The sequence below is a fragment of the Streptomyces sp. NPDC007917 genome (assembly GCF_042959105.1).
In the GTDB taxonomy this organism is placed as follows: Bacteria; Actinomycetota; Actinomycetes; order Streptomycetales; family Streptomycetaceae; genus Streptomyces.
In genome coordinates this window covers 167,971-223,407 of the sequence record NZ_JBIBKK010000013.1, presented here as the reverse complement: position 1 = coordinate 223,407, position 55,437 = coordinate 167,971, and the positions used below count along the sequence as shown (strand labels likewise).

The 55,437-nt window shown below is 72.3% G+C and carries 53 protein-coding genes and 3 pseudogenes (1 of these 56 only partly in view); 25 read left to right on the top strand and 31 right to left on the bottom strand.

All coding sequences use genetic code 11. The features are described from left to right. Positions 1–483: 483 nt before the first annotated feature. Both ACFZDL_RS26360 and ACFZDL_RS26355 read right to left on the bottom strand, forming a co-directional pair. A complete protein-coding gene (locus ACFZDL_RS26360; protein WP_353592620.1) occupies positions 484–693 on the bottom strand; it encodes a DUF397 domain-containing protein in 210 nt (69 codons plus the stop codon). After that, positions 675–1,517, bottom strand: a complete 843-nt coding sequence (locus ACFZDL_RS26355) for a helix-turn-helix transcriptional regulator (RefSeq protein ID WP_353592619.1) — start codon at positions 1,515–1,517, stop codon at positions 675–677. Before ACFZDL_RS26355 ends, ACFZDL_RS26360 begins: the two co-directional genes overlap by 19 nt. Positions 1,518–1,728: 211 nt before the next feature. Here ACFZDL_RS26355 and ACFZDL_RS26350 point away from each other — a divergent pair, with 211 nt between their 5' ends. The 3 genes and pseudogenes from ACFZDL_RS26350 to ACFZDL_RS26340 form a co-directional block, all read left to right on the top strand. Then, positions 1,729–2,058 carry a hypothetical protein gene (locus ACFZDL_RS26350; RefSeq protein ID WP_353592618.1) on the top strand — a complete coding sequence of 110 codons (330 nt, stop codon included), beginning with the start codon at positions 1,729–1,731 and terminating at the stop codon, positions 2,056–2,058. Next, complete coding sequence (locus ACFZDL_RS26345) at positions 2,055–2,285, top strand: hypothetical protein (RefSeq protein ID WP_353592617.1); 231 nt, start codon at positions 2,055–2,057, stop codon at positions 2,283–2,285. The genes ACFZDL_RS26350 and ACFZDL_RS26345 overlap by 4 nt, the downstream gene beginning before the upstream one ends. Before the next feature lie 86 nt (positions 2,286–2,371). Further along, positions 2,372–2,676: pseudogene (locus ACFZDL_RS26340) on the top strand (DEAD/DEAH box helicase); the annotation flags it as partial. A 123-nt stretch (positions 2,677–2,799) separates the two neighbouring features. Here the strand turns inward: ACFZDL_RS26340 and ACFZDL_RS26335 are convergent. From ACFZDL_RS26335 to ACFZDL_RS26320, 4 genes are all read right to left on the bottom strand, one after another. Beyond that, the gene (locus ACFZDL_RS26335) at positions 2,800–3,273 is read right to left on the bottom strand and encodes an ASCH domain-containing protein (protein ID WP_353592616.1); all 474 of its coding nucleotides are present in this window, start codon (positions 3,271–3,273) and stop codon (positions 2,800–2,802) included. Then, entirely contained in the window at positions 3,270–5,327 is a 2,058-nt protein-coding gene (locus ACFZDL_RS26330) for a GNAT family N-acetyltransferase (RefSeq protein WP_353592615.1), read from the bottom strand. The genes ACFZDL_RS26335 and ACFZDL_RS26330 overlap by 4 nt, the downstream gene beginning before the upstream one ends. Before the next feature lie 557 nt (positions 5,328–5,884). Beyond that, positions 5,885–7,561: a hypothetical protein gene (locus ACFZDL_RS26325; RefSeq protein ID WP_353592614.1), complete on the bottom strand. Its 1,677-nt coding sequence runs from the start codon at positions 7,559–7,561 to the stop codon at positions 5,885–5,887. A 76-nt stretch (positions 7,562–7,637) separates the two neighbouring features. Then, positions 7,638–9,071, bottom strand: coding sequence for a DUF234 domain-containing protein (locus tag ACFZDL_RS26320; protein ID WP_353592613.1), 1,434 nt, complete (start codon positions 9,069–9,071; stop codon positions 7,638–7,640). 272 nt (positions 9,072–9,343) lie between these two features. On the opposite strand from ACFZDL_RS26320, the gene ACFZDL_RS26315 reads away from it, so the two are divergent. After that, a complete protein-coding gene (locus tag ACFZDL_RS26315) occupies positions 9,344–11,023 on the top strand; it encodes an SDR family oxidoreductase (RefSeq protein WP_353592612.1) in 1,680 nt (559 codons plus the stop codon). On the opposite strand, the gene ACFZDL_RS26310 is transcribed toward ACFZDL_RS26315, so the two are convergent. Genes ACFZDL_RS26310 through ACFZDL_RS26300 form a run of 3 tightly spaced genes read right to left on the bottom strand, consistent with a single transcriptional unit; the run spans position 11,020 to position 14,623 of the window. Further along, positions 11,020–12,624, bottom strand: a complete 1,605-nt coding sequence (locus ACFZDL_RS26310; RefSeq protein WP_353592611.1) for an NAD(P)/FAD-dependent oxidoreductase — start codon at positions 12,622–12,624, stop codon at positions 11,020–11,022. The two genes, ACFZDL_RS26315 and ACFZDL_RS26310, sit on opposite strands and share 4 nt — an antisense overlap. After that, positions 12,621–13,406: a methyltransferase domain-containing protein gene (locus ACFZDL_RS26305; RefSeq protein ID WP_353592610.1), complete on the bottom strand. Its 786-nt coding sequence runs from the start codon at positions 13,404–13,406 to the stop codon at positions 12,621–12,623. Before ACFZDL_RS26305 ends, ACFZDL_RS26310 begins: the two co-directional genes overlap by 4 nt. Before the next feature lie 17 nt (positions 13,407–13,423). Next, positions 13,424–14,623, bottom strand: a complete 1,200-nt coding sequence (locus ACFZDL_RS26300; RefSeq protein ID WP_353592609.1) for a lycopene cyclase family protein — start codon at positions 14,621–14,623, stop codon at positions 13,424–13,426. A 387-nt stretch (positions 14,624–15,010) separates the two neighbouring features. Here ACFZDL_RS26300 and crtI point away from each other — a divergent pair, with 387 nt between their 5' ends. From crtI to ACFZDL_RS26280, 4 genes are all read left to right on the top strand, one after another. Further along, positions 15,011–16,597, top strand: a complete 1,587-nt coding sequence (gene crtI / locus ACFZDL_RS26295) for a phytoene desaturase family protein (protein WP_353592608.1) — start codon at positions 15,011–15,013, stop codon at positions 16,595–16,597. Beyond that, the gene (locus tag ACFZDL_RS26290; RefSeq protein WP_353592607.1) at positions 16,594–17,628 is read left to right on the top strand and encodes a phytoene/squalene synthase family protein; all 1,035 of its coding nucleotides are present in this window, start codon (positions 16,594–16,596) and stop codon (positions 17,626–17,628) included. The genes crtI and ACFZDL_RS26290 overlap by 4 nt, the downstream gene beginning before the upstream one ends. A gap of 35 nt (positions 17,629–17,663) precedes the next feature. Further along, positions 17,664–18,671 carry a DUF5914 domain-containing protein gene (locus ACFZDL_RS26285; RefSeq protein ID WP_353592674.1) on the top strand — a complete coding sequence of 336 codons (1,008 nt, stop codon included), beginning with the start codon at positions 17,664–17,666 and terminating at the stop codon, positions 18,669–18,671. Between the two features lie 184 nt (positions 18,672–18,855). After that, positions 18,856–20,403 carry a peptidoglycan-binding protein gene (locus ACFZDL_RS26280; protein ID WP_353592606.1) on the top strand — a complete coding sequence of 516 codons (1,548 nt, stop codon included), beginning with the start codon at positions 18,856–18,858 and terminating at the stop codon, positions 20,401–20,403. Between the two features lie 76 nt (positions 20,404–20,479). On the opposite strand, the gene ACFZDL_RS26275 is transcribed toward ACFZDL_RS26280, so the two are convergent. Continuing rightward, complete coding sequence (locus ACFZDL_RS26275; RefSeq protein ID WP_353592605.1) at positions 20,480–20,905, bottom strand: SRPBCC family protein; 426 nt, start codon at positions 20,903–20,905, stop codon at positions 20,480–20,482. A 181-nt stretch (positions 20,906–21,086) separates the two neighbouring features. Between ACFZDL_RS26275 and ACFZDL_RS26270 the strand changes: the two genes are divergently transcribed. The 5 genes and pseudogenes from ACFZDL_RS26270 (at position 21,087) to ACFZDL_RS26250 (ending at position 24,453) form a co-directional block, all read left to right on the top strand. Continuing rightward, positions 21,087–21,953, top strand: coding sequence for a hypothetical protein (locus ACFZDL_RS26270; protein ID WP_353592604.1), 867 nt, complete (start codon positions 21,087–21,089; stop codon positions 21,951–21,953). Between the two features lie 78 nt (positions 21,954–22,031). Further along, a pseudogene (locus ACFZDL_RS26265) lies at positions 22,032–22,535 on the top strand (lytic polysaccharide monooxygenase); the annotation flags it as partial. A gap of 1 nt (position 22,536) precedes the next feature. Continuing rightward, positions 22,537–22,845 (top strand): hypothetical protein, encoded by a 309-nt coding sequence (locus ACFZDL_RS26260; protein WP_391192505.1) that lies wholly within the window; start codon positions 22,537–22,539, stop codon positions 22,843–22,845. 428 nt (positions 22,846–23,273) lie between these two features. Then, a complete protein-coding gene (locus ACFZDL_RS26255) occupies positions 23,274–23,813 on the top strand; it encodes a sigma-70 family RNA polymerase sigma factor (RefSeq protein ID WP_391192501.1) in 540 nt (179 codons plus the stop codon). 1 nt (position 23,814) lies between these two features. After that, the gene (locus ACFZDL_RS26250; RefSeq protein ID WP_353592603.1) at positions 23,815–24,453 is read left to right on the top strand and encodes a hypothetical protein; all 639 of its coding nucleotides are present in this window, start codon (positions 23,815–23,817) and stop codon (positions 24,451–24,453) included. 105 nt (positions 24,454–24,558) lie between these two features. Here the strand turns inward: ACFZDL_RS26250 and ACFZDL_RS26245 are convergent, their stop codons facing one another. Both ACFZDL_RS26245 and ACFZDL_RS26240 read right to left on the bottom strand, forming a co-directional pair. Then, positions 24,559–24,693 carry a hypothetical protein gene (locus ACFZDL_RS26245; protein WP_353592602.1) on the bottom strand — a complete coding sequence of 45 codons (135 nt, stop codon included), beginning with the start codon at positions 24,691–24,693 and terminating at the stop codon, positions 24,559–24,561. 125 nt (positions 24,694–24,818) lie between these two features. Continuing rightward, the gene (locus ACFZDL_RS26240; RefSeq protein ID WP_353592601.1) at positions 24,819–25,283 is read right to left on the bottom strand and encodes a hypothetical protein; all 465 of its coding nucleotides are present in this window, start codon (positions 25,281–25,283) and stop codon (positions 24,819–24,821) included. A 260-nt stretch (positions 25,284–25,543) separates the two neighbouring features. Here ACFZDL_RS26240 and ACFZDL_RS26235 point away from each other — a divergent pair, with 260 nt between their 5' ends. Beyond that, positions 25,544–25,768, top strand: a complete 225-nt coding sequence (locus tag ACFZDL_RS26235; RefSeq protein WP_353592600.1) for a hypothetical protein — start codon at positions 25,544–25,546, stop codon at positions 25,766–25,768. Here ACFZDL_RS26235 and ACFZDL_RS26230 read toward each other — a convergent pair. The 3 genes from ACFZDL_RS26230 to ACFZDL_RS26220 form a co-directional block, all read right to left on the bottom strand. Continuing rightward, positions 25,765–26,235, bottom strand: coding sequence for a hypothetical protein (locus ACFZDL_RS26230; RefSeq protein WP_353592599.1), 471 nt, complete (start codon positions 26,233–26,235; stop codon positions 25,765–25,767). The genes ACFZDL_RS26235 and ACFZDL_RS26230 overlap by 4 nt on opposite strands. A gap of 37 nt (positions 26,236–26,272) precedes the next feature. Next, positions 26,273–26,671, bottom strand: coding sequence for a DUF427 domain-containing protein (locus ACFZDL_RS26225; RefSeq protein ID WP_353592598.1), 399 nt, complete (start codon positions 26,669–26,671; stop codon positions 26,273–26,275). Positions 26,672–26,903: 232 nt separating this feature from the next. Next, entirely contained in the window at positions 26,904–27,452 is a 549-nt protein-coding gene (locus tag ACFZDL_RS26220) for a MarR family transcriptional regulator (protein WP_353592597.1), read from the bottom strand. Positions 27,453–27,601: 149 nt separating this feature from the next. Here ACFZDL_RS26220 and ACFZDL_RS26215 point away from each other — a divergent pair, with 149 nt between their 5' ends. After that, positions 27,602–30,010: an MFS transporter gene (locus tag ACFZDL_RS26215; protein ID WP_391192493.1), complete on the top strand. Its 2,409-nt coding sequence runs from the start codon at positions 27,602–27,604 to the stop codon at positions 30,008–30,010. A gap of 169 nt (positions 30,011–30,179) precedes the next feature. On the opposite strand, the gene ACFZDL_RS26210 is transcribed toward ACFZDL_RS26215, so the two are convergent. After that, positions 30,180–30,464, bottom strand: a complete 285-nt coding sequence (locus ACFZDL_RS26210) for a hypothetical protein (RefSeq protein ID WP_353592595.1) — start codon at positions 30,462–30,464, stop codon at positions 30,180–30,182. A 209-nt stretch (positions 30,465–30,673) separates the two neighbouring features. Between ACFZDL_RS26210 and ACFZDL_RS26205 the strand changes: the two genes are divergently transcribed. Continuing rightward, on the top strand, positions 30,674–31,435 hold the full coding sequence (locus ACFZDL_RS26205) for an alpha/beta fold hydrolase (RefSeq protein WP_353592594.1): 762 nt from the start codon (positions 30,674–30,676) through the stop codon (positions 31,433–31,435). A gap of 87 nt (positions 31,436–31,522) precedes the next feature. On the opposite strand, the gene ACFZDL_RS26200 is transcribed toward ACFZDL_RS26205, so the two are convergent. The 6 genes from ACFZDL_RS26200 to ACFZDL_RS26175 all read right to left on the bottom strand — a co-directional run bounded on the left by ACFZDL_RS26200 (position 31,523) and on the right by ACFZDL_RS26175 (position 35,924). Next, complete coding sequence (locus tag ACFZDL_RS26200; RefSeq protein ID WP_353592593.1) at positions 31,523–32,737, bottom strand: MFS transporter; 1,215 nt, start codon at positions 32,735–32,737, stop codon at positions 31,523–31,525. A 93-nt stretch (positions 32,738–32,830) separates the two neighbouring features. After that, complete coding sequence (locus ACFZDL_RS26195; RefSeq protein ID WP_353592592.1) at positions 32,831–33,343, bottom strand: GNAT family N-acetyltransferase; 513 nt, start codon at positions 33,341–33,343, stop codon at positions 32,831–32,833. Between the two features lie 45 nt (positions 33,344–33,388). After that, a complete protein-coding gene (locus ACFZDL_RS26190; protein WP_353592591.1) occupies positions 33,389–33,946 on the bottom strand; it encodes a GyrI-like domain-containing protein in 558 nt (185 codons plus the stop codon). Continuing rightward, positions 33,943–34,743 carry a GyrI-like domain-containing protein gene (locus ACFZDL_RS26185; RefSeq protein WP_353592590.1) on the bottom strand — a complete coding sequence of 267 codons (801 nt, stop codon included), beginning with the start codon at positions 34,741–34,743 and terminating at the stop codon, positions 33,943–33,945. Before ACFZDL_RS26185 ends, ACFZDL_RS26190 begins: the two co-directional genes overlap by 4 nt. A gap of 42 nt (positions 34,744–34,785) precedes the next feature. Further along, positions 34,786–35,397 carry a hypothetical protein gene (locus tag ACFZDL_RS26180; protein ID WP_353592589.1) on the bottom strand — a complete coding sequence of 204 codons (612 nt, stop codon included), beginning with the start codon at positions 35,395–35,397 and terminating at the stop codon, positions 34,786–34,788. Beyond that, the gene (locus tag ACFZDL_RS26175) at positions 35,394–35,924 is read right to left on the bottom strand and encodes a sigma-70 family RNA polymerase sigma factor (RefSeq protein ID WP_353592588.1); all 531 of its coding nucleotides are present in this window, start codon (positions 35,922–35,924) and stop codon (positions 35,394–35,396) included. Before ACFZDL_RS26175 ends, ACFZDL_RS26180 begins: the two co-directional genes overlap by 4 nt. Before the next feature lie 150 nt (positions 35,925–36,074). Here ACFZDL_RS26175 and ACFZDL_RS26170 point away from each other — a divergent pair, with 150 nt between their 5' ends. Further along, positions 36,075–36,773: a hypothetical protein gene (locus ACFZDL_RS26170; protein WP_353592587.1), complete on the top strand. Its 699-nt coding sequence runs from the start codon at positions 36,075–36,077 to the stop codon at positions 36,771–36,773. A 64-nt stretch (positions 36,774–36,837) separates the two neighbouring features. Here the strand turns inward: ACFZDL_RS26170 and ACFZDL_RS26165 are convergent, their stop codons facing one another. After that, on the bottom strand, positions 36,838–37,824 hold the full coding sequence (locus tag ACFZDL_RS26165; RefSeq protein ID WP_353592586.1) for an ADP-ribosylglycohydrolase family protein: 987 nt from the start codon (positions 37,822–37,824) through the stop codon (positions 36,838–36,840). 360 nt (positions 37,825–38,184) lie between these two features. Next, positions 38,185–39,294 (bottom strand): ferritin-like domain-containing protein, encoded by a 1,110-nt coding sequence (locus ACFZDL_RS26160; protein ID WP_353592585.1) that lies wholly within the window; start codon positions 39,292–39,294, stop codon positions 38,185–38,187. A 288-nt stretch (positions 39,295–39,582) separates the two neighbouring features. Here ACFZDL_RS26160 and ACFZDL_RS26155 point away from each other — a divergent pair. The 4 genes and pseudogenes from ACFZDL_RS26155 to ACFZDL_RS26140 all read left to right on the top strand — a co-directional run. Beyond that, positions 39,583–39,921: pseudogene (locus ACFZDL_RS26155) on the top strand (diiron oxygenase); the annotation flags it as partial. Positions 39,922–39,980: 59 nt separating this feature from the next. After that, positions 39,981–40,829 carry a helix-turn-helix domain-containing protein gene (locus ACFZDL_RS26150; RefSeq protein WP_353592584.1) on the top strand — a complete coding sequence of 283 codons (849 nt, stop codon included), beginning with the start codon at positions 39,981–39,983 and terminating at the stop codon, positions 40,827–40,829. Between the two features lie 10 nt (positions 40,830–40,839). Continuing rightward, positions 40,840–41,103 carry a hypothetical protein gene (locus ACFZDL_RS26145; protein ID WP_353592583.1) on the top strand — a complete coding sequence of 88 codons (264 nt, stop codon included), beginning with the start codon at positions 40,840–40,842 and terminating at the stop codon, positions 41,101–41,103. A 168-nt stretch (positions 41,104–41,271) separates the two neighbouring features. Beyond that, positions 41,272–42,621 carry an NlpC/P60 family protein gene (locus ACFZDL_RS26140; RefSeq protein ID WP_353592582.1) on the top strand — a complete coding sequence of 450 codons (1,350 nt, stop codon included), beginning with the start codon at positions 41,272–41,274 and terminating at the stop codon, positions 42,619–42,621. Position 42,622: 1 nt separating this feature from the next. Here ACFZDL_RS26140 and ACFZDL_RS26135 read toward each other — a convergent pair whose 3' ends face one another. From ACFZDL_RS26135 to ACFZDL_RS26115, 5 genes are read right to left on the bottom strand one after another with little or no spacing between them, the layout of a single operon-like run. Then, a complete protein-coding gene (locus ACFZDL_RS26135; protein WP_353592581.1) occupies positions 42,623–43,948 on the bottom strand; it encodes a styrene monooxygenase/indole monooxygenase family protein in 1,326 nt (441 codons plus the stop codon). 12 nt (positions 43,949–43,960) lie between these two features. Continuing rightward, positions 43,961–44,611, bottom strand: coding sequence for an ATP/GTP-binding protein (locus ACFZDL_RS26130; RefSeq protein ID WP_391192482.1), 651 nt, complete (start codon positions 44,609–44,611; stop codon positions 43,961–43,963). Next, a complete protein-coding gene (locus tag ACFZDL_RS26125; protein ID WP_353592579.1) occupies positions 44,592–44,969 on the bottom strand; it encodes a DUF742 domain-containing protein in 378 nt (125 codons plus the stop codon). The genes ACFZDL_RS26130 and ACFZDL_RS26125 overlap by 20 nt, the downstream gene beginning before the upstream one ends. Then, positions 44,966–45,451, bottom strand: coding sequence for a roadblock/LC7 domain-containing protein (locus tag ACFZDL_RS26120; protein WP_089514264.1), 486 nt, complete (start codon positions 45,449–45,451; stop codon positions 44,966–44,968). Before ACFZDL_RS26120 ends, ACFZDL_RS26125 begins: the two co-directional genes overlap by 4 nt. After that, positions 45,448–48,684: a nitrate- and nitrite sensing domain-containing protein gene (locus ACFZDL_RS26115; RefSeq protein ID WP_353592578.1), complete on the bottom strand. Its 3,237-nt coding sequence runs from the start codon at positions 48,682–48,684 to the stop codon at positions 45,448–45,450. Before ACFZDL_RS26115 ends, ACFZDL_RS26120 begins: the two co-directional genes overlap by 4 nt. Positions 48,685–49,031: 347 nt before the next feature. On the opposite strand from ACFZDL_RS26115, the gene ACFZDL_RS26110 reads away from it, so the two are divergent. Further along, positions 49,032–49,805 (top strand): protein phosphatase 2C domain-containing protein, encoded by a 774-nt coding sequence (locus ACFZDL_RS26110; RefSeq protein WP_353592577.1) that lies wholly within the window; start codon positions 49,032–49,034, stop codon positions 49,803–49,805. Between the two features lie 173 nt (positions 49,806–49,978). Here the strand turns inward: ACFZDL_RS26110 and ACFZDL_RS26105 are convergent, their stop codons facing one another. After that, positions 49,979–50,461, bottom strand: a complete 483-nt coding sequence (locus ACFZDL_RS26105; RefSeq protein WP_353592576.1) for a MarR family transcriptional regulator — start codon at positions 50,459–50,461, stop codon at positions 49,979–49,981. A 257-nt stretch (positions 50,462–50,718) separates the two neighbouring features. Here ACFZDL_RS26105 and ACFZDL_RS26100 point away from each other — a divergent pair, with 257 nt between their 5' ends. After that, positions 50,719–51,561 (top strand): lysozyme, encoded by an 843-nt coding sequence (locus tag ACFZDL_RS26100; protein WP_353592575.1) that lies wholly within the window; start codon positions 50,719–50,721, stop codon positions 51,559–51,561. Between the two features lie 153 nt (positions 51,562–51,714). Here the strand turns inward: ACFZDL_RS26100 and lon are convergent, their stop codons facing one another. After that, positions 51,715–54,135 (bottom strand): endopeptidase La, encoded by a 2,421-nt coding sequence (lon, locus tag ACFZDL_RS26095; protein ID WP_353592574.1) that lies wholly within the window; start codon positions 54,133–54,135, stop codon positions 51,715–51,717. A 194-nt stretch (positions 54,136–54,329) separates the two neighbouring features. On the opposite strand from lon, the gene ACFZDL_RS26090 reads away from it, so the two are divergent. Further along, positions 54,330–54,929, top strand: a complete 600-nt coding sequence (locus ACFZDL_RS26090) for an RNA polymerase sigma factor (RefSeq protein WP_353592573.1) — start codon at positions 54,330–54,332, stop codon at positions 54,927–54,929. Beyond that, a protein-coding gene (locus tag ACFZDL_RS26085) for a zf-HC2 domain-containing protein (RefSeq protein ID WP_353592572.1) crosses the window boundary here: on the top strand, positions 54,926–55,437 show its 5' end (the start). Its footprint extends 736 nt past the window's final position; the window shows 512 of its 1,248 coding nt (coding positions 1–512); its start codon is at positions 54,926–54,928; its stop codon lies off the right edge, out of view. The genes ACFZDL_RS26090 and ACFZDL_RS26085 overlap by 4 nt, the downstream gene beginning before the upstream one ends.

Below are 55,437 nucleotides of genomic sequence, written 5' to 3'. Positions count from 1 at the left end.
TGGCAGCCGACGGGACCGCTGGTACGACGACGGGCTCACGGTCTGGAAGTCGGTGAACCAGGTGTCCCAGCAGGGCGAGAACGCGCAGGTGACCAGGGCCTGGTGGCGGCAAATCGCGATGCGAGAGCGGACCTGGAAGTCGGCCCACCCGAGTTCGTCCTTGACCTGCTTGTAGCTCTGTTCGATCCAATGGCGGATGCCGTAGATCCGGACGGCCTCGTGCAGGTCGGCGGCGGGTTCGGGGGCTGTCGGCCCCGCGGGGGCCGCCGGGGCGGGGCAGGTCGGTGGCCAGGTACCAGGTGGAACTGCGCGGGCAGGGTGGCCGGGTCGGTGGTCGCGACGACCAGGCGGACGTTCCTCTTCGCGCCTGGCGACCGGCCACCGCCACCCATGAACGCCGGGCAGTCAAGAGGTGGTCCGAGTGCGAGATGTACGTGGCCCCCGCGTTCCTCAGAGCGCGGGAGCCACCAGGGCACAGGTAGCTCAGAGGGCTATCTGATCGCCCTTGACGGCAGACACAAAACCCGCCCAGCTCTCCGCAGGGAACACGAGGGTCGGACCTTGCGGGTCCTTACTGTCACGCACAGCAAGGATGCCGACGGAATCGGCGCAAACCTCGACGCACTGGCCGCCGTCCGGGTTGCTGTAACTGCTCTTGCGCCAGGTTGCCGCGCTCAACTCGATGGATCGCACGGTACTTCCTCCAAGGTGCGCAGAATCAACTTCCGCGACTCGGCTGGGGACAGCGCCATGTCGCGAAGTGCATCGTAGGCCCGCTGCAAGCGTTCAACCGCAGCGTATTCCTCGACAAGTTCTCCCTGGATCGCATTTTCCACGTAGGCCACCGTGCGTCCGTCGGGCAACCGGAGGAACATTGCGTCGGCGCTCACCAACCCATGCGGCCCCGCCGCGAACGGCAGCACCTGCACCGCCACATCCCGCCGCTCCGCCACCTCCGCCAGGTACTCAAGCTGCCCCCGCCACTCCCCCGCGTCCCGTAGCGGCGTCCGCAGCACCGCCTCCGAGAGGATCGTGCGGAACGACGGCGCGTCATTGCCCGCCAGCAGTTCCCGGCGGCTCATCCGGGCCTCGACCTGCTGCTCAAGTTCGTCACCCTTGAGGCCGCCCGCCCCCAGCACCTCCCGCGCATAGCCCGGCGTCTGAAGCAACCCCGGCAGCACGCTGACCGCGAAGTGCCACAGGCTCACCGCCTCCGCTTCCAGTGCCATGTAGCGCCGGTACCGCTCGCGGAACTGCGTGTGGTCGCCGGCTGCCAGCTCCCACAGGGCGAGCAGCAGGCCAGGCGTTCCGTAGTACGTATCGAGCGCCTGGACGACCTCGGGCCCGCCGAGCGATTCGCCCTTCTCCATCTTTCCGAACAGGGACCAGTCCCAGCCAAGCCGCTCGCCCAGCTGACGCAGGCTCACCCCCTTCTCCGCGCGCAGGGCGCGCAACTCCTCGGCGAAGCGCCTGCGAGGCTCCTGGCTCCGTCCTGTGATCGCTCTTCTCTGTGGCATGGCGCTGCCCCCTCCATGAGCATGAGCTCCGGCGACACGTGGCAGGTGTGGAAGGACGGCCGTCGCACGGGGAAGGACACGCCGTCGTCGCCGCCAGCGTCCTCCACCTGGGTCCATCCTCGTAACCCAATGACCACGCACGGTAATTCACCAAGTGCACTCTCATCATGAAGTCTCCTGAGAAACCGCTAAAAAGCAGAAGGAGCAGAGCATGGCCACTTCTCATCCATCCGCGAGGCACAAGATCGAGGAGGCGCTCCGCGCCCGCGACGCCCTAGCCGCCGCGCTCACCCAGGCGGGCATCCTGCTCCCCGCCATGGATGTCCGCACCCCGTGGAACGGGGACCTGGACGAGGCCGACGACGGAACCGAACCCGGAACCGGAAACGAACCCGAGCCCGGAACCCAAGCCGCAACCAGCGCCGAAGCCGGAGGCAGGTCGGCAGCCGCAGCCCGGTACGCCCTCGTGCACCTCGGCGTGTGCTCCGCTCCCGTGGCGCACGCCCTGGCTGAGGTGATTGCGAAGGGGGCGGCACGATGACCGGCGAGCCTGCCGCCCCCGTCGGGGCGGCCGTCCGCGATATCGTCCACGACCGGATCGGGCTGGTCGTGGGCCATCAGGGTCCGTACCTCCAGCTCCGCCCGCTGAGCGGGGGGCGGGAGTGGGACGTGGACCCGGCTCGGGTGGAGCCCGTCGGCTCCGAGGAGTTGCTACGCGCCCGCGTGGCCGAGGCGAACGCCCGCAGCCGTCAAGGGACGCCGGGGTAGGCGCCGGAGCGGAAGCCGGGGTGACAGGGGCGCGCGTGCGCCGTGCCGTCCGGTGTGCTGAGGGATCTCTGAACAGCCGTACAGACAAGGAGTCACAGCGGCGCCGCATCCGCACCGACCCTCCGGACATCCTGCTCACCACCCCCGAATCGCTCGAAGCCATGCTCATCGGGGTGAAGACAGACCACGCCCACCTGCTGGGCAGCGTGCGGGCAGTCGTGGTGACGAGGTACACGCCTTCGCCGGCGACGACCGCGGCTGGCACCTCTTGGCCGTACTGGAACGCGTCGCCGGGCGGCCTGTCCAGCCCATCGGCCTGTCGGCGACCGTCAGCAATCCCCAGCGACTGCTCAAACAGCTGCAGGGCGCCCATGCGGACAACCGGGCCGGAGCAGGTAGTCTTGCCCGGCCTCCCTGTCGGCACAAGCGCGTCCGAGCCGCTCTCCATACCGCCAGAGCCGATGCGGCACACCAGGCGCCCCTACCGAGGGGGGCACCCTGCCTGAGCCGGGACTCAAGCGGGAATGAGGTCGCCGAACAGGCCACGCAAAGGGCTGCCCGCGACCGCTGTGGACATCTGGCGCAGATCTTCGCTTGTCAGATAGCGATAGCTCTGCGGCGGATGGAAGACCCCGCCGGCGCGCAGGGCCTTGAGCGGCACCGGCTCATCGAACACGACCGGGTCTTCGAGTGTGATTCCGCTGGCTTGGGTGGCGCCGCTCATGTACGCGTCGTACTCCCGGCGGGTGATCCCGGTCCGGGCGCCGAGGACTGCCCAGATCTCGGGCGGGGATGCCACACGAACCGCCGCGATCCGTGCCATGCCCACGAGGGCCATGGTGGGGGCGGTGGCATACAACAGGACCGAGGTGCCGGGTGGGGCGGCCACCCGCTGCCGCCGGACCTCCACGGTCTTGCTGCCCGCCAGGATGGCCGTCGCGAAGCGCGGATGTACGGACAGCAGCATCGCACGGCCCAGATCGCTCACGTCCTTCGGTGCCCCTCTTCGTAGACCGCCTGGAACAGCTTGTTGCTGATCTTCGACAGCGACATCAGGGACAACCGTAGTCCCAGGCCGTCGGCCAGCGCATGTAAACGTGGCAGCCCCACCCGCCTCGGAAAGATCTCGGTGTCCGAAAACCTCAAGGCCATAGCCCGACCCGAGGCGTCGGCCGTGGCACGCACCTCCGCACGACCATATACGCCCAGGTGTTCGAATTTTGAGAAGAGGACATCAGGCGTGTCGATGACCACGTCGTCCAGACGGGAGCTTGCGATCACCATCTGCCCTTCCTGACCGGGCATCCCCTTGCTGACGTACCACAGCAGACGTGCGGGAACGCTCTCGTTGCGATGCCCCGAGGAACGGTAGTAGACGTGCTCCCTGCTGATGCCCAGCGTGTCACTTCGCGGCAAGAGCATGGTGGGGACGTTGAACAGATCCGTCGACCACCGAGGTTCGATGGGCACCAGGAAGGAAGGCGTGAGGGAATCCATCACCTTGGCTGGCCACCAGGTACGTTCCAACGCGCTCGCCACTTCCGGAGGCATCCCGGGGTACAGGGCCGCCACTTCCACCCCGAGCTTGGCACCAGCCGCGCGGGCCGCTGAACCCACCTCCTCCGCCGTCCCGATAACGTCGACGAGCAGGGCCGCGAGTCCCCTCTCGTGTTCGAAGAACCCGTCGTCACCGGCGGCGGCTCGGGTCGCCGCCGACGGGTTCGCATCGGTGATCAGAACGATCTGAGCTCCGCACTCCCGTCCATGGCCCTTGAGAGAGAACAACAGTTGCCGGGCCAGTGTCTCCTCCAGCGCGTGCGTGGCGGTACGCAGCACCGGCACGGTCAGCGTCCGGCCGTCCAAGCCCCAGACATACAGGGCGATCGGCTGGCCCTGGCCGTCCCGCAGGAGCTCACGGTGCCATACGATGGCATCCGCGCCCAGCACCCTCAGCCGCTCCGCAAAGGCGGAACCACTGTCGCTGCCGCCTTGATGGAAGAAAGCGACCAGTTCCCTTTCCGACCCCGGCGTGACTTCCGCCGACCGGAGCTCCGTCCCCATGAGGTCGGCCGGCCGGTACACCTGAGCCTGCCGCAACTCGTCCACGTGCAACGCCACGGCAGACGGCGAGACCACCCGCACCCGGGCGGCATCCCAGGCGACGTCGGCCAGCCGCAGCAGCAGCGGGTCCCTGGTGGCCAGAACCTGCAGACCGGCGCTCGAGGTCTCGGCCACATACCGCAGACGCGACGTCAGGACGGAGTCCTCGACCGGGTCCGAAAGGTACGCCTTCGCCACCCGCAGCAGCTCAACCGCCTGAGCGTTCACCGCATCCCCGTTGAGGGTGAGCTGGCGCAGCTTGTGCAGCGCAGCCCTTTGCCGCTTGCGCTCCTTCGTATCCGGAATATCACGGACAGCCCGCAGCAACTGTGGAGTGAAGGCGAGCTCGACGAGGTCCGACAGCCAGCCCGCCTCAAGCGTTTGAGACTCCTCCGCGCCCCTCGTCGCGGCTTCTCCCCCGAGGTCAGAGAACACCTCGTGGTCGAGGGTGACGACCAGCAGCGCTTCGCTCTCCACCTCTGTGAACAGGTCCGGATGCCCCAGATCCAGCCACCAACCATCCAGCGTCTCGCCATCTCGGCCCCGTCCGCGAGCCTCGCCACGCGGCACGAAGCCCAGACCTGTCCACATTCCGCTCAGGCCGTAATCGCGACGGCACTTCGCCTTGATTCCGAGGCGCTGCGGGTATCGCTCCTTGATGGAGTCCACCAAAAGCCGCGCCACACCCTTGCCGCGATGTTCGGCCGCGACGCACAGATGCGCGAGGCCGATATGCGGACTGCGTTTGGGAAGGTGGAACAGGGCGTAGCCGACCACCCCGGCCTCGTCCGCCCCGACGAGCAGCCCTCCCTCGCCCGCCATCTTGCGATAGGCCGAGGGCGGCATCATCCCCAGCGTCTTCTTGTACCGATTGCCCAAGGCCACGGCCGCCTCGATCAGGTCGTCCTGAGTCTCGGAAACCGGCACCACGTTGACAGCCATGCGTTCCCCCTCCCGAAAGGCCGGCTGAACCGGCCACGGCTCCCGTCTCAGTGCATACCGGTAATTTCGACGGAAACCAAGACCGCGATCAGGCCTCTCACGGAGGGGCAGACTGGCTCCTATCGGCTTCTCAGCGCGCCCCGCTCAGCCTGATGTCACGGTTCCAGGCGTCGCTCCTGCCTGACCTTCACCCCGCACCGTACCGATGCGGCCCGATGGGGTGGAGTGACACTTCCCATATGCCTCGGTTCACCGAACGGGGATGTGGCGGATCCCGTCGGCTTCCAGAGCCGTGTAGATCAAATCCTGCGCGGCTCAGAACTGCTGCCAGGCACCAACGGCCTACCGTTTCACCGGGACGGCCATCTGGATCACCAGCTCACCGCCCATCAACGGCTCGGTTCGTCCCCATGTGCCGGGTCCCCCGCCGGGCACTCGAGCCTGCGAGAAGCGCCTCACTACAGCAGTCGCGGCCCATGCCATACGACGACTCCCAACCGGCCGTTCTACGTCACCACCGGTCGTACAGGAGCGGCTTTCGGGGGCCGGTTGTGGGTTCACAGGCCGTGCTGGTCGAGGAGCCGCATCAGGTTGCGTTTGCGCTTCTGGTCGGCGCGCAAGGCGGTGAGGTAGGTGGTGAACTCGTCCTGGGTGTCCAGGCGGCGGTGGCAGTCGCGGATGCTCAGCAGCAGGCTGGTCAGCTGCTCGTAGACCGCGTTGCCCGTCTGCTTCGTGAGGGGTTCGGTCAGGCGCCGGTAGACGCGGAGGGCGTCGGCGGGGCGGGTGGGGCGGGCCTGGTCGGCGAGGGTGAGCCACTGTTGGTCGTGGGCACCGGTCTCGGTGGCGGCTTGCCAGGCCGCGTCGATGTCCTTGTCGTCGAGCAGGGCGTCGATCAGGGCCGGGCCGCCGTACCGAGAGTGCTGTTGCTGCTCTGCGTCGGCACGCAACAGGGCCAGCGCTCCCTCACGCTCGGCCGACCAGCAGTCCGCGGCTCGGGCGGCGGCTCGCAGTTGCTGGTACGCCAGCAGGGTGCGGCGGGCGCCGAAGTGGTCACGGCGCAGGGCGACGGCATCGGGGCGCCGGTCCGCCTGCGCGTAGCGGTCGCAGAGGTAGTCGACGAGGGCGGTGTCGACGGCGGCGAGGTCCCGGGCGTCCTGGATGCCTCGTTCCGCCCAGCGCAGGGCCTCGTCGGGGCGCCTGGCGGTGTCCAGCTCGTGGGCGATGACCAGGTGGGTGTGTCCGTTCGGTGAGAGGTCGGCCGCATGCACGGCGATCACCGCGTCGACGTCGCCTCCCGCCTTGGCCAGACGCTCCATCAGGTACTTCTCCGCCCAGCCGCGGCGGTTGCCCCGCCACGCCTCGACCGCCAGCTTCTGCAGGACGGCCATCCCCTCTTCGCCGAGGATTTCCTCGTAGTCGAGCGGATCGATGTCCGTGAGGCCGTCGTCCACATCGCCGAGCGCATGGCCGACCAGCCAGCGCGCGAGCTCCTCGGGGTCGGGGCGTGCCGCACGGCACGCTTCGAGGTGGGCCTCGGCGAGGTCTGTGCCGACCTGTCCGAGCCATCCGTCCGAGTCGTCGACGTTCTCCACCGCGTCGGCAAGCAGCTTCATCGCCTCCCGCGCCAGGGGGATCGCGTCGTCGGCCCGGCCGGATCCGGTGAGCACGCCGATGGCGGACACCGCCTGCCCCGCCTGGTCGGCGTAGGCGCGGGCATCGGCGTACTCGACGTACCCGTACTGCGCGAACGGTGAGATGTCCAGCAGATCGCGGATACGGGCGCGGACCGCGACGAGGTCCCCGCGAGCGATCGCGGCCCGAAGCTCCAGGCGGCGCCGCAACTGCCGGTCCTCGCCGAGTTGTTCCCGCACCAGGGCGAGCAACTCGTCCTTGGACAGGCCGGACAGCCACCCGTCAAGGTCCTGCGCACGGTCCCGGGCAGCCTTCCGCTGCCGCGGCAGGCTCTCCCGCTGGGCGAGCACGGTCAGGCCGAGGGCGACCAGATGCTTGCAGAAGTTGCCCTCCATGCCGTACGGGCAGTCACACTCGCCGGACAGCCCGCCTGGCCCGTCCAGCGTCAGCTCCACCTCGTACCGCTCCGTGCCGTGGACACTCGCGGTCACCCAGCCGTCACCGACCTCGACCCCGGACACCGCGTCCAGGTAGCCGAGCCCCCGTTCGAAGGAGCGCGAACCGGCCAACGCCCGCAGAGTCGGCTCACTGAACCCTTCCAATGGTCTTCCCCTGCTCTCGTGTCGCCTGCTGACCCCGGCAACCGCCCTCTGGGGCGTTTGCCCGCCTCTTCCCCTGTTACTGCCAAGCGCGGACCAAGTCCTCCGGGCCCCAGTGCGCCGCGAGCGGCAGGTCGTCCTCGATGCCGCAGCGGGAGACGGCCACGAGCGGGGTGTCCGGTTCGGCGCCGGGCACCGCGAGCATGTCCCGGGCCAGGGCGTCGTACTCGCGGCGGCCGAAAGGATGAGACTCCAGCCACTTGACCGAGCCGATGAAGTGCACCACGCCCGCGACCGGTTCGCGGTCGGCGCCGATCAGGTCGATCTCGGGGTTGTTCTGCCGGTTCCACCAGCCGCCGACCGCTTCCGTGTGGGGCCATCTGTCATCGGGGAGCAGGCGCAGCAGCGACTCGCGGATGACCGGCTCGACGGCACGTCCTCGCCATGTGGTCCAGGACCGCTCGATGCGCTCCAGGGCGAGGTCCCCGCGACCGCGCTCGATCAGTGGGATTCCCCGCTGTATGAAGGCCAGCCAGAAGCGGAGATACGGGTCGGCGATCCGGTAGCGCTTGTTCTTGGTGTCGGCCTTGGTGGACAGCGGCAGATCGGTGGCCAGGATCCGCTTGGTCTGCAGGGTGTGCAGCAGCGGGGACAGGGTCCCGGAGGGCAGGGCGCCGGCGCCGCCGGCCTGGGCGGCGATGGTGGAGAAGGTCCGCTCGCCGCTGCCGACCGCCTCCAGCACTGCCCGTGAGTGTGAGGCTTCGGGGAACTCGCCCAGGAGTGAGAGTTCGCCTGCCACCAGTAGCGGCGACAGGGGGTTGGCCACGGCCTCGCGCAGGAAGTCCGTACGGCCCGTTCCCGGTCGCCACGACTGGACGATCTCGGGGAAGCCCCCGGTGATCAGTAGTGCGTCCACCGCGTCCGCCGCGTCCAGACCAGTCATTGCCTGCACATCGGCCAGGTGCAGCGGACGTACGGTCATCTTCGCGGCCCGGCCGAAGAACGGACGGCCGTACGACTGCAGCACCTCCATCACCGACATGTCGCTGCCCACCAGGATCAGCAGAACCGGCTTGGCGGACAGGTGACGGTCCCAGACCGTCTGCAGCGCCCCTTCGAACTCCCGGTCCTGCTCCACCAGCCACGGCACCTCGTCGATCACCGCGACACTCGGTGCGTCGTCCGGGACCGCGACGGCCAGGGAACGCAGCGCCTGGTTCCAGTCCGCGGCGTGCAGTCCGGCCACCAGCTCCGCCCCGGGCAGAGGGGACTGCGCGAGCGCCGCGGAGAAGTCCGCCCGCTCGGCCACGGCGTTGCGGCCCCGGGTCGCCTGGAAGACCACGTACGGAACCCCGGACCGGTCACAGAACTCCTGGACCAGACGGGACTTCCCCACCCGGCGCCGCCCCGTCATGATCACAGCCTGCCCCCGGGTGGCCCCCGCGCCCCCGGCCACAAGACCCAGTTGCCTCGTCAGCAGGTCGAGGTCAGCGACCCTGCCCTTGAACTCCACCCCTGCTCCACCTCCAGCACGGCGCATTCAAGCGCAGTTTCGATCTTACGTAGATTGAATCTTACTTAGATGCTAGCTCCCTTCTTTGGAGAAGCAGGCGATCCCGGAAGGTGGTGCTCCGTGCCGATCCGCCCCGTCACCCGGCCGCCGCACGCACCGGGTGCATCCGGCCCGTCCGCCCGCACGGTAGAGACATGGAAGTCACACACCGGCCCCGAAAGTCACACACGACGACGCGGCGGACGACAGGCGGCTGAGGCGGAACCATGGCCATGGGCGACGAACAGGCCACCGGGGCGAGTGGGAACGGGCAGGCGACAGCTGACGCCCTGACCTGTCTGGTGACCGGCGCGAGCGGCTACATCGGCGGGCGGCTGGTGCCGGAGTTGCTGGATGCCGGACACCGGGTGCGCTGCCTGGTCCGCACCCCGCGCAAGGTGCGCGACCACCCGTGGGCGGACCAGGCGGAGATCGTCCAGGGCGACGTCATGGACGCCGAGTCGGTGGCGCGGGCATTGGACGGGGTGGACGTGGCCTACTACCTCGTGCACGCGCTCGGCAGCGGCCGCGGCTTCGAGCGGACCGACCGTGAAGCGGCCCGCGTCTTCGGCGAGCAGGCCCGCCAAGCGGGCGTCCGCCGCCTTGTCTATCTCGGCGGGCTCACCCCCGCGGGCGTTCCGGAGTCATGTCTCTCCCCGCACTTGCGTTCCCGCGCGGAGGTCGGCCGCATCCTGCTCGACTCGGGCGTGCCGACCGCCGTCCTGCGCGCCGCCGTCATCATCGGCTCCGGCTCCGCCAGCTTCGAGATGCTGCGCTACCTCACCGAGCGTCTGCCGGTGATGGTCACCCCGCGCTGGGTACGCACCCGCATCCAGCCGATCGCGGTACGGGACGTGCTGCGCATCCTGGTGGGCTGCGCCGGTCTGCGCCCCGACGTCAGCCGGGCCTTCGACATCGGCGGCCCGGAAGTGCTCACGTACCAGGACATGATGCGCCGGTACGCGGCCGTCGCTCGGCTGCCCCGACGGCTCATCCTGCCCGTGCCCGTGCTCACACCCTGGTTGTCCAGCCACTGGGTCGGCCTGGTGACCCCGGTGCCCGCCTCGATCGCCCGCCCTCTGACGGAGTCCCTGCGCCACGAGGTGGTCTGCCGGGACCGGGACATCGAGCGGTACGTGCCCAGCCCGCCCGGTCACCCCATCGGCTTCGACCGCGCCGTCGCCCTGGCGCTGCAACGCGTACGAGAGGCTCAAGTCGCCACCCGCTGGTCGTCCGCCGCTGTGCCGGGCGCCCCCAGCGACCCGCTGCCCACCGACCCGAACTGGGCGGGGGGCAGCTTGTACACCGACGTTCGGGAAGTCGACGCGGACGTGGCGCCGGACACGCTGTGGAAGGTCATCGAGGGCATCGGTGGGGAGAACGGCTGGTACTCCTTCCCGCTGGCCTGGGCGGTGCGCGGCTGGCTCGACCGTCTCGTCGGCGGCGTGGGCCTGCGCCGGGGCCGACGTGACGCGCGCCGGCTGCGGGCGGGCGACTCGCTGGACTTCTGGCGAGTGGAGGAGATCGAGCGGGGGCGGCTGCTGCGGCTGCGTGCCGAGATGAGGCTGCCCGGTCTGGCCTGGCTGGAGATGCGCGTGGACGGCGACGCCGGCGGGGCCGTCCGGTACCGGCAGCGGGCCCTGTTCCACCCGCGCGGACTGCTCGGCCACCTGTACTGGTGGAGCGTCTCGCCCTTCCACGCGGTCGTCTTCGGAGGCATGGCCCGCAACATCGTCCGCGCCGCGGCCCGTGACCCGGAGCGACGTGCGGAACACTCCAGGGCGGCCACGGCCGACGGCCCCGCGGTGCCAGGGCCCGGCTCCGCGCCGGGGTCGGGTTCCGCGCCGGGGCCCGGCTCCGCGCCGGGTCCCGGCACGGCTTCCGGCCCCGCTGCGCCGCCGGAAGACAGTTAAGTCAGTGCCGCCCGCGCCGCCCACCGCAGGACGGCCACGCGGCCCCGTTCGGGCACGGTCCACAGCGGATGCCCGCGCAGACCCCAGCGGCTGAGCAGCGCGTTGGCGGCGAGGAACCCGCTGGTGGCCGCCCGCTCCATCAGCGCCACCGGCAGACCGGTGCGCACGGCGTCGCCCGCCACGACCAGGCCCGGCACGGGTGTACGCACGGCCGGCCGGTCGCCGTACCCGCCGACCGGGAACAGCGGGCAGTCGGCGCGCCATTCGTGGCGGGCGTCCACCACCCGGGCGCGGCGCGTCTCCGGGTAGATCCGGTGCAGTTGCCCGAGCAGTTCCTTCTGCCGGATCTCCCGGTCGGTGTCGCCCGGCAGCGCGTAGGCGTGCAGTTCCACGACCGACCCGCCCGTGCGGGCGGCCCAGCGGGCGGCTTCGCCCTCCCACCGGTCCAGGACGCTGACGTTGTCCAGGAGGCCGTATCCGCTGGTGCCCAGGAAGCCGGGCCGGTCGCCGCGGACAGGCCGGTCCAGCCACAGGCGGGAGACCAGGAACGGCGGAGCGGTGCGCAGCCGCGCCACCCGCTCGCGCCACGTCCCGTCCCCGAGCCCCTCGGACCGGGCCACCACGGCACGCAGCGCTCCCGGGTCCAGGGCCAGCACCACGGCGTCGCACCGCTCCTCGGCGCCGTCGGCGGCCACGGTGAAACCGCCGCCTGGCAGGGCGGTGACCGCTTCGACAGCCGCAGAGGTCCGCAGTTCGGCCCCGAGTCCGGTCAGATACCCGGCGAGCGGGTCCCACAGGGCCTGCGGGAACGGCTCGTCCGGTACGTCGAACAGCAGGCCCTCGGCCGAGCCCAGGAAGTAGACGTGGAACATCAGCGCCATCTCCGCCGCCGACAGCCGGCGGGGGTCGGCGAAGAAGCTGCGCGAGAAGACCTCGAAGGCCAGGTGCCGCGCCGCCGCCGGGAAGCGGATCGCCTCCAGGAAGTCGTGGGCGCTGGTGTGGTCGAGTCGCTCGTACACGCCGGGCACCCGCACGTCGAGCAGCGGCAGCGCGGCCCGTGCGTCCATCCGGGCCAGGTCGCGCACCCGGAAGGAGCGGCTCAGCGCGACGAAGCCGAGCGCGCTCAGCGGCGGCGTCCGGGGGACGTGCCGGAAGCTGTCGTGGCCGCCGCCCGCGTGGCGCAGGGGGTAGTCGGGCAGGCCGGTCAGCCGGGACAGGGCCGGATCGGTGCGGCGCAACAGGGCGCGCAGGTTGTAGTACTGGCGGAAGAAGGCGTGGAAGCCCCGGCTCATCGTCACCGTGCTGCCGTCGGCGAGCCGGGTGCGCCAGCCGGCCAGTCGGCCGCCGAGCACCTCCTCGCGCTCGTACAGGGTGACCCGCACCCCGCGCTCGGCCAGCGCCGTGGCGGCCGTCAGCCCGGCGATGCCGCCGCCTACGACCATGGCGTGCGGTGCGGCCGCGGGGTCGGCACCATCGGCCCCGGGCGGGGCGGGCAGCAGCCGGGCGAGCCGGTCCAGGCCGGGGCGGTGCGGGCCGGGGCGGTGCAGGCCGAGCCGGTCCAGGCCAGGGCGGTGCGCGGGCCGTCGGGTGCCGGTGGTCATCGCGGGTCCTCCTCGCTCGCCGGCTTGCCGGTTCTGGCGCCCGCCTCCGCCCCGCCGCCCGGCTCCCGGCCACTCGACGGCCGGCGGGCCACCACCGTGTGCGTGATGCCGGTCTGCCAGCCGGGCAGCGGCAGCACCCGCACCCGCTCGAAGCCGGCCCGTGCCACCCGTCGGCCCAGAGCGTCGGCCGTGTCGAAGCCGAGGACGCTGCGCCACAGATGCCGGTAGAGCGCCCCGTCCCCCAGCAGCGTGGCGACGGGCAGAAGGATCCCGCCGCACACCGCGCTCCACACCGCGCGGTGCGCGGCCCTCCCGCTCAGCGCGTACTCGTGCACCGCCAGACGGCCGCACGGCGCGAGCAGCCGGTGGGCCGTGGCGAGCACGGCGTCCGGGTCGGTGGCGTTGCGCAGCAGATACGCGGCGAAGACCGCGTCGAACGGGCCGGACACGCCCGCCTCGGCCAGCCGTTCCACCGGCGCGTGCACGAACCGCACCGGCCGCGCCCACCGCCGGGCGGCCGCTCGGCGGAGCATCCCCTCCGAGGCGTCGACCGCCGTGATGTCCGCACCGGGCAGCACGGTGGCCAGGGCGGCCGTGGACGCTCCCGTACCGCATCCCAGGTCCAGCACCCGCAGCCCGGTGCCGTCCCGGGGGAGACCGAGCCGCCGTGCCGAGCGGCGCAAGTGGGCGTGGTACCCGGGGTTGGCGGCCACCAGCGCGTCGTAGCTGCGGGCGGCATGGTCGAAGGCGTCGGCCAGATCGGCGTCGCGCAGAAGGGGCATGCGGTCCGGCTCCGAGGTCAGGCGGCGGGAAGGCTCCGGCGCGGGGCGAGGGGCAGGGCGAGGGCGGAGGCGAGCATCGCGGCGACGGGCAGGTGCGCGCCGATGGCGAGGTCCTGCGCCAGGCTGGTACGGCCGTCCAGGAACCGCAGCAGCCGCGGTGCGGGCACGCGCCCGAACAGGCGGGTGAAGAAGGCCGGGCCGTCCACCCGGCCGGTGTCCAGGGCGTGCAGCAGCACCGCGTCCATGAGGCGGGCGCGTGTGGAGTGGGGCCGCGGGGGCAGCGGATACCGTCCGGCGTGCAGGGCGGCGGCCACGGCGCTCGTCTGTCGCTGCACGGCGCTGAAGGTGTAGCCGGTGGACGGACGGGTGGCGCCGGAGCAGGCCCCGATCCGGAACACGCCCGGCGCCGTCTGCCGGACGAAGTCGGCGTCGGTCATCGGGATCACCCCCTGCTCGCAGGCGGTGACCTCGTAGTCGGCCAGACCGAGCACGCGCTCCGCGTAGTCGCGCAGCGCGTGGTCGTACCCGGCACGGCCGAGCACCCGGCGGGAGAACTCCGTGTACTCGACCAGCGCCTCGTGCGGGCCGACCGGCAGCACGTAGCCGAAGGAGAGACCGTGCGCGGGCTGCGGCGTGCGGAAGTCCATCAGTTCCACGACGGACGAGTCGAAGGCCGGCCGCCCCGTACGGACGAACCAGCCGCGGAAGTGCTGCAGCAGTGTCGTACGCGCGGGCGGGAGGCGGCTGAGCGGGCGCGAGTCGAACACCCAGCGGGCGCGGACGGCGACGCTGCCGCCGTCCGCGCGGCGGGCGTGCACCAGGGCGCCGCCGCCCGGCACCGGTGCGACCCGGTCGACGGCCGCCTCGACGCGCGAGACCCGCCCGCTCGCCGCGACGCGACGGCCGACCAGCGCCTCGAAGGCGTCGGAACGCAGCATCTTGTAGCGCAGTGGCGCGATGGCCCCGGTCACGGACGTACCGTCGGCGCCACGCACGCGCAGCCACTGCCAGGAAGCGGCCAGCGCCTCGTCGTAGGGGCCGTCGCCCGGCTCCCAGAAGCACCAGGTGCGCGGTGCGGCGCGGGCCGCACCGGGCGGGGCGGCCAGCAGCACCGTGTCCAGCGGCCCGGCGCCCGAGGGCGGCCGGGCCAGCCGCAGCGCGAGCGACAGCCCCGCGGCCCCGGCTCCCACCACGGCGACGTCGGCCTTCAGGTCCACGACCGCTGCTCCCTTCCTCGGGCCGTTCTCATGGCGATCAGGCCGGTACGTCACCCCGCCGGTACGTCACCGGTGGAGACGGTGTCCGCCCGGTGCCATCCAGTGTTTCCGGCCGCCCGCGGTCAGCGGACGCGGTGCGCGGCGTGTCGTCGCAGGACGCGCCCCCACGCGGGAGCTTCCCCCGCTTGGCGCATACGGTCCGGTGCCGTACGCGGAATGTGTCCTGACACGAGCCATGTGACGACGGGCGAGAGGACGATCCGCGATGTGCTTCACCCAGGCGCCCTGCCGATACGCGGCGGTCCCACCGGGCGGGCCCCCCGGTGGCCTGGCCGCCGCCGCGCTCGCCGCCACGGAACTCGCGCCCACCGAACCGGAGGGAGGCCGGTGACCAGGGTGCTGAAAGGACCGACCGATCACGTGGTGGTCGTCGGCGCCGGGCTGGCCGGCCTCTCCGCCGCGCTGCACCTGCTCGGCGCGGGACGCCGGGTCACCGTCGTCGAACGCGCCGCCGGGCCCGGCGGTCGCGCCGGCCGGCTGGTCCGCGGCGGCTACCGCATCGACACCGGCCCCACCGTGCTGACCATGCCCGAGATCGCCGACGAGGCGTTCCACGCGGTCGGGGCCTCACTGCGCGACCGCGTCGAACTGATCCCTCTGCACCCGGCCTACCGGGCGTCGTTCGCCGACGGCAGCACCCTCGACGTGCACACCGACGCCGACGCGATGGAGACGGAGGTGGAACGCTTCGCCGGGCCCGCCGAGGCGGCCGGCTACCGCCGGCTGCGTCACTGGCTGACCGAGCTGTACCGCGCCGAACGGCACCGGTTCCTCGACGCCGACTTCGACTCCCCCTGGCAGCTGCTCGGCCCCGACCTGGTCCGGCTGGCCGCGCTCGGCGGCTTCGGCCGCTGGGAGATGGGTGTCGCCCGCCACCTGCGCGACGAGCGGCTGCGCCGCGTCTTCACCTTCCAGGCGCTGTACGCGGGCGTGCCCCCGGCACGCGCCCTGGCCGCCTATGCGGTGATCGCCTACATGGACACCGTCGCCGGGGTGTACTTCCCGCGCGGCGGCATGCACGCCCTGCCGCGGGCCATGGCCGAGGCCGCCGAAGCGGCCGGGGCGGCCGTCCATTACGGACGGCCGGTCACCCGGCTGGAACGCTCCGGTGAGCGCATCACCGCCGTGATCACCGGCCAGGGGCGCATCCCCTGCGACGCCGTCGTCCTCACCCCCGACCTGCCGGTGGTCTACCGCCTCCTCGGCCGCACCCCGCGCCGTCCGCTGCGGCTGCGGCACGCCCCTTCGGCGGTCGTCCTGCACGCGGGCTGCGACCGCACCTGGCCGCAACTGGCCCACCACACCCTGTCCTTCGGCCACGCCTGGCGGCGCACCTTCGACGAACTCACCCGCACCGGCGTGCTGATGCGCGATCCCTCCCTGCTGATCACCCGTCCCACCGCCACCGACCCCGCCCTGGCCCCGCCTGGCCGCCATCTGCACTACGTCCTGGCGCCGTGTCCCCACACCGGCATCGGCCCCGGCCCCGCCGACTGGCGCGACCTCGGTCCCCGCTACCGCGACGCGCTCCTGTACGAGCTGGAACGCCGGGGACTCGACGGCATCGCCACGGCGATCGAAGAGGAGTGCCTGGTGACACCGGCCGACTGGACAGAGCAAGGGCACGCCGCGGGCACGCCGTTCTCCGCCGCGCACACCTTCGCCCAGACCGGCCCCTTCCGCCCACGCAACCTGGTGCGCGGCACCGCCAACGCCGTCCTCGCCGGTTGCGGCACCACGCCGGGCGTCGGCGTGCCGCCCGTCCTGCTGTCGGGAAAGCTTGCCGCCGCCCGCATCACCGGCGCGCGCCGCACGACCGCCGTCCGTATCACCGGCACGCGCCGCACGACCGCCGCCCCGGTGACCCACCCGGTGACCCGGACCCGGCCCCGCCCGGAAGGAGCTCGTCCATGACCGGCCGGGAACTGGACGCGGCGGGCATCACCGAGCCGGACCTGCGCGCCGCCTACACCCGCTGCCGGGAGTTGAACGCCCGGCACGGCCGCACCTACTTCCTCGCCACCCGCCTGCTCACCCCCGACCGGCGTCCCGCCGTGCACGCCCTGTACGGCTTCGCCCGCTGGGCCGACGACATCGTCGACTCCCTCGACAGCACCACAGGCCCAAAGGACCGCGCCCGCGCCCTGGACAGGCTGGACGACGACCTCACCCATGGCCTGGCCGGCGGCGCCGGAGCCGAGCCGGTGGTGCGGGCGCTCGCCGACACCGCACGCCGCCACGCCATCGACCACCGCCACTTCGCCGACTTCCTCTCCGCCATGCGCAGCGACCTGACGGTCACCTCGTACGCCACCTACGCCGATCTGCGCGCCTATATGCACGGCTCCGCGGCCGTGATCGGCCTGGAGATGCTGCCCGTGCTCGGCACCGTGACCCCCCGGGAGGAGGCCGCGCCCCACGCCGCCGAACTCGGCGTCGCCTTCCAGCTCACCAACTTCCTGCGAGACGTGGGAGAGGACCTCGACCGCGGCCGCGTCTACCTCCCGCAGGATCTCCTGAGCGCCCACGGCGTCCACCGCGGGCTGCTGCGCCACTGCCGGGACACCGGCCGCATCGACCGCCGGGTCACGGCGGCGCTGAGGGAGTTCGAGGACCTCACCCGCGCCGCGTACCGGCGCGCCGCGCCCGGCGTCGGCATGCTCGCCCCGGTCTCCCGGCCCTGCATCCGCACGGCGTTCGTCCTGTACGGCGGCATCCTGGACGCCGTCGCCGCCACCGAGTACGCCGTGCTGCACCGCCGCGCCGTGGTGCCCCGGTGGCGGCGGGCCCTGGTCGCCGCGGACGGCCTGCTGCGGGTGGCGGCCGCCCGCGTGGCCGCCCGGCGCGCCCCCGGCGGGCCCGGCGTACCCCTCGAACCGCCGGCTTCCGGCCCCCGCGCCCACCCCCCTGCCCGGCCGCACCCCCGTCACAAGGAGGTCGCGTGAAGCCCGCCCGGCCGTCCCTGCCCAAGCGTCTGCCGCTGCCCGAGCGTCTGCCGCTGACCAAGCGTCTGCCGCTGGCCCTGCGCCGCGGCCCGGTCGCCTGGGAGCGTCAGCGACCCACCTGGCGCGAAGCCCGTCCCGACCTGATCGCCGACGCCCTCAGAAGGGCCCAGGCCCGCCCCACCGGCAACTGGTACGTCGTCGCAGCCTCCCGTGAACTGCGTCCCGACCGGCCGCTGGCCCGCACTGTCGCCGGCCACGAGGCGGTGCTGTGGCGGGACGCCGAAGGACGCCTCGTGGCCGGGCCGGGAAGCTGCCCGCACCTCGGCGCCCCGCTGCGCGACAGCGCCGTGCGCTGCGGCACCCTGGTGTGCCACTGGCACGGACTGGCCCTGGACGGAACGCCCTTCGCCGGCTGGGAGCCATGGCCGGCGCACGACGACGGGGTGCTGATCTGGGTACGGCTGGACCAGGTCGGGGCGGAGGAGCCCACCGCCCGTCCGGCGGTGCCGGGGCGACCGGCGGCGGCCCGGGCGCTGACCGCCGTGTTCACCGCGGTGGGCGTCTGCGAGCCGGACGACATCGTCGCCAACCGCCTCGACCCCTGGCACGGGGCCTGGTTCCACCCCTACTCCTTCGTCGACCTCACCGTGGCCCGGACCCCCGGGCGGGCTGACGAGAGCGACTCCTTCACCGTGGACGTGTCCTTCAAGGCCGCCGGGCGGCTGGTCGTCCCGGTGCGCGCGGTCTTCACGGCGCCCGGGCCCCGCACCGTCGTGATGCGGATCACCGAGGGCGAGGGGCAGGGCTCCGTCGTGGAGACGCACGCCACCCCGCTCGGGCCGGACGCCCTGGGACGGCCTCGCACCGCGGTGGTGGAGGCCGTCGTCGCCACGTCCGAACGGCCGGGCTTCGCGGTGGCCCGTCGCGCCGCCCCGCTGCTGCGCCCCCTGATACGCGCCGCCGCAGGCCGACTGTGGCGCGACGACCTCGCCTACGCGGAGCGCCGCTGGGCCCTGCGCTCCTCGGGTGGTTTCCCGGGCTGACGGACACCCTGGCGGCGGCCGAAGCGCCGATCGTCTACGTGCCCGCTCGTCTCACCGGGACGGCCGTCTGGGTGAACGGGTGGAGCTTTCGACGCGGGCCCTGGTTAGTTGGGTGGCACACTCAATGGCTAGGATCTCCCGTGTTTGACGCGGGCCTGCCGCGTTTGTCCTCGGGGGAGGCTCTATGACAACGCGGAAGCTCATCGAAATGGATCCCGACCCGCAGCGGAAACTGAACGCGCTGCACGCGCGCGTCCAGGCCATAGACGTAGAGGGGTCATGGGCGCTGTTGACGGCCCGCGATGACCTGGCCGACGCGATCGGTGAGGCGCGGGGCTACTCCCGTCCGATGGGCAACCCGGACTACATCGAGGGTGTCGCGGGGCGGTATCTGGGGGCCGCTGCCATGGTGGACAGGGCCCAGGGCGATCTGAAGAAGGTCGCCAAGGAGGGGCTTCCCGCGGTGTGGGTCGGCGGCGCCGGGGAGAAGGCGAGCGAGGTCATCAACGCCACCTCGTACTCCGCCGACCAGATGGCCCAGAAGTTCGAGGAGGTCGTGCCCGCGCTGCAGGCCCTGGCGGTGGGTATCCGCGAGGCGCAGGCGGGCCACGACTACGGGATCTCCGCGCTCGACTCGGCGGCGTCGATCCTGAACTCCGGTGCCTTCGTCATGGAGACAGAGGACCTGCGCCGGGCCAAGGCGGCCACCCTCGACGGCATCAAGTTCATGAGCGACGCCGCGGGCCAGGCGAAGGCGGCCGGGGTCGCGGCGGGCAAGACCCTGACCAAGCTGGCGTCCGAGGCCCGCGCGGGAAAGGTGACCACCGGAGGGCTCTCCGACGCCGACCGCCTCGTCCTCGCCGACGCGGCCGCGGCCGGTGGTCCCCGGGACCTCAATGAGATCCTCACCGCCAACGAGTTGCAGCGCTCGTCCGCGTTCATGGACAAGATGAGCGCGAAGGACCAGGCGGAGTTCGACCGGCTGCTGTCCGGGGCCAAGTCCCCGCAGGAGCGGGCGTATCTGATGAAGACCCTGGCCGCGGGGTACGGCGTGGAGGAGATCAGGGGCTTCGCACAGAAGATCAACGGGCGGTCCCCGCAGTGGCTGGCCGACCACCTCACGCCCATGGTCGTCCAGAGCACCGGCCCCGGCACCAAAGACGTGGCCTACGAGGGTGCCAAGTGGTGGCAGGGGAGTGACGGAACATGTGTCGCCGCCTCCACCGTCACCGCGCGCGCGATGATCGACCCCATCTACGCCTTCCGCCTGACGACCGGCGGCCAGCCCGACGACGCCGGCCTCGACAACCCGTGGTCCTTCAGCGAGCGCCTGCGCGACGAGCAGCACCGCGTGCACACCGAGGGCAAGGGCGGCCCGAACTGGAGCGGCATGGTGGCCGAGGGGCAGGACCACATCAACGACGTCGAGGTGGGCAGCCGCACCGGTACGGACTACTCGGAGCACGGTCTTGAGACCGCCGAACAACGTCGCTCGGTCCTGCCCGCCGTGGAGGAGCAGTTGAACAACGGCGTGCCCGTCCCGGTCAACGTCAAGGGCTCGGGTGGCTACCACTCGATGATGATCGTCGGGCACGAGGACGACAGGTTGCAGATCTACAACCCCTTCGGGACCACCACCTGGGTCAGCGAGGACGACTTCATCAACAGCCACATGGCCGCGGCAGCCGACCCCCGCGCTCCCGAGGTCTACGCCGTCTACCTGTCGAAGTGATACCGGGTTCTTTGATGAACCGGGGCCCAGCTCCGGCGGGGTGTGCGTATGGGGGCTGCCCCTTGTGCTCTGCCGTCTACTGCGCGGCCAGTTCCTCCGCCAGGTGCTGGAACTGGCCCAGGTCGTAGTTGGTCAGGGCCTTGTCGAGGTTGGTCAGGGCGCCGAGGTGTTCCACGAAGCCGTCGGGGTCGTACTCGATCTGGAGGGTGACCCGGCTGGTGGTGTCGCTCAGCCGGTGAAAGGTGACCACGCCCGCGTGGTGGACACCGGCGACGGTCTTCCAGGCGATCCGCTCCTGGTCTATGACCTCGGTCAGTTCCGCGGTGAAGTACTTGTCCGCGCCGGGCAGCGACAGCCACCACGCGAAGCGGCGCTCATCGAGCGGGTCGACACGCTCCACGTGGCTCAGGAATGACGGCCACTTCGTCACATCGCTCCACAGCTTCCAGCTCAGCTCGACGGGTGCGTTGACGTCCACGGTTTCCACCAGGGAAGACGACAAGGTCTCGACTCCTCCGTGTGTCTGGGTGTTCGTTTCCTCTGTGTCGGGGTGGTCCTTCGCGTACCCCCGTATCCGCGATTGACTCGGAGGGCTGTTCGGCGAGAAGTGGGGCACTCGACAGCCCGGGCGCGGTTGCCGCCCCTGTTGGTGAACCAGTCGTCGAAGGAGGAGTTGAGGATTCATGGCTCAGTTACCGGGTGGCGGTCGGGCCACGGCGGTCGGTGTCGCGTGTCTTCTGGCGTGCACCGTCGTGACGGCGTGCGGAAGCGACTCCGGGTCCGACCGCAAGGGCGGCGGGAGCGCGTCGAGCGCCGGTGGCGACGACGGCTCGGCGGTGCGTGCCGCGTTCGACAGGACTGCCGAGGCCGATACGGCGCGCATGACGTTGCGGACCCAGACCTCGGCCGCCGGGCAGAGCGCCACCGCCGACGGTAAGGGCGTCATCGACCTCTCGGCCGGCGAGAGCACCATGACCATCAGCGCCGGAGGGCAGAAGATCGAGCAGCGCGTCGTCGACCAGGTGGTCTACCAGAAGGTCCCCGAGCGGCAGCGGGCCCAGGTGCCGGGCAAGAAGCCGTGGATCAAGATCGACCTGAAGAAGGCCGCCGCTCAGCAGAACGGGCAGCAGAACGGGCAGGGCAGCAGCCAGATCAACGACCCGGCGGAGTCCGCGGGGCTCGCCAAGGGCATCACGGACAAGGACACCCGGAAGGTCGGGACCGAGAAGGTCGACGGCGTCAACACGACTCATTACCGGGTCACCGTCGATGTCGACAAGCTCTCCACGGGAGCCAAGCTGAAGCGGCAGGTCGGGCCGACCCTGCCGATGGACGTGTGGCTGGACGACAAGGGCCGCATCCGCCGCCAGCAGGTCGACATGACCATCAAGGCCCCCTCGGGGCAGACGGGGAGTGGGGACACTCCGCAGAAGGCGAAGGTCCGCACCCGGATCGAGTTCTCCGACTTCGGCACCGAGGTCGAGGCCCAGGCGCCCCCGGCCGACAAGACCGCCGATCTGACGGAGAAGCTCTCCAAGACGCAGCGCTGACCCGTTTCCACAAGAGCCGCCGACGGCCCGCCAGGATGCCGGCGGGCCGTCGGCGGTTGGCGTTTCACCTCCGCCGCGCTGCTCACCCTGATCCCGTGGAGCGGCACCGCCTCCGCGCACGGGTCGGTCATCGACCCCGCCTCCCGCAACTACGGGTGCTGGCTGCGGTGGGCGAACGACTTCCAGAGCGCTGAGATGGCACAGAAAGACCCCATGTGCTGGCAGGCGTGGCAGGCCAACCCGAACGCCATGTGGAACTGGAACGGCCTCTACCGCAACGGCTCCGCCGGCAACTTCCCGGCGGTGGTCCCGGACGGGCAGCTGTGCAGTGGCGGGCACACCGAGGGCGGCCGGTACAACTCGCCGGACAACGTGAGCGCATGGCAGACGACGAACATCGGCAACAAGTTCACGGCGAAGCTGTACGACCAGGCCAGCCACGGCGCGGACTACTTCCTGGTCCATGTCAGCCGGCGGGGCTATGACCCCACCACCCAGCCGCTGAAGTGGAGCGACCTGCAGTTGGTGGCCAAGACCGGCAAGTACGGCCAAAGCCAGAACTACTCGATCGACGTCAGCACCGGTGCCGGACGCCGACGGCCGACCCAAGGTCGGCCTCAGCTACCAGGTCAACGCCTGGGACCAGTACAACTGGGACGAGGGCAAGGGTGTGCACATCGGGCCGTTCAACATCCCCGACGGACAGCCGGGCAGCCTGCACAAGACGGGCCTCGCCCAGGAGTTCGACACGTCGGGCAGCAGCTCGGCCAAGCACTACGACCTGGGCGGACCGGTCCCGAACAACGAGCCGCTCCCGGGCCCCGATGAGCCGGGGCGCGATGACGGACGTACGCATCGCGGACGGGAGCAGCGGGACGGCAAGGGTCGTTGAGCGGCGCCCATCAGAACCCCTCGGGAGCCGGCAGTGCGCCGCCGACTTCTCGCTGCCGGAGGAGCAGTTCTCGCGGTCGTCCTCGCGGCCGTCGCCGCGTACGCCTTCATAGCGGACGACACGCCGTCCGACCAGGCGGAGCAGGACAGGAACTGCTGCGGGAAGCGGAGCGCCACGCCCGGCTGGATGAGCGGGACGATGGGCCTTCGGATTCCGGCGGCCGCCTCGGACCGGCGGGCCGGGTACAAGACGGGTTCGCGTGACGACGTCGGGGTCCTGGCCTTCGCGCTGCCCAGCCGGGAGGCGGACGCGTACCTCTCCCGGCCGGCCCCGGCGGGTGATACACGGTTTGCTCAAAGGTTCCTCCGTTCCCGGGCGAACGTTTACCGGGACTCCTCCGTCATCAGGGAAACGAGGAGGGGCCGCGGATGGCTGGATGGCGCAGAGCGAGACCGGTCGGCCCGGACGAGTCGTGGCCGCTGACCGAGCCGGAGTACGTGGAGCGGGTGCGCGCGATGCTCGTCCTGGGTGGGGTGCCCTGGGACCAGCTCGACGACGGGGTGCAGCAGGTCAGGCTGAAGCTGTTGGAGGAGCGGGCCAAGCCTGAACGGCCGGAGATCCGCGAGCCGATGGCATGGCTCACCGCGGTCGCGTCCCGGGTCGCGGTCGACTGGCACCGGGCCAGAAGCAGAGACGCGGGTCTGCGCGAGCGGCTGGCCGCGCGCTGGTCGCGGCGTCCTCCGGCGGAGCATCCCGAAGAGCATCGCGTCCTCGCGCTGTCGGTGTCCCGTGGGCTGGAAGGGCTGTCGGCCGTGCAGCGGCAGGTTCTGACCCTGCGTTATTACGCCGATTTATCCGTGCGCGATATCGCGGCGCTGCTTGAGGTTCCGGAGGGGACGGTCAAAAGCCGACTGCACAGCGCCGTTGCCGCGCTGCGGAAGCAACTCCGTGAAATGGAGGTGATCTGAGATGTCCGACGGCGCTGAAGTGACCGAGCTGACGGAATCGGAAGAGGACGATCTGCGGCTGGCGCTGCGCATGATCGGCGAGGAGGCGGGCCGAGCCGACGTACGCCCACGACCCGCTCCCCGCACCGCGCGGTGGCGGCGCCGGGGCACGGTCGGGGGTGTCCTCGTGGCCGCGGCGGCGCTGAGCGTCGGGGCGCTGGTCTTCTGGCTGGCGGACGGCCGCTCCGTCCGGTCGTCCGGCAGCGCCGACGGGCGGGGGCTGACGTCACGCCAGGAGATTGCCTGTGCTCGGATCATCGCCGACGGCGAAGTGGTCGCGGTACGCGACGCCTCGCGGCCCCACCAGGTCGTCGTGACCTTCGCCGTGCGGGACTGGATCAAACCCGCGCAGGGAGCAAAGGAGATCAAAATCAACACCGTCGACCCCGAGTGGCTGGAGGAAAAGCCTTTCAAGGCGGGCCAGCGTCTGCTGATCCTGGACTTGGGGTATCCCAACGGCGAGGTCCTGTACTACCAAGGCCGCCACGCCAAGTGGCAGCGAGACCTGTTCAAGCGCGAACTTCCCAAGGCGGCGAAGACGGAGTGCCCCGCCTTCTGGCGGGAGCAGGACGACGACGGCGCTGTGCGGGAGGACGGCTGACCGGCTTGCGAAGCGAGCTGAGGGCCGTACGGGGCGCCGGGCGGACCGCCCGCGCCCCCTTCCTCCCTGCCTGCGCCTGCCTGCCGGCTCGTAGGATCGTCCGGCTCAGCCGATGAGGCGGTGCGCCACCGGAACCACGGCCCCGGCAGCGAAGATCCCCGCGATGACAACGGCCGGCCACGGCTCCCGCAAGGCCGCCGTCAGCCCCGCGATCAGCAGGCCGACGAACGCGGCGGTCAAGAAAACGATGGCCGCGTGCTGAGTGATCAGCGGCGGGTCCTCGCCCCCGGGTCCGCGACGTTCGCCGTCCCCCTGACCGCCCCCACCCCGAGGACCAGAACTCACGCTCATTATTCTCTTTTTCCTCAGTCTTCCTCTGCCGCTGAGGACGGGTTGCGCAGCGACTGGAGCCGGGCCCCGGTCGCGTCCACGATCCAGAAGGACCAGCCGTTCCGATGTGGCGCGACCTCCGGGTTGTACGCCTGCAGAACGGCGGTCGCCGCCCCGCTCGGGGACTTGTAGCGCCCCTGAGCAGGACCGGAGGGAATGACCAGGGCTCCTGACGCGGGGTCGTACTCACCCGGCACCCTGTGACCCGCGTACCGTGCGTGCACCGCCACCGTCTCCGACACCGGAGCCGACACCGGAGCCGACACCGGCGCCGGCATCGCGCTCACGCCAGCGCCCGCGCTCACGCCCGCGCCCGCGCCCGCGCCCGGGGAAGCCTCAGGCGCCGGCGGCTCCTCGGAAGCCTCGAAGTGCCGCAACAGCCGGAGCACGACCCCTTCCGCGTCCACCCCCCAAGCGCGCTTCAGGAGCGCCACTTTCATGCTCGCTTCCCCGCTGAGCCGGATGTCCACGTCCGCCCCCTATCTCCCCGATCGACCTGACAAGACGGAAGCATACCCCTGGAATCAGCATTCCTGCCAGCACGTTCTGAGAGTTTCTGCGTTTTTGAGGTAAGGGGCGGAGGCAGCGTTAGCGGGACGTTAGTGGGGCGTTAGCCGGGCGGCAGTGGCGCGGCAGGGGGCGGCGGCAGGGTGGTTGTCGTACCGATCAGACTTCTCCGACGCCCCCCAGGAGATCCGCCATGCGCCCCCTCACCCTCGCCGAATGCCGTGACCACGCGGTGCAGATCGCCGCCGTCGCCCTGACCACGGTGGCCGCGCTGACCGCGGTCGTCTGCGGCAGCGTGGACGGTACGGGGCTGCGTACGGAGGGGAACGCGGAGCACAGTCGCGGGACGCAGACGGTCACCGTCGACCCCGTACGCGCCTCGCTCGTCGCCGACACCACCCAACTCATGGCTCGCTAAGAGCCATGGCCACGGGGGCACGGGGCGCCCGGCGCGAAGCGGTTCGGGGAGCAGGTGACCAGCGCCAGGGACAGGAATGACGTCCGGCCGACGTAGAAGCCGACGGATACGTCGCCGCCGTGCGTCAGGGTGTCCGCGGCCGTGGCGACGAGGCGGGCCAGGCGGGTGGTGTCCGCCTCCTGCTGGGAGTGGAAGCCGGGGGCGTGCTCGGTGAGCTGCCTGCCCAGCCAGGCGGCGGCGTCCTTGGGCTCCTCGAAGGTCTCGCGGATCAGGCGGGGGGCCTTGAGCAGCCAGTGCGCGGTCTCTATCGGGGGCAGCTCCGAGCGTCTGAAGGCGTCGACCTGCAGTCGGTGGTGCTCCTGGTCCTCCGGGGTGACCGGGGGCCTGGGGCGGTCCGGCGGGCGGCGGAGTACGTCCCGGTCGAACAGCTCCTTCTCACCCAGCCAGGAATACGCGTGGATGTGCACGCGACAGCCGTTCCCGCCGCCGCGCCATCCGTTTCCTTCAGTCGGCCTCCTTCACCGAGATGTCGGCAACGGTGTCGTAGAACGACAGGTGGTCCTTGATCTCCGCGACCGCGTCGAGCGGGTCCGGGTAGGCCCACACCACATCGGTGCGCGGCTCGCCCCCGCCCTCCGCGCCGCGATACGTCCAGTACGCCGCCTCGCCCTTGAACGGGCAGGTGGTGTGCGTGTCGGTCGGCTCGAAGAGGGAGAGGTCCACGTCCTGCGGGGGCAGGTAGTAGCGGACGGGCAGGCCGGTCTCGGAGAGGAGCAGCGGGCGGTGCGACTCGGCGACGACCCGGCCGTCAATCGTGACCGTGACGTGCTGGGTGCCGCGGGCCACCTCCACGCGGTGGCCTGTGCCGGCGCCTGTGCCGGTGCGGGGGTGCTGGGTCGTCATGGGGCGTCCTCCTGCGGTGGGCGTTCCGGGCGGTTCCTCATTCGTCATTCCTCATGTACGTCAACGCGACCCCCGGACCGGTGATTCCGGTGGCCACGGCCGCCCGAGCGGCGGGCGTACGGCGGATGAACAACCCGACGGGGTGATCCCCAGGGCTGATCCCACGGTTGATCCCACAGGTTGATCCCCCGGGGCTTCCCCGCTTGGGGGCGTCTTCAGGCCTCGCGTCGCTTTACGTGCCCTCCGGGCGCGGCCACGACCGTCCCTCGTCCGCCTCCACCTCGCGGTTGAACCGCGTCAGCACATCCTCGAACCGCTTCACCTCCTCGGGCGTCCAGCCCGCGAGCACCCGCGCCAGGCCCGCGCGGCGGCGCTCCCGGTCGGCGGCGAGGCGGTCGGCGCCGAGGGCGGTGGCGCGCAGTTTGCGGGCGAGGCCGCCCTGGGGGTCCGGGATGCGTTCGAGCAGGCCCGCGCGGAGCAGCGCGCCGGTCTGCCGGTTGACGGTCGAGACATCGAGCCCCAAGGCGTCGGCGAGCTGGCCGATGGACAACGCGCCCTCGGTGTCCAGGAACGACAGGAGGAAGTACGCGGAGCGGTCGAGACGGGTGCCCCCCGAGCACTGACCGGTTTGATCGGTCTGATCGGGCTGATCGGTCTGATCAGGCTGCTGGGGCTGCTCGGTCTGGCTGCCGATCTGCCCGCCCTGGCCCTTGCGGTCCCTCGGCGTCAGCAGATTGCACCTGGCGACCAGCATCAGCTCGCGTTCCAGCCTCTCCAGCACGCTTCCTCCTCGTCACCCGGCCGCTCGTCCCGGGAAATGTGCACGATACACATCATGTGTAGGATGCACATCTCATCATTCCTTATGCCTTTCATATGACCGGTCGAACAGGTCATCTGCCAGAACACCCGCTTGGAGGCGGCAGCCGTATGTCCCCGTCAGCTCCACCAGCCCGCGTCGAGCCCGTGAGCGACGCGCCGCCCGGCCAGAAGACGCCCCCGCCCGAGGTGGGCGGCGGCTTCGTGGCCGTGCTCGCGTTCTGCGGCATCGCCGTCTCGGTGATGCAGACGCTGGTCGTCCCGCTGGTCACCGAGCTGCCGCAGCTGCTGAACACCTCCAGCTCCAACGCCTCCTGGGTGATCACCGCCACCCTCCTCGCGGGCGCCGTGTCCACCCCGGTCATGGGGCGGCTCGGCGACATGTTCGGCAAGCGCCGGATGCTGGTGGTGGCCCTCGGGCTGCTGGTCGTCGGCTCGCTGGTGTGCGCCGTCACCTCCGACCTGCTGGTCATGGTGGTCGGCCGGACCATCCAGGGCGGCGCGATGGGCGCGATACCGCTCGGCATCAGCATCATGCGCGACGAGCTGCCGCCCAAGAAGCTGGGCTCCGCGATGGCCCTGATGAGCTCCTCGCTGGGCATCGGCGGCGCGTTCGGCCTCCCGGCCGCCGCGTTCGTCGCCCAGCACACCAACTGGCATGTGCTGTTCTACGGCGCCGCCGGGCTCGGTGTGCTCGCGCTCGCCCTCGTGCTCATCGTCGTCCCCGAGTCGGCCGTACGGACCCCCAGCCGCTTCGACGCCATCGGCGCGATCGGGCTCTCCGCCGGTCTGGTCTGTCTGCTGCTGCCCATCACCAAGGGCGGCGACTGGGGCTGGTCCAGCGGCACCACCCTCGGGCTGTTCGGCGCGGCCGCGGTGATCCTGGTGGTCTGGGGGTTCCTGGAGCTGCGGATCGCCGAGCCGCTGGTGGACCTGCGGACCACCGCGCGCCGTCAGGTGCTGCTGACGAACCTCGCCTCGATCATGGTCGGCTTCTCCTTCTACGCGATGTCGCTGATCCTCCCCCAGCTGCTGGAGCTGCCGAAGGCCACCGGCTACGGCCTCGGCCAGTCGATGGTCATGGCGGGTCTGTTCGTCGCGCCGATGGGCGTGGCGATGATGCTGGTCTCGCCGCTGTCCGCGCGGATCAACGCCACGCGCGGGCCGAAGGTCTCGCTGCTCCTGGGCCTGATCGTGATCGGCGCCACGTACGGCAGCGGCATCGTGATGATGGACCACGTCTGGCAGGTCGTCGTGCTCTCGACCGCGCTCGGCGTCGGCGTCGGGATCGCGTACTCGGCGATGCCGACCCTGATCATCAGCGCCGTGCCGGCCGCGGAGACGGGCGCGGCGAACGGGCTGAACACCCTGATGCGGTCCATCGGCATGTCCACCTCCAGCGCGGTGGTCGGGGTGATCCTCGCGCACCAGACCACGAAGTTCGGGCCGCTCGCGCTGCCGAACACGGACGGGTTCAAGATCTCGTTCGCCGTCGCGTGCGGCGCGGCCGCCCTGGGTCTGCTGATCACCCTCTTCCTGCCCAACCGGCGCCGTACGCCCCTGACGGGCCAGCCGCGGACGGCGGGCCAGGAGCCGGCAGGCGAGGAAGCTGACGCGGCGCCGGCAGCCGACGCGGCCCCGGTCGTCCCGGTCGCCGACACGGCCCCGGTGGCCAAGACCGCGGGGCCGGCCGAGGCCGCCAAGACCGCAGAGCCCGCCGAGCCGGCCCCGGCCGCCGCGGCCCTCGCCGCCGTCGGCGGCGGGGTCCAGGGCCGGGTGCTCGGGCCCGGCGACGCCCCGCTGGTGGGTGCCGCCGTCACCCTGATCGACAACACCGGCCGCCAGCTCGGCCGTACGCTCAGCGGCCCGGACGGCCGGTACGCCCTGGCCGCGCCCGACGCCGGCAGCTTCGTCCTGATCGGCTCGGCCCCGGGCCACGAGCCGCAGGCGGCCACGCTGCTGCTGTCCGACGCCCCCGTCACCTGCGATGTGCGGCTGGCCGGAGGCGGCGGGCCCACCGGGACCGTACGCGCCTTCGGCGGCGCGCCGCTGGCCGGGGCGACGGCCACCGCTATCGGCCCCGACGGTGCGGTCGCCGCTACGGCCACCGCCGACGAGAGGGGCGACTTCGCGCTGCCCGAGCTCGCCCCCGGCTCGTACACGCTGACCATCAGCGCCGAGGGCCACCGTCCGCACGCCGCACAGCTGGAGATCACCGGCCGCGGTCAGGCCCCGCGGATCGACGCCGAGCTGCGGCCCGCGGCCAGGGTCCGCGGCACCGTGCGCGCCCAGGGCGGGCGGCCGGTGGAGGACGCGCGGGTGGCGCTGCTGGACTCGGCGGGCGATGTGGTCGGGCAGTGTGTGACGGGCGCGGACGGGGCGTTCCACTTCGAGGGGCTCACCGATGAGCACTACACGGTGGTCGCCGGCGGTTACGCACCGGCGACCATTCCGGTCACGGTCGGTGGCGCCGGGGGCTCCGAGGCGCGGGACGTCGACTTCCTGCTGAGCCACGGCTGAGGGAGCCGGGCCTGCTTCGGGCCCTGCTCCGGTCCTGTTCCCGTCCTGCTTCGGGCCTGCTCCGGGCCTGCTCGGGTGCTGCTCCCGGCCCTGTTCCCGTCCTGCTCCGGTACCGGGCCGGTACCGGAGCAGGGCCTCGGCGGCGCGCTCCCCTGGAATATGGAATGCGCTATTCCTCCATGGCGCCCTCCTCGTCCGGAAGGCTCTCCTCGTCCAGAAGGCTCTCCTCCTCCGGGAGGCTCTCCCATGCCTCCCCCCTCCTGAACAGCTCGTACCCCTCCTCGTCCGCGATCGACTCCGCCTCGGCGCGGCTGTGGAGGGGGACCTCATAGGTGTGGCTGTCGACCGTCGCGTGGACGCCCTCGCCGTCGGTGATCGTTTCGATCGCGTGCGTCTCATAGATGACGCGCCCCGGCTCGGCCGTGCTCCAGACCACGTGCATGCTCACTGCCATCGGACACTCCCGAAGGACGAGCCCCCTGGTATCAGGGTCTCACCTGCCGACCTGGTCTTCACCGACTACCGGTGCAGCACCTAGACCATTGGTCGACGCAAGCTCGGAAACAGGCGTCTGTGCAAGGGTGTTGGCGAAAGGATGTTGACGACGGGCCGGGACCGCACCTTCCCCAGGAACCGGCAGGGGCACAGGAGGGAAGTACGACGATGACGAGCATCGCGGCGGATGCCGAGGCGTGGATCAGGCGGTACGAGAAGTCCCCGGGCAGTGCGATACGGCTGGTGTGCCTGCCGTACGCCGGCGGGTCGGCCAGCTACTTCTTCCCGGTGGCGAAGGCGCTGGCGCCCTCGATCGAGGTGCTCGCCATCCAGTACCCCGGGCGCCAGGACCGGCACCGCGAGCCCTGCATCGACGACATCGGCAAGCTCGCCGACGCCGTCGTCGGGGCGCTGGACGGGCTGGACGACAAGCCGCTCGCCCTCTTCGGCCACAGCATGGGCGCCACGCTGTCGTACGAGGTGGCGCTGCGCCTGGAGGAGCGGAAGGTGATGCCCGTCCGGCTGTTCGTCTCCGGTCGGCGGGCGCCGTCCCGGGTCCGGGAGGAGTCGGTGCACCAGCGGGACGACGCGGGGGTGCTGGAAGAGCTGCGCATGCTGAACGGCACGACCGGCGCGGTGCTGGAGAACGAGGAGCTGCTGCGGATGGCGCTCCCGGCGATCCGCGGCGACTACCGGGCCATCGAGACCTACCGCTGCGAGCCGGGACGGCGGATCAGCTGCCCGATCACCGCGCTGACGGGGGACGCCGACCCGAGGGCGTCGATCGACGAGGTGCGCGACTGGGAGAAGCACACCACCGGGGAGATGGAACTCACGGTGCTCAGCGGCGGGCACTTCTTCCTCAATGACCATGTGCCCCAGGTCCTCAAGATCATCTCGGAGCGGCTGCTGCCGACGACCCGCTCCTGAGCCGGGGCCGGGGCCCGGGCCTCAAACCGGGGCCTGAACCGGGACCGGAGCCGGGGCCCGGGGCAGCGTCGCGCCCCGGGCCCCGCTTCACCGCCGGCGCACGACCGCGACATTCACCAGGGCCAGCACCGCGAGCCCGCCCCCGAACCACATCACGCTCGACACCGCGATCCCGTCCGCCGCCCGCCCGCCGAGCAGCGCGCCCAGGGATATCGCCACGTTGAACACCCCGACGAACAGCGCCGAGGCCGCCTCCCGCGCCTCCGGCTCCGGCACCGCCTGCAGCACCCACGTCTGCGAGGTGACCGACACCCCTCCGTACGCCAGCCCCCACAGCATCAGCAGCACCGTGGCCCCCGGCGTCGTCCCGCCGGCCACCGGCATCAGCAGTACCGCCGCCGCGAGCAGGGCGAAGAGGACCATGAGGGTACGGCGCGGGTGGCGGTGGGCGGTGGCGCCCGCCAGGAAGTTCCCGGCGATGCCCGCCACGCCGTACGCGAGCAGCAGCGTGCTGATCAGCCCCGCCCCGACCGTCGAGACCTCCTCCAGCACCGGGCGTACGTAGGTGTACGCGCCGAAGTGCCCGGTCACCAGCAGCAGGGTCGTGATCAGGCCGGTGCGCAGCCGGGCGTTGCGGAACAGGCCGGGCACCTCGCTCAGCCGGATCGCGCCCTCGGCGGGCAGCGGCGGCAGCGTGACGGCCATCGCGGCGGCGACGGCCAGCGAGACCGCCCCCACCACCGCGAACGCGGCGCGCCAGTGCACCAGATCGCCGATGAGCGTCCCGACCGGCACGCCCACGACCGACGCGACCGCGATGCCGCTGAAGACGACCGACGTGGCATGGCCGACGGACTTCTCCGGCACCAGCCGGGCCGCCAGGCCCGCCGCGATGGACCACACGCCGCCGATGCTCACCCCCACCAGGACCCGGGCGAACAGCAGGACGGCGAAGCCGGGCGCCAGCGCCGACAGCAGGTTGGCGGCGGCCAGCAGCCCCATCAGGCCGATGAGCAGCAGCCGCCGGTCGAGCCGGCCGACGGTGGCGGCCAGCAGGGGCGCCGCGACGGCGGCGACGAGGCCGGGCACCGTCATGGCCAGGCCGGCCGTGCCGGCCGAGACCTCGAGCGCCGAGCCGACCGAGGTGAGCAGGCCGACCGGCAGCATCTCGGTGGTGACGACCGAGAAGGTGCCGACCGCCACGGCGGCGACGGCGAGCCAGTTCCCGAGCGGCGAGCGCACGGATCCGGCCCCGGACCCGGACTTCCCTTCCGGGGTGGTGAGTTCCGTGGTATCGGACATGCATTAAGCGAACAGCCGGTATCGGCCGGGAACAACGGCGTTTCCCTCAGCCTTCTGTGAGCAGCCCTCGGCGGGGAGCCGTCAGCGGAGCCGTCAGCCCACCTCGCGCCGCATGCAGACCCTCGGCCACCGGTCAAGACCGTGCGCCGCCTCGCTCCGCCGGATCTCCCGCAGCCCGGGGGTCAGTTCGTCCTCCGCCAGAGTCCGGAACCCGCACCGCGCCGCGTAGTACGGGGCGTTCCACGCCACATCGACGAACGTGGTCAGCGTCAGTGCCGACGCCCCCTCGGCCACCGCCCGCACCGCCGCGTGCTCGATCAGCGCCCGGCCCAGGCCGCGCCGAGCGCTGTCGGGGTGCACGGAGACCTGCTCGATGTGCATGCTTCCGTCCACCGGGTCGGTGAGGAGATAGGCCACCGCCCGGTTCTCGCCGTTCGCCGCGACCCAGGCCCGCCCGGCGCGCTGGTACATCCCCAGCTCCTCCAGGCTCAGTGGCTCGTCGTCGGCGATCTCGTCCATGCCGATGTCCCGGAAGCACAGGCCAGCGGCGCGCTCGATGTCCTGGAGGACGGAGAGCTCTTCGATGGTGCTCAGTCGTATCCGCACGCGCCCATCATCCTCCCGACGGCCTTCCGGGAGCCCGCGCGCACGTCACGCGGGACGCACGGGCTGCCGCAGAATCGTGCGCATCTTCGCCGGGTCGGTCTCGCTGACGTCGGAGACATAGATCTCGTGGTGCATACCGGCCCGCACCAGGCCCTGCTCGGCCATGTACTCGTCCATCAGGGCGAGAGAGGCGGGCTCGTCGGCGTAGTGGCCGTGGTGGGTCAGCTGTACGCACCGCCCCTCGGTGAAGGTGACCAACTGCACCCGGTCCACCGCGCGGCCCGACGGCCGCGCGTCCTCGCGCGCCCGGTCGACCGCGGCCGGGTCCAGGTCCTCCGGCAGCCGCAGGAACAGGTGCCAGCGCCACTGGTCACGCGGCACCTCCGGATACGGGCGCGGGTCCTCCACCCACCAGCGGCCCTCCAACGGCGCCGCGTGGGGCGAGGGCAGCGCGCCGGCGACGGCGTACAGGGCCGAGACACAGATGCCGTACTCGCTCCCACCCGGTTCGCCCTGCCCGGTCACCCCCAGGCCGTGGACCGGCTCGAACGTCACGAGCTCGGGCGTGTCGGCGGCGGTGTACCACGCGTCCACCTGGTTCACGATGTCTCCTCCAGAGGGATCAGCAGCTCGGTGAGCAGGTGCTCGGGGGCCGTGGTCGCGGGGTCGGTGAGATAGACCTCCCGGATGGGCCCGGCGGTTCGGTGGCCGCGTTCGACGCACCAGGCCAGCAGGGCGTGGGCGGTCAGGGAGATCTGGTCGTACGGGCCGGTGTGGAGCGCGCAGGCGAACGTGCCCCCAGGGAGCAGGTCCAGGGTGGTGCCGGGCGGCGCGGGGCGCCCCGCGGGGAGGGTGGCCGCGATGGTGATCGGGACGTACTCGCCCAGGTCGGCCGGGAAGAGCCCGATCAGCCGAACGCCCTCCCCCGGCGGCCCCGACAGCTCCAGCAGCCTGCGCACGCACGCGCTGGTGACCCTCCCGATGTCCTGCGGCGATTCGGCCACATCGCGGACGACTGCCGCCCGTCGCGGCTCCTCCCGCCGGAGGGTCACCTCGGCGGTGGGCAGCCCGCTCGCCAGGATCCGCTCAAGGGCGGCGAGGGACCGGCGGCGCCGGGCGAGCTCCTCGTCGAGCCGGTCGCGCACGTCGCCCAGGGCGCGGGCCGGCTCTTGCCCGGAGAGCACCTCCCCGATGGCGGCCAGCGGCACGTCCAGCGAGCGCAGCAAGCCGATGGACAGGGCGTCCCGCGCCTGGTCCGCGCGGTAGTACCGGTACCCGGTGTCAGGATCCACCCGGGCGGGCGGCAGCAGGCCGAGATCAGCATAGTGGCGCAGCTGTTTGACGCTGAGGCGCGCGAGCCGGGCGAACTGCCCGATGGACAGGAGATCGTCGTCGTTCACGCGCCTCAGCATGGCCTCTCCCACGAGGGGAGAGTCCAGCCGTCACCTCTTGAGGCCAAGCGCCCCCAGCACCCCGTCGCTGAGGGCCACGTCGTTGTCCGGCCCGGCCTCGGCGTGGCCTGCCTCGATTCCGTAGTAGCCCTGGGTGGTGTTCACCAGGACGTACCGCCCGCCGTCCAGGCGCTCCAGCAGCAGGACGTACTCGTGCCGGACGGTGAGTTCGGGCCCCGCGGGCAGCCCGACGTCCGGGCTGGGGTACGACACCTGGATCGTGCGGCCGGGGGACTTGCCCTTGCCCGTCGCCACCACCCTCACCGTGGCGGTGGTCTCCGGCACCCCGTCCTCGTCGGTCTCATGGGTGGCGGCGACGCGCGCGCGGACGACGACATCGGCGTGCCGCTCCAGGTCCCCGGTGGTCACGTAGTACGGCTCGTCGGCGGCGGGGGGTTCGGCCGGGCGGCCACCGGGGCCACCGCCCTGCGAGCCGAACACGGTGACGAGGGTGACGACGGCGGCGACAGCGACCGCGACGGCGGCCCCGCTCACCACCAGCCCCCGCCGACGTACCCGCCGCTCGGACGGCCTCACTGGCTCTTGAGACTCCGTCTCCGGGACCGGATTCGCCTGCTGCATCAGGGACTTCACACGGATCATGCCGACTCCAAGGGCGAGGGGGCCGGGGCCCGGTAGAGGTCGCGAAACGCCTTGCGCGCACGGTGCAGCCGCACCCATACCGCCGGGGCACCGCACCCGAGCACCGCGCCGGCCTCGGCCGCGCTCAGCCCGTCCCAGTAGCTCAGCACCAGCACCTCGCGGTGGTGGGCGGGCAGGCGGTCCAGCGTGTCCAGCACCGCCGAGTCCCGGCCGGTGGCCGCCGTACGGCCCAGTTCCTCGGCGATGCGCCGGTGGAGCTCGCCCAGGCGCGTCTCGGCGCGGTAGTGGTTGCGTACGAGATTGCGGGCGGTGACGAACAGCCAGCCGGCCGAGATCTCGCCACCCGGCGCGTCCTTGAGGGTGTGCTCCCACGCGATACGGAACACCTCCGCCGCAAGCTCCTCGGCCGCGCCGCGGTCGCCGACCCTCCGGTGCACAAAGGCGACGACGCGCGGGTGCTCGCGCGCGTACACCTTGGTGAACCGCGCCGAGCGCCCGCGCCCGTCCCCCGTTTGAATCGTCTTCACGCCCCCTATATGTCTCGCGCTCCCCACATCCTTACCGGCCCGGCCCCCGCAATCGGGTGAATCCGACGGGCTGCCGTCGCGTACAGCGATCCGCTCCCCCGTGCATCGCTCAAAGTGGTTGTCCTGACGTCGGAGTGATCGGAGTTCACCGTGCGTCGACCGCGTCTGCTGACCACCTGCGCCGCCACCCTGATCGGCCTCTCCCCCACGACAGCCGACCCCGCCTCAGCGGCCCCGGCCCCGGCCGCCGCGCCCGAGCGGGTGACCGGGATGGTCAGCCTGTGGTCGGCCCGCTACAAGGGCGCCGGGAACTACGTCGACTGCCCGAGGATGGACCACCCCCTCGACATCACGCTCCTCCCGGACACTCCGCCCCTGGAGAGGCAGTACGTCGACCGCTGCAACGACTCGATGCGCGTCGAGTGGTTCGTCACCTACCGGTACACCCGCCCGACCCCGAACTCCAACCTGGCCTCCCCCAACGAAGCACAGATCAACGTCCACGTGCACGGAGTCCTGTACGAGGGCGACGACGAGCAGACGATGGGCAAGAAGGGCGAAGTCGACAGGGACCTCTCCCTCGCCCCCGGCCGCCCGCTGCAGCAGACGGTCGAGATCCTCAACCAGGCGGAAGCCGCCCCCAACGACGCGAGAATGACCGACAAGGCCTGGGCCCAGTTCGACCTCAGAGACGACGATCCGCTCTCGCAGCCGCAGGGGCAGCCCGCGCTGAAGCTGGACAAGCTGGACCCCCTGAACAAGCTGTCCGGCCTGGGGAACCTGGGCAACGGGGGTGGGTTGCTGGACAGCTTGGGCGGCCTGGGCGGGAAGCCTCTGAGCATCCCGTAGGTGTCGACGACCGGGTGCGATCGCCTTCAAGCGGATTTCGCCCGGGGTGTCGGTTCGAGGGCCGTCAGGGCAGCGCCGCCACCCACGCGGGCAGCGGCTCCCGTCGTCCCAGCCAGTCGGCCGGGACGGCCGATACGCCCGTGCCCGCGCCTACGACGCCGCCCACGATCGCGCAGGTGGTGTCGACGTCGCCCAGGCCCTCGGCCGTGGCCCACAGGGCGGCGATCAGGTCGTTCTGGTGGCGGGCGGCGCACCAGAGGGCGAAGGGGACGGTGTCGTCCGCCCGGATGCGGCGGCCGCTGCCGAGGAGGTCGGCGGCATGGCGCGGGGTGGTGGTGGGCGGCAGGGCGATGGCGTGGACGATGCCGTCGTGGACCGGGCCCGGCGGGGTGCGCTCGGCGACCTGGGCGAGGAGGTCCGGGGTCCCGGCGTTGCCGACCGGGGTCCCGGCGAGGGCGTCCGGGGTTAAGGCGGTGAGGGACGCCGCGACGGCGACCGCGACCGCGCCGGCGATGCCCTGCGGGTGGGCGTGGGTGACCTCGGCCGAGCGGCGGGCCTGTTCGGCGGCGCGGTCCGGGTCCGCGCTGAACCACGCGCCCAGCGGCGCGACCCGCATCGCCGCGCCGTTGCCGAGGCTGCCCTCGCCGCCGAACAGGGCGCGGGTGGCGGACGGCCAGGAGGTGGGGGCCGCGGCGAGCGACGGCAGGAGTTCGTGCATGCCGCTGCCGTAGCCGCGCCCGGGGTCGGACAGGAAGGTGTCGGCCAGGGTCTGGGCCAGCCGGGGTTGGTCGATCTTCCCGTGGTCGTTCAGCACGCTCAGGACGCCGAGCGCCATCGCCGTGTCGTCCGTCCAGGGCCACGGCGACTCCTCCGGGACCGCCCGCGCCCGGATCTCGTCGTACGCCCTCCGCCGGTCGCGGAAGAGCGGGAACCAGCGCTCGCCGAAGGCGTCGCCGAGGGCGAGGGCCTCGATGCTGCGGCGGGCGGCCGACGGGTTCGGGGGCGGATGCGGGGTCGAGGTCGGAGTCGCGGTCGCGGTCATGGTGGGCATCGTGCCAGTGGGGGGATGTCCGCGCACCGCGGTTTTCCGCGCACGGCGCTTCCTGTTCCCCGTTCCCGGGTTCGGGCATGACGGAAGCCTTTCGTGCGGGCAGGTCGGGCGGAGTCTTAGGTAGCCAGTCTTTAGATCCTCGCCCGGCTGACCGAGCCGGGCCTGACCGGCGCCGTCACCGCCGCGCTCACCCTGGCCGACGCCCCGCGCAAGCGCGTGGTCGGGCCGCTGGGCGCGCAGGGCTTCGCCTCCCTCGTGGAGGGCGTCGGCGCGGTCGACCCCGCCCCGGCGCGCCCGGCGCGACTGCGGCTGGGGCCCCGGAGGACTCCCCCTCAGCCATCCGCCGCCAGTCGCCCGCCGTCAGTCCTCCGCCGCGCCCTCCGCGATCGCCGCCGCGACCTCCCCCGTACGCGCCGCCTCCTCCGCCCTGAAGCGCCTCGCGTCGAGCCGGTCGGCCAGCTCCTCGTCCTGGGCCATCAGCTGGTCGAGGTCGCCGTCGCCCAGCTCCAGCACGCCCAGGTCGACATACGCGCGCCGCAGCCGCGGGCCCCACAGCCCGATGTCCTTCACACACGGCACGATCCTGCTGAACAGCAGCTGCCGGAAGAGCTGCAGCTGCGGTGAGCGCTCGGTGTACTCGTGGGCCTCGGCGCTCGGGATGCCCAGGTTCTCCAGGACCTCGACCCCCCTCAGCCGGTCGCGCATCAAGTAGCAGCCCTCGATGACGAACTCCTCGCGCTCGCGCAGCTCCGCGTCCGTGAGCTGCCGGTAGTGGTCGCGCAGCGCCATCCGCCCGAAGGCGACATGGCGGGCCTCGTCCTGCATGACGTAGGTGAGGATCTGGCGGGGCAGCGGCTTGTCCGTGGTGTCGCGGATGAGCCCGAACGCGGCGAGGGCCAGGCCCTCGATGAGCACCTGCATGCCCAGGTACGGCATGTCCCAGCGGGAGTCGCGCAGCGTGTCGCCGAGCAGCGCGGCCAGGTTGTCGTTGATCGGGTAGAGGGTGCCGAGCTTGTCGCGCAGGAACCGGCTGTAGATCTCGGCGTGGCGCGCCTCGTCCATGGTCTGGGTGGCGGAGTAGAACTTGGCGTCCAGGTCGGGGACCGACTCCACGATCCGCGCCGCGCACACCATGGCGCCCTGTTCGCCGTGCAGGAACTGGCTGAACTGCCAGGCGGCGAAGTGGTGCCGCAGCTCGCCCCTGTCCCGTTCGGTCATCTTGTCCCAGTGCCGGGTGCCGTGGAGGGGCAGGGCCTCGTCGGGGGTGCCCAGCGGGTCGTACGGGTCCACCTCCTGGTCCCAGTCGATCCGCTTGACGGCGTCCCACTGCTTGTCCTTGCCCTTCTGGTAGAGGGCGAGCAGCCGTTCCCGGCCTTGGCCGTAGTCCCAGCTGAAGCGGGCCGCCCCGGCGGCGGGCACCTGCCACTTCGGGTCCCCGGGGTCCATCGCGTAGAGCTCCTGCGTCGGCATTCGACGCCTCCTTCGCCTTGCTCGCTCCCCCGTGTACGGATGGGAAAACGCGGGCTCACACGTCTAGTACGGCCGGGCCATATGCCGCTCGAGGATCGGTCGAGCGTAAGGACGGCCCGCTCCCCGGGCGGTCTCGACGCAGCCGTACGCAGGGGATTGACGCGCTTGCTGACACAGCGTCTCATAAGACGTATCCGCCGGTAACCCTCCCGGCGGCCCCGCCGTGACCGAGGTGCCAAGCATGACGACCACGTTCCGACCCACCGCGCCGCGCGATGCGCTCGGGCTGCGCGGCATGTGCGCTACGCGCGCGAGGAGTTGCGCCGCCAGATGGTCTCGACGTCCCGCTGGAAGGCGGAGCTGACCCGGCTCGGCTCGGGTGAGTTCGCCCGGTTGTTCGCGCGCGCCTTCGTCGACCCTCAGGTGTACGCGGACGTCGGGCTCGACCGGCAGGCGGCCGTCGAGCAGGTGCGGGCGAGCGCCCATCGGCGCGAGGTGATGCGCACGGGCGCGAGGCGGCTGACCGACTTCCTTGACGACATCGGCGTGCTGCGGGGCGCGGGGCGGCGGTTGTGGCGGAGCTCGGGGCTGCTGGCGGCGCCGGCCGGGGGCACCTTCCGGCGGTAGCGGCGGGAGAACCGAACCCAGAGGACAATTCGCACGCAGGGCCGGTTACGCTGCCAGGCATGACGACAGGCAGCGGCACCGCCCCGGCGCAACCGGCGGCAACGACCCGCGCCGCGGTGTCGCCCGCGGCGCCCGCCACGCCGGCCGCCGATCCCGCGGTCCCCGCGGCCGGGGGGCGCCGCGCCACGCGCCCCGCGCGCCGGGGCGCGTACCGCAGGCTCGGCGTGGAGGAGCGGCGGGCCCAGCTGATCGCCGCCGCGCTCGGGCTGTTCGCGCACCGCGCGCCCGAGGACGTCTCGCTGGACGACGTGGCCACCGCCGCCGGGGCTTCCCGGCCGCTCGTCTACCGCTACTTCCCCGGCGGCAAGCAGCAGTTGTACGAGGCGGCGCTGCGCAGCGCCGCCGATGAGCTGGAACTGTGCTTCGCCGAGCCCCGCAGCGGCCCGCTCACCGTACGGCTGGGCCGGGGGCTCGACCGCTATCTCGCCTTCGTGGTCGAGCGCGACGCGGGGTTCAGCGCGCTGCTGCAGGGCGGCAGTGTCGCCGACACCTCACGGACCAACGCGATCGTCGACGAGGTGCGGCGGGCCGCGGCCGACCAGATCCTGCTCCATCTGGAGGTGGCGGAACCCGGCCCGCGGCTGCGGCTGATGGTGCGCACCTGGATCACCGCGGTCGAGGCCGCCTCGCTGATGTGGCTGGACGAGGGCAAGCAGCCGCCGATGGCGCAGCTGCGCGACTGGCTCGTCGACCACTTCGTCGCGCTGATGGCCGCCACGAGCGCGAGCGATCCGCAGACGGCGCGCGTGTTGCGCGCGGCGCTCGCGCTGGAGACGGCGGAGGGGCGCGCGGGGGCGCTGGCCCGGCGCGTGATGCCGGTGCTCGGCGACGCCTCCCACCTGCTGTGAGACTGGGCCGGTGAGAAGCGAGGAGACGCCCTTCTCGGGCGGGCCGCTGGACGGCCGGGTGCTGCCGGTGCTGGTCGGGCTGACCGGGCAGCCGCCGAAGACGTACGAGGTTCCGGTGCCGGACGAGGGCGGCGGTCCGCCGACGGTGTACGTCTACCGCCGGGTGCCGGCCGCCACATCGCGGCGGCTGGGGCTGGTGCGCGGGTGGCGGTACGAGTACGACCCGGAGGGCAAGCCGCACCGGCTGAAGTGGCCCTGGTCAAAGCCCGGCTGACGCCACGACAGCGCGGCTGGTCGCACGCGCATGCGACAGAACGGGCGGGCGGGCCGACCGCCGGACGGGTGACCGAATTGGCCAGACTCGCGGATAATTCTCCTGAATATACGACTGGTCATGTCACGATCGCCCCGAGGTCGAGTCGTCGAGCCCGGAGGTGAGCCCGTGTCAGGACGCATCGTGCGATCGGTGTGCGCGGTGGCGCTGACCGCGGCCACCGCCCTGGCCGTGCCCGTCCCGTCGGCGCCGGCCGCCGCCGCGCCCGCCGGGCAGTCGGTCGCCGAGCTGCTGACGCAGCTCAAGACGCTGTACCGCAAGGCCGAGGAGGCGACCGAGGCGTACAACGCCACCGAGGAGAAGCTGCGCAAGCAGCGCGTCAGGACCCGGGCGCTGCGCGCCGCCCTCGCCCGCGCCCGCGCCCACCTCGCCATCAGCCATGACGAGGCGGGGCGGCTGGCCCGCGAGCAGTACCAGGGCCGCACCCAGCTCTCCTCGTACACCTTCCTGCTGGCGCTGCTGTCCCCCAGCCCGGACCAGATCGCGGAGCGGACGCGCGAGCTGGGCCGGGCCGCCGACCGCCAGGCGATCCTGGTCGAGCGGCTGACCAGAGGGGAGGCGTACGCGGAAAGGCTCGCCAAGCAGGGCCGGGCCGCGCTGAGGAAACAGCTGTCCCTCGCCGCCAAGCGGAAGAAACAGCGGGACAAGGTCGAAAAGCGCCTCACCGCCATCGAACGGGCCCTGGCCTCGCTGACGCTCCGCCAGCTGCGCGCGATGGAGGAGCGGGAGTGGCAGGACACCGCGAGGGCGCAGCACGAACTGCTCGCCTCCGGGGCCCTCGACCCGCCGGGGGGCGGCACCGGCGGCGGCACCGGCCGTGATACGGGCGGCCACACGGGCCGCGGGCAGGACCCGGCCCCCGAGGCCGAGGCCACCCCGCCGGACACCCCGGCCCCCGAGGACACCGGCACCGCCCCGGAGCAGGAGCCGGAGCCCAGGCCGGAGCCGGAGCCCAGGCCGGAACAAGAGCCGAAGCCGAAGGAGCAGGAGCCGGAGGACGCCGAGGACCCGCCCTCGCAGGGCAAGGAGCCTCCCCGCAGGACCAAGCCCGGCCACCGCCGCACGCCCCACCGCCGCTTCGCCTCCGCGGCGGCGGGACAGCGGGCGCTGCGGTACGCGCTGAACCAGATCGGCAAGCCGTACGTCTGGGGCGCGGAGGGACCGGGCTCCTTCGACTGCTCGGGGCTGACCTTCCAGGCGTGGGCGCACGCCGGGCGGCCCATCCCGCGCACCAGCCAGGAGCAGTGGCGCCGGCTGCGGCGGGTGAAACTGGGCGAGCTGCGCCCCGGCGATCTGGTGGTCTACTTCAAGGGCGCGACCCATGTGGCGATCTACGCGGGCGACGGCATGGTGGTGCAGGCCCCGCGCCCCGGCAGCCGGGTCAAGCTGTCCCCGCTCGCCTCCAATCCGCTGCGCGGCGCCGTACGCCCGACAGCGCGCGGCAGGACCAAGGGCTGACTCAGCCCACCTGCTCGGCGGCTTCGGCCTCGCCGGTGGTCACCGCGCCGGCCGGGTCGGCTCCCGCCTCCTCCGTCGCGTCCGCCGCCTTGGCCTCCTCCAGGTACGCCGCGGTCTTCTCCGGCTCGTAGAAGAAGTTCTCGAAGTCGGCGGGGTCGTCGAAGCCGTTGGCGAAGCGGTGGGCGACCGCGGGCAGTTGGCCCGCGGCGCCCAGGAGGCGCACGATGTGCTCGGGCGGCGGGGCCAGCATCGCGTTCGTCCACTTGGTCACATGGCGCGCCGTCGCCCAGAACCGCGCGAACGTCCGCCGCATCCAGGGCTCGTCGAAGGGCCGGTCGCCGTGTTCGACGATGCTCTCCAGATACGAGGCGGCGCACTTGGCCGCGGAGTTGGACCCCTGGCCGGTGAGCGGGTCGTTGGTGACCACGACATCGGCCACCCCGAGGACGAGCCCGCCACCGGGCAGCCGGCCGACGGGGTCGCGGACGGTCGGGGTGTAGCGGCCGGAGAGCGTGCCGCCCGCGTCCGTCAGCTCGACCCTGGTGGCCCGCCCGTACTCCCAGGGCGTGAACCACTCCATGAGTTCGAGGGTCAGGGCCAGATGCTCGGAGGGGTCGGTGACGCCCTCGAAGACATCGGCGGGGCCGCCGGGGATGGCCTCCCAGAACAGGATGTCGGCCCGCCCCGAGGTGGTGAGGGCGGGCATCACGTACAGCTCGCCCACGTCGGGCACCAGATTGCAGCGCACCGCTTCGAGGTCGGGGTGTTCCAGCCGGGGGGCGAGTCCGTGGACATAGGCGACGGCCAGAGCGCGCTGCGGGGAGGTGTACGGGGAGCGGGTGGCGTCCCGGCCGAAGAGGGAGCCCAGTTCGCCCTTGCCCGCGGCGACCAGCGCCAGGTCGTACCGCTCCGCGAGGAAGTCGATGTCGGAGACGGCCGCGCCGTGGATGACCAGCCGGCCGCCGCGCCGCTCGAAGGCCTCCATCCAGCCGGCCATCTTCAGCCGCTGGTCGACGGACTGGGCACAGCCGTCCAGCTCGCCCACCCAGTCGACCAGGCGGGGATGGCCCAGCGGGGTGACGGGGCCGGCGACCGAGACGCCCAGGCCCTGGATGCGCGGGGCCTGCTCCTCCCAGAAGTTGATCTCCAGGTCGCGCTCGTGCTGCAGCGCGGTGTGGAACATGCACTGGGTGGACATGACGCGGCCGCTGCGAATCTCATCGGCCGTGCGGTTGGACATCAAGGTGACGTCGTACCCCTGGGCCTGCAGCCCCAGGGCGAGTTGGAGCCCGGACTGGCCGGCCCCGACGATGAGCATCCTGCGCATGGCCGGGCCGGTTCACTCGGGCGAGATGTCCACGGCGAACCTCACCAGCGCCAGCAGCGCGTCGACCACCGAGATGCGATTGCGGGCGTCCATGATCACCACGGGCACCTTCGCCGGCACGGACAGCGCGTCCCGCACGTCCTCCGGCTCGTACAGCGGGGTCCCCTGGAAGTGGTTGACCGCGATGACGTACGGCAGCCCGCAGCTCTCGAAGTAGTCGAGCGCCGGGAAGCTGTCCTCCAGGCGGCGGGTGTCGACCATCACCACCGCGCCGATCGCGCCGCGCATCAGGTCGTCCCACATGAACCAGAACCGCTGCTGGCCCGGCGTGCCGAACAGATACAGGACCAGGTCGGAGTCGAGCGTGATCCGGCCGAAGTCCATCGCGACCGTCGTGGTGAGCTTCTGCGGGGTCGCGGCGAGGTCGTCCACGTTCTCGCTGGCCCGCGTCATCAGCGCCTCGGTCTGCAGCGGTGTGATCTCCGAGACCGAACCGACGAACGTCGTCTTGCCGACGCCGAAACCCCCCGCGATGACGATCTTGGTGGCGATGGGCGCCCGCGAACGGTCCTCCTGCCACCCCTGGAGCGCCTCGTCGGCGCCCGGTATCTCCGGCACCCGCAGCGGTGCCGCCGTCATCGTCTCAGAGTCTGCGAAGTCCACTGAGCACCCTTTCGAGCAACGCGCGATCCGGCTGACCGGGGCCCCGCCCCGTGCCGTACACGCGGATCTTTCCCTGGTCCGCGAGGTCGCTGAGGAGCACGCGCACCACACCGAGCGGAATCTTGAGCAGCGCGGAGACCTCCGCGACCGAACGCATCCGACGGCAGAGGTCGACGATGGCCCGGATCTCCGGCACCATCCGGGAGGCCGGCCCGCTGAGCGCGGGCTCGACCGCCCCGTCCGGGGTCTCCAGCGTGGCCACGAAGGTCTCGACCAGCAGCACATGGCCGGAGCGGGTCCGGCCGCCGGTGAGCGAGTACGGGCGTACGCGGGCGGCCTTGTGGGACGCGGACGTCACTGGGCGGACTCCAGGGACCGGCGCAGCTCGGTACGGAGTTCGGGGGTGAGCACATGCCCGGCCCGGCCGACGAACAGCGCCATGTGGTACGCGACCACGGTCATGTCGCAGTCCGGCGTGGCGTGCACGCCCAGCAGCGAGCCGTCGCTGATGGACATGACGAACAGACTGCCCTGGTCCATCGCGACCATGGTCTGCTTGACGACCCCGCCGTCCATCAGCTTGGCCGCGCCCAGGGTGAGGCTGCCGAGGCCGGAGACGATGGTGGCCAGATCGGCGCTCGACCCCTTGGGGCCGTCCTGGGCCGTCGGGTCGGCGGCCGCCGCGGCGTGCCGCGCGTCCGAGGACAGCAGCATCAGACCGTCCGAGGAGACGACGGCGACCGAGCGGACGCCGGGCACCTCCTCGACCAGGTTCGACAGCAGCCAATGCAGATTACGGGCCTCGGAACTCAACCCATACGTACTACTGGGCGCATTCACCTGCGTGCCTCCTCAACCGTGCCACCCTCGTCCTGCGCCCCCGATTGTCCCCGCTGCCGCTCCCCCGCCGCGCCGCGACCCGCTATCTCGGCCTCGGCGTCGCGGCGCCCCTGGCGCGCGCCCTTCTGGAAACCGCCGAGCCGGCGCCGCAGTTCCTCGGCGTTCACCGCGCCCGTGCGCTCCTGGGGATCGGCCTCCGGGAGGGCCACGTTCTTCGGGGTGCGCTTGGGAAGTCCCTTGTCCGTCAGACGCCGTCCGCGTGCCTCTGCCGCGTCCGTCGCTGCTGCCGCTTCCGGGGTTCGCTGACCGGGCACCCCGGACAGCGCGGACAGCTGTCCGTCCGCGGCCGTCGGCGCGTCGGCCCGGGCCGACGGTGCGTCCGGCGCCACCGTACGGCGCTTGGGCAGCTCGGGCGGGCGCGCCGCCTCCTGGCCGGGCCGGCCGGGCGCGGCGCCGGGCCGGGTGTGCTCGGCGGGCTCGGCCAGATACGGACCGGTGACCGACCGCGTGGGGTCCGTGGGCTCGGCCGGTGCCGAGCCCTCGGCGGGCCCCCAGGCGTCGGCGCCGACCGGGCGCATGCCGTGGCCGCCGATCGTCTCGCCGCCGCCCCGCTGGGCCGGCCGGCGCGGGTCGGGGACCGGCTCGCCCCGGTGGCCGGAGAGCTGGATGGTCCGCTCGGCGGCCTCCACCAGCGGGTCGGGGGCCTGCTTCGGGCCGCGCCGCGGAAGCATGGGCAGCGTGCCGCCGTCCGACGAGGCCGGGGCCGGGTGGCCGCGCGGCGGGGTCGGGTCCGGTGCCATCTCCGGGCCGGGGGCCATGTCCGGCCCGGGGGCCGTCTGCAGACCGGGGATGGACGCCGCGGCGGAGTCCGCGGTCCTGGCCCGCCGCTCCTGGGCCCCGTCGTCGGCCGGCGATCCGGCCGGGGTCCCCGAGGGGTTCGCCGCCGTACGGGCCGGGCCGCCGGAGCCGTCCGCCGCGCCCGGGCGCGGCAGCCCCAGGCGCCCGCCGCGCCGGTGCGAGAGCGTCCGGGGCGACTCCAGGTCGGCGGCGGAGGTCCCGGAGGCCGAGGCCCCGGAGGCGGAGGTCCCGGCGACGGCCGGACGGGACTGCCCCTGAAGGGCGTTGGAGTTGGCCTCGGCCACCGAGCCCGGAAAGCCCGGGAAGGCTGACAGCGAGGTGCCGCCGTACGAGGACCCCACGGGCGCGGCGGGCGGCAGCCCGGCGCCGGGCGGTCCGGCGGGCAGGATCTTCGTCGGGAGGACCACGACGGCCGCGACCCCGCCCGGCTTCTGCTCGCGCAGCTGCACCCGTACGCCGTGGCGCGCGGCCAGCCGGGTCACCACGTACAGGCCGAGCCCCAGCGGGTCCTCGGGCTGCGGGCCCTGGCAGTACTCCGGCACCGGGTCGGCCAGCCGGTTGTTGAGCTCGACGAAGCGCTCGGGCGTCATGCCGATGCCCTCGTCCTGGACGGAGAGCATGACCTCGCCGCTCTCCAGCAGCCAGCCGGAGATCTGGACCACGGTGTCCGGCGGCGAGAACGTGGTCGCGTTCTCCAGCAGCTCGGCGACCAGGTGGCTGATGCTGTCCGCCGCGTACCCGGCGACCTGGGCGTGCTGCGGCAGGGCCTGGATCTGCACCCGGTCGTACCGCTCGACCTCGCTGATCGAGGCGCGCAGCACATCCAGCAGCGGCACCGGCCCCGGGTGTGCGGCCTTGTTCTCGGAGCCCGCGATGACCAGCAGGTTCTCACCGTAGCGGCGCATCCCGGTGGCCAGGTGGTCGAGCTGGAAGAGGGTCTGCAGGCGGTCCGGGTCCTGCTCGCGCTCCTCCATCTCCTCGATGACGGTCAGCTGGCGCTCGATCAGGCCGAGGGTGCGCAGCGCCAGGCTGACGAAGCTGCCGTGGACACGGGCCCGCAGACCGTCGAGGCGGGTGGCGACCTCGTCCCGCTCGCGGCGCAGCTCGGACCGCTCGTCCGCGAGCCGCCGCCGCTCGTCGACCAGGCGGGCCCGGTCGGCCTCCAGCTTCACGGCGCGCTCGTGCTCGCGCACCGCGGCCTGGTGCATCTGGTTGACGGCCCGTACGGCGTCCGCGAACTCGTCGTTGCGGCCCTTGAAGGCGATCGGCTCCTCGGCCACCGGGTCGGCGGCCACCCGGCGCGCGCCGCGCCGCAGCGCGGCCAGCGGCCGGGTCATCGAGCGGGCGGCCTGGACGCTCATGCCGAGGGCCAGCAGCAGACAGGCGCCGAGGATGCCGATGCCCACCTCGAGGTCGGTGACCTCGTCGTCGCGCAGCTTCTCCAGATGCTCGATCTCGGCGGTGGCCAGCGAGGACTCGACGCCGCGCATCCGGTCGATACGGGCGGACAGGCTGGACTCGACGCGCTCGCCGTTGAGGAAGAGGTCGGTGTCGGAGAGCTGGGGCTGGTCGGTGAGGCGGGCGATGTAGCGCTCGGCGGCGGTGACCTCGGTGCCGTTGACGGTGCGTGCGTAGCGGTCGCGGACGGAGGCCGGGGCGAGCTGGTTGAAGTCGGAGAGCGCGGACTGCTCGCTCACGTTGGTCCGCTGGGCCGCCGAGGTGAGCTTGGGCTGGCTGCCGCCCGCGGAGAGCGCGCCGAGCAGCAGCCCGCGGGTGGCGGAGGCCTCTTCCGTGGCGCGGCCGAGGGGGGCCAGCGCGGCGGCGGAGCCGTCGTCGGCGCCGTCATGGAGCCTGCGGGCCAGGGTGTCGGCGAGGCCGCCGAGGGCCTGGATGGTCTCGCTGTAGCTCTCGTACACATCCAGCGCCGAACCGCTGCCGGTCAGCGCCTGCTGCCGGACCTTGGGCAGCCCGTCCAGCAGCCGCCGCACCTCGGCCGGGGTGCCCGGGCCCACCTCTTTGATCTGCCGGTCCACCCGGGCCCGCTGGCTCTCGGAGACACCGGCGCCGGAGGAGGAGTTACGGCCGGCCGCGACGTACTCGATCATGGCGTCGCGCTCGTCGGCGAGGGCGTGGGCGAGGGTCACCGCACCGCGGTTGGTCTCGGCGAGGTCGACGAGCCGCTGGGCGTCGGTGGTGTCGTCCAGCGCGCTGAGGACGGCCGGGGCCCCGGCCCCGAGGACGGCCAGCGAGACGACGGCGACGGACACGGCCAGCCGATTGCGGACCCGTGCGGGGCTGCGCTGCGGCGACGCCTCCTGCTGGGGTGGCCCGCCGCCCTGCTCATGGTTGCTGCCCCGAAGCCGCTTCTTCCGCACCGGTGCTCACAATCTCTTCTCGCCCGACCCACTGTGGTTCAGAGGTGACGACGGTTCAACAATTGTGTGTTTCCCCACCTCTGGTAGGGGTTCCGACCCTTTCAGGACGACTTCGGGACGGGCATGCATCACCCACCCGACCGCCCGAACGAGTGAACCGCATTGCGTAGTTGACCACCAAACTTCGGTCGCGGGCCATACCCTCCTTCAACCTTTCACGGGTTGGAAATCGCCCGACCTCCTGGGAGGATGCTCCCTCACAGATTTCCGCAACCGTCAATCCCGACCGAACCTGGGCAACCCGGTCGACCCGGGGGTGACGGACCCCGATCCGGCAGACTGGCCGGATGCGCATCGAACTCGCCACCGCCCCCGGTGACCCCCGTGTCCCCAACGAGGACTACGCGTCAGTAGCGTTGCCCGCGTCAGGTCAGGGCGGGGCGCTGGTGGTACTGGACGGGGTGACGCCGCCCGAGGAGGACTACGGCTGCGCCCACGGCGTGCCCTGGTTCACCGCCCGGCTGGGCGGGGCGCTGCTCGAACTGTCCGGATCGCGCCGCGATATGCCGCTGGCGGACTGCCTCTCCCGTGCGATCGAACGAACGGCCGAGGCACATGGCTCAGAATGTGACCTTTCTCACGTTAGAACGCCTCAGGCGACGGTCGTGGCGGTGCGGTGGGACGCGGAGCGGGTCGAGCATCTGGTGCTCTCCGACTCCGCGCTGCTGATCGAGCACACGGACGGAACGGTCACGCCCGTGCTCGACGACCGCATCGACCAGCTGGTCGCCGCGGGGCGCCGGCCCCTGGCCCCGCTGCGCAACGTCGAGGGGGGCTTCTTCACCGCCGCCGCCGACCCGGCGGTCTCCCGCAGGGCCGTGACCGGCGCTTCCCCGCGCGCGGGGATACGGGCGGTGGCGGCGCTCACCGACGGAGCGGCGCGGTGGGTGGAGGTGTTCCACGAGGGCGACTGGGCCGAGTGCTTCGCGCTGCTGAGGAAGGAGGGCCCGCAGTCGCTGATCGACCGGGTGCGGGCGGCGGAGGACGCCGACCCGGAGCGCATCGCGTTCCGGCGCGGCAAGGCGCATGACGACGCGGCGGTCGTCTTCGCGGAGTTCTAGGGGAGCTCCAGGAGCCGGTTCGCGGCGTTCCGGGGGCCGGTTCGCGGAGCTCCAGAGATCGGTTGGCGGCGTTCCGGGGGCCGACACCCCGACCGTCCCCCGCACATCCCCCGAATGCCGCACCCGCGTCGCCGGATCGGCGGACCTTGCCGATCCTGACGTACATGAGAGCCCTACACCTGTGGCGAAGCTGTGCCCTGCCCGGGCTCGTCGGTGACCTGCACCGAGTTCAGCCGGTGCAGCAGCCGGGCGAGTTCGGCCACCTCGCTGCGCTCCCACGCCGCGAGGCGGCGGGCATACCGCGCCCTGCGGGCTCCTCGCACCCGACGGAACCGGGCACGCCCCTCATCCGTCAACTGAACCAGGAAGGCCCTGCCGTCGGCGGGGTCGGGGGCCCGGGCCACCAGCCCGAGGTCCTCCAGCGCCCGCAGTTGGCGGCTCATCGTCGCCTTGCCGACACCGAAGTAGGCCGCGAGATCCGTGGCCCGCTGCTGACCGGCGTCTTCCAGCCGCATCAGCAGTCCATACGCGGCGGATTCCAGCTCAGGGTGGACTTCCCGGGCCAATTCGCCCGAAGAGGCGCGGGCGCGGCGAAGGAAAACCGCCAATTCGCGCTCCAGAGCCAGGAATGCATGGTCTACACCAATTCCGCCCATGGTGCGTCCCTCACCCCCCTCGGGGGGCATTGCCCCGTTGTCGTGCACGTCAGAGCCCTCTCCGGATTTTCACGGCGTGAAATTTTCTTTCGGGCGCGGTCGTCGCCGCAGCTCCGTCAGTATTTCGCAGGATTAGACCAACGGCAGCAACTCAGCCCCCTTCCGCGCCGCGTATCTACGCCCGTAGCGTCCTACCTGACATGGCCATTCCAATGACATGTGCACCTCTCCCCACACGAGGCCCTCGGAGGCACGCCATGCCCAAGCACAGACCTGGTACGACCCGGCGCACCCTGACCGCGGTCATCGGCATTCTCGCCGGTCTCCTCGCGATGAGCTTCACCCTCTCCGGTACGGCTTCGGCCGCCGAGAGCGGAAAGGCCATCCCCCACCCCGAGGACGACTGGGCGGGCTCCCAGATACTCAAGCACGAAGGCGGTTCCACGACCGGTGAGGAGCCGCCCGGGCTGCTCGCCACCGTCGAAGGCGTGGACGTCAGCAGCCACCAGGGCAACGTCGCCTGGTCGACGCTCTGGAACAGCGGGGTCCGCTTCGCCTACGTCAAGGCGACGGAGGGCACCAGCTACACCAACCCGTACTTCTCGCAGCAGTACACCGGGTCGTACAACGTCGGCATGATCCGCGGCTCGTACCACTTCGCCCTGCCGGACAACTCCAGCGGCGCGGCCCAGGCCACGTACTTCGTCAACCACGGCGGTGGCTGGTCGAAGGACGGCAAGACGCTCCCCGGCGCGCTCGACATGGAGTACAACCCCTACGGCGCGACCTGCTACGGCAAGAGCGCGAGCGCGATGGTCAGCTGGATCAAGGACTTCACCACCACGTACAAGTCGCTCACCGGCCGCGACCCGGTGATCTACACGTCGACGAGCTGGTGGAAGAGCTGCACGGGCAACTCCAGCGCCTTCGGCAGCACCAACCCGCTGTGGATCCCGCGCTACGGCTCATCGGTCGGTGAACTCCCGGCGGGCTGGGGCTTCCACACCATCTGGCAGTACACCTCGTCGGGCGCGACGGTCGGCGACCACAACAAGTTCAACGGCGCGATCGACCGGGTCCAGGCCCTCGCCAACGGCTGACCCCCCGCGTCCCACCCTCGGTGCCTCGCCCCCCGGCGCACGGATTCGGCTGTCCGTGCACCGGGGGGCTCAGCCTTTCCGGCCCCCGGAACGCGGACGGCCCGGAACTCCCGTGCGAACGGGAGCCCCGGGCCACCGCACCGGTGGCGTCCGTCACGCCGCCACCGGAACCTCCGGGGCGGCCGGCGCGGCCGCCGGGGTGAGGGCCAGTTCCAGGACGCGGCGGACGTCCGAGACCGGGTGGACGTCGAGCTTGTCCAGGATCTCGGCGGGGACGTCGTCGAGGTCGGGCTCGTTGCGCTTCGGGATGATCACGGTGGTCACCCCGGCCCGGTGCGCCGCCAGCAGCTTCTGCTTGACGCCGCCGATGGGCAGCACCCGCCCGGTCAGCGAGACCTCACCCGTCATCGCCACGTCCGGGCGCACCTGGCGGCCGGAGAGCAGCGAGGCCAGGGCCGTGGTCATCGTGATGCCCGCGCTCGGGCCGTCCTTGGGCACCGCGCCCGCCGGGACGTGCAGGTGGATGCCGCGCTCCTTGAGGTCACCGACCGGGAGCTCCAGCTCCGCGCCGTGCGAGCGCAGGAACGAGAGCGCGATCTGGGCAGACTCCTTCATCACATCGCCCAGCTGGCCGGTGAGGGTCAGCCCCGCGCCGCCCGTCTCCGGGTCGGCCAGCGACGCCTCGACGAACAGCACGTCGCCGCCCGCGCCGGTGACCGCGAGCCCGGTCGCCACGCCCGGCACCGCGGTGCGCCGCTCGGCCGGGTCCTGGGCGGACTCGGGGGTGTGGTGCGGGCGGCCGATCAGCGGCCGCAGCTCGTCGGTGCCGACCGTGAACGGCAGCTCCCGCTCGCCCAGCTCGTGCTGGGCCGCCACCTTGCGCAGCAGCCGCGCGATGGCCCGCTCCAGGGTCCGTACGCCCGCCTCGCGGGTGTACTCCCCGGCCAGCTTGCGCAGCGCGCCCTCCTCCAGCGTCACCTCGCCCGGCTCCAGGCCGGCCCGCTCCAGCTGGCGGGGCAGCAGGTGGTCGCGGGCGATGGTGACCTTCTCGTCCTCGGTGTAGCCGTCCAGGCGCACCAGCTCCATGCGGTCGAGCAGGGCCTCGGGGATGGCCTCCAGGACGTTGGCCGTGGCGAGGAAGACCACGTCGCTCAGGTCGAGTTCGACCTCCAGGTAGTGGTCGCGGAAGGTGTGGTTCTGCGCCGGGTCCAGGACTTCGAGCAGGGCCGCGGCGGGGTCGCCGCGGAAGTCGGAGCCGACCTTGTCGATCTCGTCGAGGAGGACGACCGGGTTCATCGAGCCCGCCTCCTTGATGGCCCGTACGATCCGGCCGGGCAGCGCCCCGACGTACGTACGCCGGTGGCCGCGGATCTCCGCCTCGTCACGGACGCCGCCGAGCGCGACGCGCACGAACTTGCGCCCCATCGCGCGGGCGACCGACTCGCCGAGCGAGGTCTTGCCGACGCCGGGCGGGCCCACCAGGGCCAGCACCGCGCCGCCCCGCCGGCCGCCGACCACGCCCAGGCCCCGGTCGGCGCGGCGCTTGCGCACCGCCAGGTACTCGGTGATCCGCTCCTTGACGTCCTCCAGGCCCGCGTGGTCGGCGTCGAGCACGGACTTGGCGCCGGCGATGTCGTACGCGTCCTCGGTGCGCTCGTTCCAGGGCAGCTCCAGGACGGTGTCCAGCCAGGTGCGGATCCAGCTGCCCTCCGGGCTCTGGTCGGAGGCCCGCTCCAGCTTGTCGACCTCCTTGAGGGCCGCCTCGCGCACCTTCTCGGGAAGGTCGGCGGCCTCCACCCGGGCCCGGTAGTCGTCGGACTCGTCCTCCGGGTCACCGTTGAGCTCGGCCAGCTCCTTGCGGACCGCCTCCAGCTGCCGCCGCAGCAGGAACTCGCGCTGCTGCTTGTCGACGCCCTCCTGGACGTCCTTGGCGATCGACTCGGCGACATCCTGCTCGGCGAGGTGTTCGCTCAGCCAGCCCACGGCCAGCTTCAGCCGCGCCACCGGGTCGGCCGTCTCCAGCAGCTCCACGCGCTGCTGGACGGACAGGAACGGCGAGTAGCCGGAGTTGTCGGCCAGCTGGCCGACGTCGTCGATCTGCTGCACCCGGTCCACGACCTGCCAGGCGCCGCGCTTGCGCAGCCAGCTGGTGGCCAGCGCCTTGTACTCCTTGACCAGCTCGGTGACGGCACCGGGCAGCGGGTCGGGAACGATCTCCTCGACCTGGGTGCCCTCCACCCACAGAGCGGCCCCGGGGCCGGTCGTCCCCGCGCCTATGCGCACCCGGCGCACACCGCGGATGAGCGCGCCCGGGTCGCCGTCGGAGAGCCGGCCCACCTGCTCGACCGTGCCGAGCGTGCCCATGCCCGCGTACGTCCCGTCGACGCGCGGCACGAGCAGGACGCGCGGCTTGCCGCCGCCGCTGCCGCTTGATCGGGCGGCGGCCTGGGCGGCCTCCACCGCCGCTCGTACCTCGGTGTCGGACAGGTCCAGCGGCACCACCATGCCGGGCAGCACCACCTCGTCGTCGAGGGGCAGCACGGGCAGGGTGAGCGGTGTGGACGTCGAAGCCATGATCTCCCCTTCGGCAGGCAAGTTGAGCTATGCAGACTCAATGCACGAAGGCCCGCCGATGTTCCCGGCCTCTTGTTCGCTCTGAGCGATCACCGTCCCGCGGTGCGTCGGTGCGTCAGTGCGTCGCTGTGTCGCGGAAGGTGAACCGCCGTCCCCTCGGTAAGCGATAGAGGGGCGTGAAACTGTTCCGCCCCATGGGGCCAGACCGGAGCGACGGGGAGTTGCTGCGAGCCGTCGCGCGGGGAGACGCGCGGGCGCTCGCCGCGCTCTACGACCGGCACGCGGGCTGGCTGCACGCGCGCCTCACGCGCCGCTGCCAGGACCCCGAGACCGTGGGCGAGGTCCTGCAGGACACCTTCGTGACGGCCTGGCGCACCGCCGGCGCGCACCGCGGCGGCGAGGCGGGCGGCTGGCTGTGGACCATCGCGGCCCGCCGCCTCGTCGACGCCCAGCGCGCCGCCGCCCGCGCCGCCCGGGCCGATGCCGCCCACGCCCGCCACCAGCCGGACCCGGCCCGCGCCACGGCACCCTCCGCGGAGGAGCGGGCACTCGACGCGCTGGAGTACGGGGACGTCGGCACCGCCCTCGACCGCCTCTCCCCCGAACTGCGCGCCGTCCTGCGCGCCACGGTCGTCGACGGGCTCACCACCCGCGAGGCCGCGCAGTTCCTCGGCATCCCCGAAGGCACCGTCAAAACCCGCGCCCAACGCGCCCGCAGAGAACTCCGCGCCGCCCTGACCGGGCTGCGCACCACACCCCCGCACCTCCTGGACGCTCTCGGAGGCACCGCATGACGCTCCGGCGACTGATCAAGCGCGGCGGCCCCACCGCCGCCTGGCACGTGACGCCCGCGCACGCGGCGTCGTACGCCGACGGCTCGCTGCCGGAGACCGACGCGTGGTCGGTCGAGAAGCACGTCGAGTCCTGTGCCGGCTGCGCGGAGCGCGTCTCGGCCGCGGTCCGCGCGGGCGCGGCAGCGCCCGCGCTGGCGGACATCCGGGCGGCGGTGCTGGCCTTCGCGGAGGCGGACGGCGCCGGAGCCGGGGCCCGGCACCTGGCGCCGGGCGTGTCGCGCCCGTCCCCGACGCCCGATACCGCGCCCGTGGAAACCGCGGCGGCCCGGCACGCCGAGCGAACCGCTCCCCCGGGCGCCGCGGCCGGGGCGTCGAAGTCGGCTGCGGACGCTCCCGGCGCCCGGGCGAGCGCCCGGCCCATCGCCGCCCGCGCGTCCGCCGACACGGCCCCGGGGACGAACCTCGCCCCCGCGCGCCCGGCCGCCGGGGCCCAGGCCCCGGGCCTGAC

What these genes read in the sequence shown, in the direction of transcription:
- ACFZDL_RS26355 (WP_353592619.1), bottom strand. Translation starts at nt 1,517, where the DNA reads ATGCCACAGAGAAGAGCGATCACAGGACGGAGCCAGGAGCCTCGCAGG.
- ACFZDL_RS26350 (WP_353592618.1), top strand. Translation starts at nt 1,729, where the DNA reads ATGGCCACTTCTCATCCATCCGCGAGGCACAAGATCGAGGAGGCGCTC.
- ACFZDL_RS26345 (WP_353592617.1), top strand. Translation starts at nt 2,055, where the DNA reads ATGACCGGCGAGCCTGCCGCCCCCGTCGGGGCGGCCGTCCGCGATATC.
- ACFZDL_RS26330 (WP_353592615.1), bottom strand. Translation starts at nt 5,327, where the DNA reads ATGGCTGTCAACGTGGTGCCGGTTTCCGAGACTCAGGACGACCTGATC.
- ACFZDL_RS26315 (WP_353592612.1), top strand. Translation starts at nt 9,344, where the DNA reads ATGGGCGACGAACAGGCCACCGGGGCGAGTGGGAACGGGCAGGCGACA.
- ACFZDL_RS26310 (WP_353592611.1), bottom strand. Translation starts at nt 12,624, where the DNA reads ATGACCACCGGCACCCGACGGCCCGCGCACCGCCCTGGCCTGGACCGG.
- ACFZDL_RS26305 (WP_353592610.1), bottom strand. Translation starts at nt 13,406, where the DNA reads ATGCCCCTTCTGCGCGACGCCGATCTGGCCGACGCCTTCGACCATGCC.
- ACFZDL_RS26290 (WP_353592607.1), top strand. Translation starts at nt 16,594, where the DNA reads ATGACCGGCCGGGAACTGGACGCGGCGGGCATCACCGAGCCGGACCTG.
- ACFZDL_RS26280 (WP_353592606.1), top strand. Translation starts at nt 18,856, where the DNA reads ATGACAACGCGGAAGCTCATCGAAATGGATCCCGACCCGCAGCGGAAA.
- ACFZDL_RS26270 (WP_353592604.1), top strand. Translation starts at nt 21,087, where the DNA reads ATGGCTCAGTTACCGGGTGGCGGTCGGGCCACGGCGGTCGGTGTCGCG.
- ACFZDL_RS26255 (WP_391192501.1), top strand. Translation starts at nt 23,274, where the DNA reads ATGGCTGGATGGCGCAGAGCGAGACCGGTCGGCCCGGACGAGTCGTGG.
- ACFZDL_RS26250 (WP_353592603.1), top strand. Translation starts at nt 23,815, where the DNA reads ATGTCCGACGGCGCTGAAGTGACCGAGCTGACGGAATCGGAAGAGGAC.
- ACFZDL_RS26240 (WP_353592601.1), bottom strand. Translation starts at nt 25,283, where the DNA reads ATGAAAGTGGCGCTCCTGAAGCGCGCTTGGGGGGTGGACGCGGAAGGG.
- ACFZDL_RS26235 (WP_353592600.1), top strand. Translation starts at nt 25,544, where the DNA reads ATGCGCCCCCTCACCCTCGCCGAATGCCGTGACCACGCGGTGCAGATC.
- ACFZDL_RS26225 (WP_353592598.1), bottom strand. Translation starts at nt 26,671, where the DNA reads ATGACGACCCAGCACCCCCGCACCGGCACAGGCGCCGGCACAGGCCAC.
- ACFZDL_RS26215 (WP_391192493.1), top strand. Translation starts at nt 27,602, where the DNA reads ATGTCCCCGTCAGCTCCACCAGCCCGCGTCGAGCCCGTGAGCGACGCG.
- ACFZDL_RS26210 (WP_353592595.1), bottom strand. Translation starts at nt 30,464, where the DNA reads ATGGCAGTGAGCATGCACGTGGTCTGGAGCACGGCCGAGCCGGGGCGC.
- ACFZDL_RS26205 (WP_353592594.1), top strand. Translation starts at nt 30,674, where the DNA reads ATGACGAGCATCGCGGCGGATGCCGAGGCGTGGATCAGGCGGTACGAG.
- ACFZDL_RS26200 (WP_353592593.1), bottom strand. Translation starts at nt 32,737, where the DNA reads ATGTCCGATACCACGGAACTCACCACCCCGGAAGGGAAGTCCGGGTCC.
- ACFZDL_RS26180 (WP_353592589.1), bottom strand. Translation starts at nt 35,397, where the DNA reads ATGATCCGTGTGAAGTCCCTGATGCAGCAGGCGAATCCGGTCCCGGAG.
- ACFZDL_RS26165 (WP_353592586.1), bottom strand. Translation starts at nt 37,824, where the DNA reads ATGCCCACCATGACCGCGACCGCGACTCCGACCTCGACCCCGCATCCG.
- ACFZDL_RS26160 (WP_353592585.1), bottom strand. Translation starts at nt 39,294, where the DNA reads ATGCCGACGCAGGAGCTCTACGCGATGGACCCCGGGGACCCGAAGTGG.
- ACFZDL_RS26150 (WP_353592584.1), top strand. Translation starts at nt 39,981, where the DNA reads ATGACGACAGGCAGCGGCACCGCCCCGGCGCAACCGGCGGCAACGACC.
- ACFZDL_RS26135 (WP_353592581.1), bottom strand. Translation starts at nt 43,948, where the DNA reads ATGCGCAGGATGCTCATCGTCGGGGCCGGCCAGTCCGGGCTCCAACTC.
- ACFZDL_RS26110 (WP_353592577.1), top strand. Translation starts at nt 49,032, where the DNA reads ATGCGCATCGAACTCGCCACCGCCCCCGGTGACCCCCGTGTCCCCAAC.
- ACFZDL_RS26105 (WP_353592576.1), bottom strand. Translation starts at nt 50,461, where the DNA reads ATGGGCGGAATTGGTGTAGACCATGCATTCCTGGCTCTGGAGCGCGAA.
- ACFZDL_RS26100 (WP_353592575.1), top strand. Translation starts at nt 50,719, where the DNA reads ATGCCCAAGCACAGACCTGGTACGACCCGGCGCACCCTGACCGCGGTC.
- lon (WP_353592574.1), bottom strand. Translation starts at nt 54,135, where the DNA reads ATGGCTTCGACGTCCACACCGCTCACCCTGCCCGTGCTGCCCCTCGAC.
- ACFZDL_RS26090 (WP_353592573.1), top strand. Translation starts at nt 54,330, where the DNA reads ATGGGGCCAGACCGGAGCGACGGGGAGTTGCTGCGAGCCGTCGCGCGG.